Consider the following 42,663-nt stretch of genomic DNA (forward strand, 5'->3'; position numbering starts at 1 on the left):
ACTACTAATTATCAAGAATTAGGAAAAGCCATAGAGTTTGCGTTCGGACAAGTTACATCGTCAAATATTTTTAACTGATTTACACACTGCTGTTATTGTACCTCATCTTTTTGAGAAAGGCTATAGATTATCTAACTGTCAGTCGTCCCAAAACCCATCAAACCGATGCGGTGCTAGCTGGGTGTAGCGGACTGTGTGATGGATATTGGCGTATCCCAGATAATCCTGTATCGCCCTGGTGTCAATGCCCTTAGCCGCCAAATAGTACCCGCAGCCATGCCGAAGCATATGGGGGTGTACTGGAAATTGGAACTCGGCAACCTCCCCCGCCTTCTTAATCATCTTCCTTGCCGCGTCTGGAGTCATCGGCCCGCCCCGCTCTGAAACAAACAGGTAGGGCGAGTCAGGAAAATCTCTCTGCAACTGCCTGAGCGATCGCATCTCTTCCCCAGCCAGCGGGTGAACGCTCGGCCGCGAACCCTTGAGCCGCCTAACGTGGATGTGAGCAGTTTTCAAATTAATCTGCTGCCAGCGCAAGTTCACCAGCTCCGATATCCGCAGTCCGTGCCGATAGCCCATCAGAATTAGCGTAGAGTCCCGATGTCCCCAGCGCCCTTTCCGAGCCGCCTTAATCCAAAATTAGGCGGCGTAAATGTTACACCGGCTCGGCTTGGAAAGCATAAATTACTAACCCCCACTTACCTTTGAATGCTTCTCGGATCGAGAGCATCCCGCAGCCCATCCCCCAATAAATTAAACGCCAACACAGTCAAAATAATCAGTATCGCCGGAGGCCAAACCAACCAAGGCTGCAACACTAAAATTGAAGCATTAGTAGACAGGGATAATAAATTTCCCCAAGAAGGATCGGGCTGTTGAATTCCCAAGCCAATTAAACTCAAAACCGACTCCGCCACAATAAAACCCGGAACAGACAAAGTAGCAGAAATAATTACATAAGTAGCAGTTTGTGGCAAAACGTGGCGGACAATAATATAAATTGGATTGGCGCCCATTGCCCGCGCCGCTTGCACGAATTCTAACTGTTTAATTGATAGTACCTGACCGCGAATTACCCGCGCTAAACTCGCCCAACTGATAAATGAAGTAATCAGCACAATCAATATAAATCGTTGAGCACTTGTCAATCCCGGTGGCAATACTGCTGCTAGCGCTACTAATAAATAAAGACCGGGAATCGTCATCAATACTTCGGCGAAACGCATTAAAATACTATCAATCCAACTGCCGAAATAACCAGATATGCCTCCGATTAACAATCCCAAGGGAAAAGAAATGGCTATTCCTACTAAACCGATGCTGAGGCTAATTCTGCTGCCGTGTACTAAGCGACTGAATTGATCGCGAGCTTGTTCATCCGTGCCTAAAAGATTAATTTGGCCTTCTCCTGTAGTGCCAAATAGGTGCCTGTCTAAAGGCAAAATTCCTAAAAACTTATAGGGAGAAGCTTTGACAAACAAACCGACAGCAGAGGGTTTTTGCCAGTCTACAATTACCTCGCGAGCGCCGGTATTCGCATCCACCGGGCCCTGAGTAGTCGGATAAACGTGGGGCCCGATAAATCGCCCGTCTTGCGTAGTTAAATGAATCTGAGTCGGTGGCAGCAATGAACCGTTTAATTGAGAGTCATAGGGGTCGTAAGGTGCCACAAATTCGGCGAAAAGTGCGACTGTATAAAAAATTAACAGTAGCATGGCTCCCAAGCGAGCTAGAGGATTGTTTCTAAGATTTTGCCACCATTTCATAAGTTTTTAGGTTGAAAATTTTAAGTGAGTTAGTAATAAAGGCTAAAGTTCTTTGTAGAGACTTTAGTTTTTATCTTAATGGGTTCAGCAGCCAAAAGTTAATTCCTGACTTATAAAAGTTTTCATAATTGAATTACTTACTACAAAAATTAGATTACTTGTGTTCATCTCCGACCAAGATTATTCTAGTTTCATCTTCTGGTATTTTCCCCAATTCCTCGCCGCTAAAAGGATTGTAGAAAAACGAGCCTGTTTGGGGCGGCAATTTGGGATTGAGTACAATTTCTACTATACTTTTTACAACCCCAGTGAGCGGGATTGCTAAGATAACTCCCAACAATCCTCCCACTCTTCCTCCTAAGAGCAAAGCTGTGAAAATAATTACCGGACTTAATCCGGTGAGATTGCCCATAATTCGGGGAGCTACTAAATTATCCTTGATTTGCTGAAGACCGATCGCCACTACCAAAACTTGCAGCGCCAGCCACCAATCAATAAAGGCTACAATTATACTAACAGTGCCAATTCCCAAAGTTGCTCCAATAAACGGAATTATTTCCGTCAATCCTATAAACACGGCAAACAACAGAAAAAACGGCACTTGCAGCCACCAAAAAGCCAGACTCAACGAGATGGCCATAAATAGTCCCAGCAATAACTGTCCCGATACAAATCGCTGAAGGTTTCTCTCCAAAGTCTCTGTTAAAACATAGCGAATGTCTGGGGAAAAAATGCTGGTCAAACCCTGCCACACTCTTTTCCCGTCTAGGAGCATATAAAAGGAAATTACCAAAATAAAAATTAAGTCCAAAAACCAGTTAACAGTACCTACAACTAAGCCTAAACCCGTACCGGCGATCGCCTGGACTTGTCCCTGGACTCTAGCTGACAGTTGCTGCTCGAATATTTGCACGTCAAACGGTAAATTGCGCTCGGCACTCCACGCTTGAAATTCACCTAGCTGCAGCCGCCCCGACTCCAGCAATTCCGGCAACCTCACCCCCAACTGGCTCGCTTGGCTGAACACCGGCGGCACAATAGTTAAACCTATTACTACTACTATCACACCCGCAGTTAAATAAACCAGGCCTGCAGCTACTCCCCGCGGCAAAAATACTTGCAGTCTTTTTACTGCATAATTTAATAAAAATGCAATGAGTCCCGCTGTTACTAAAATGCTCACCAGTTCCCCAACATAACTGACAGCAGTTAGGGTAAACCATCCCGTCACTAGCACTAGCAGCCAAGTAATTAGAAACTGTTGGAGGGGAGAAAAGAGACTATTCATTTTGATTTTTTTTAAATAAAGTGGCACAATTTTTTCCGCAGATGTGCCGTATTATACAATAAACACATGAGAGTATAGATTAGGAATAATCAGTTCAAGATTAGACTGACTTTTCTAAGCATTGATAGATAGGTGACGGCTAAGGCAGTTAGGGAGACACAATGCCAGCCCGATCGACCCCACGATCCGAAATCACTCTAATATTCAGTATGCCCCACAGACCGATCAAATTAAATGTCGATCGTACAAACTCGGATCAATTCGCCATTGTAAGGTGAAAGGGCACCACACTCACCCAAAAGGGGGACGCGGGACTGCTGAGGCCATCCGCTAAAATGAATCCAATATAAAAACCGCAATCTTTCTTTACAATCAAAAAACCACAGGCTAATAGCGGCGAGAGGAACTACTGTGACCAATCAAATTTTTTCAGAAGCGGAAGAAAAGCAACCCCTTCCCCCCGTGCAGAGCGGACGCGACAAGAACTCAGCAGTGGATGTACCTGAAAGTGGGGTCTCAGAACACTCTCGCTGGTCATTCTCCGGTGAGGAAGATGAACGAGAAGTTGCCCTAGAAGCTCCAGAAATGGAGGGGGAACAATCAGAAGAGTGGGAACCAGAAGCAACTGAAGTTGGGCCCCGCAAAGAAATCAGGTGGCCCGCCTTGTTGGCGGGCGCGGGAGTTGGCGTGGCTGCAACGCTGCTAGCAGTAAACTTGACTGGGGGCAAGCAGAGTTCACCTCCGGCAGCTCCAATTCCATCGGCAACTCAGCAAGCGACGGCTCCGACGGTGACAGTGGCGCCTGTGGAATCTGCCCAGGTGGGTGAAACTCTGGAAGCGACGGGCGCGGTGGCAGCCTATGACTTGCTGCCGGTGCTGCCACAAGCCAACGGTTTGCAAATCAAGCAGGTGTTGGTGAATGAAGGAGATGCGGTAGAAAAAGGTCAGACGATGGCGGTTTTGGACGATTCGGTGCTACGATCGCAAATTGCCGAAGCACTGGCGGGAGTACAATCGGCCAATTCTACGGTAGAACAAGCCGAAGCTCAGGTGCAGCAAGCTCAGTCAGCCCAACAAGAAGCCCAAGCCGGCGTTGCTCACGCTCAAGCTGGCGTTGAAAAAGCCATCGCTGACGCAGCACAAGCCAAAACAGGTGTCGGGCAGGCAAGAGCCAGTGTGGAACAAGCTAAAGCCGGTGTCACTCAAGCTAAAGCAGGCATTGCCTCGGCTCAGGCTAAATTAGATCAAGCTCAAAGAGAAGTAAATCGCACCCAAGATTTGGCGACCCAGGGAGTAATTAGTCAGCAAGATTTAGAAAGACGCAAGACAGAGCGACAGACTGCTGTTCAAGACTTAAACAAAGCTAAAGCTGACTTGAATACAGCTTTGCAAGAACAGAATAAAGCAGCGGAAGAAGTGCGATCTTCTCTTGCTAAAGTAGCTACTGCTGAAGCTAATATCAGTACCGCTAGAGCCGCCCTCGCCAGCGCTCGTGCAAAAGTGAATACGGCCGGAGCGAGTGTCAGCAGTGCCAGAGCAAATGTCGGAAATAACACAGCAAGTGTCCGCAGCAATGATGCCCAAGTCAAACAGTTACAAACTCAACTAGAACAAACAATTGTTCGAGCGCCGGATAGTGGCACTGTGGCTGAAAGAATTGGTCGAGTTGGCGATGTTTCTTCCGGAAGTCAAAAACTCTTTTCGATTATTCGGGCGAACAAGCTGGAACTGCAATTGAAAGTGCCGGAAACTCAGCTTTCGCAAGTGCGGCCGGGAACAGCAGTGCAAATTACTTCGGATTCTGACAAGCGGATTAAGTTGTCAGGAACTGTGCGAGAGATTTCGCCGGTAGTTGACCCGCAAAATCGGCAAGCTACTGTGAAGATTGATTTGCCCGCAAGCGCGTTTTTGCGATCTGGAATGTTTTTGCGCGCATCTATTTCGACGGCAACGGCTCAAGGTTTCAAAGTGCCCGCTAAAGCTATTGTGCCACAACCTGACGGCAGTTCTATTGTTTATAAACTTGTCGGCGAGGACAAGGTGCAGGCTCAACCAGTGGAAATCGGGGAAATTTCCGGGGGTGCTGTGGGCGATTTAACTGCTGCTAAGGTAGAGGTTAAAAAGGGTTTGAAGGCGGGCGATCTGGTGGTTGTTACGGGCGCTGGTTTTCTTAAGGATGGCGCTCAGGTTAAGGTGGCTAAATAGTTATTGGTTAGGGCTATTTAGAGTTAGGGTTATTTAGAGATTATTGCCTTTTTTTTGCCGCAGATGAAGGCCGATCGACGCCGATGAACCCAGATAACCACTGCCAATATTTCGATTGCACACGTCTACGGAGATTGCATAATTAAAGCACAGTTAACACTTAACAATCACGGACGGTACAACCGGAATTGATATCAATTATGTCTTTGGTAAATATTAGCCTCTAACTTTCTCCGAGATCTGTTCGTATCGGCAGCCTCACGGTAAACCTTGCTCCTTGTTCCTCACCTGAACTTTCTGCACTAACAGTACCGCCGTGGAGTTCTACTAAATGACGGACGATCGAGAGCCCTAGCCCCAATCCAGCCTCTCTGCGAGAGAAACTACTATCGGCCTGACGGAAGCGCTCGAACACATAGGGGAGAAAATTAGGGTGAATGCCCTTACCAGTATCGCTAACTTGGATTTGAGCCATGCCATCAATGTAGTCTAATGCGACTTCAATTCTTCCTCCGGCTGGGGTGAATTTAATCGCGTTTGAAAGTAGATTCCACACTATCTGTTGTAAACGGCTTGGATCGCCCAATACGTTTAGTGTTAAAGGAGTTAGCCTGGATTCGATTTGAAGATTTTTGGCTTCTGCTGCCAAACGAACCACCTCCATCGCATTTTCAACCAGTGGATTCAGCTCAGTTTCCAAAGCATTGAGCCGAAACTGGCCTGTGGTAATCCGCGAAACGTCTAATATGTCATCGATGAGCTGGTTTTGTGCTTTGGCGGCGCGCTCGATCGTTTTTAGTGCCTCCTCGGTTTTAGCCTGGTCAAATTTTTTCAGGCGCAGCAACTGTGTCCAGCCAATCATCGCATTGAGCGGCGTCCGCAGTTCGTGAGAGAGGACGGACAAAAACTCATCTTTGATGCGGTTGGCCTCTTCAGCAGCCGCACGAGCCGATTGTTCTTCAATCCGAAGGTTGCGTTCTGTCTCTAACTGTTTTTGCTCTGTGATATCCTCGACCGCCAACAGAATCATCTGTGTATCGCCGATGGGAGGCATTTTGCGGCCATTGAGCAGCATTATTTTATGCCCGATATGCTCAAAGTCATGCTCGACCTCAAAATCTTGAAACTCGGACTTTCCTGCCAGAATTTCTTCTAAGAGCGATCGCAACTTGGGAAGATTCCACTGTCCATTACCTAGATCGAACAATGAGCGCTGCTCTGTTTGACTCGGCGTCACCTGAAACGTCTCGTAGAAAGAACGGTTGGCGGTGATCGCCTGCAGGTTTAGATCCAGGACTAGCAACGGTTCCCGCACGGTTTCGACGATCGTTTCGGCGTAGTTTTTCGCTTCCGTCAACTGCTGGGCGCTGATTTTGAGCTCGTGGATATCCACCAACATCACCACAGCCCCATCAATCTTGTGGTCGATCGTCCGATACGGTCGAATATGCAGATCGTACCAATGACCCTCTCGATCTTGAACCTCCTGAACTTTCAAATTGAGGGTGCGGATCACCTCTACAATAATTGGCTCTAAATCCGGCAGTATCAACTTGTGAGTGATGTCGCTCACACAGCGCCCGACATCGCTAGAAATCAAGTTGAAGATGCTTTCGATTGCGGGAGTAAATCGGCGGATTCGCAGGTCGCCTCCCACCATCAGAATTGGAATATTGATGGTGCTGAGCAGATTCTGTAAATCGTTACTCACCTGAGTTGATTCAACATTGCGCCGCTGCAATTCGTCATTAATCGTGTTCAGTTCTTCATTGGTTGCTTGAATCTCTTCTTTTGCGGTTTCGAGTTCCTCATTTGTACTTTGCAACTCTTCGTTGTTCGATAAAATCTCTTCGTTGGCCGCTCTCAAATCTTGGTTAGCGGCTTGATGTTCTTGGACGATCGATTGCAGGTGGTCTTTTGTGATTTTGAGTTCTTCTTGCAGCCTCGCAATTTCCAAACTTTCACCCTCTAAAGCATCGGAGTTAACTTTACCATCCTTTACAGCAGCAGACATTGCAGGGATCGGCCGCTCGTCTTGAAACAAAACTAAAAAATAGTGTTTTGTGGCCGCGCCTGTGGGGAATGGAATCACATTAATTTTGACCTGCCGGATGCGATCCCTTTCTCTAATTTGCAAGCCTTCGCGCGCGATCGGCAACTGGTGCTGGGAGGCCTGTTCAATTGCACTGCGGAGTTCGAGGCGCAATCCTTCTTTTGCCATTCTCAGCAAATTCAAGCTAGCCCTACCGGGAGACGGTTCTAGGTAGGCATTCGTCTGTCCTCGAAATTGCAGAATCTCTCTGGCTGTGTTAATTACGACGCCGACAGGCGCATAGTTATTCAAAACAATGCGATCGGCCTGTTTCTCGATTTCGATTTCGTTTAAGCTTTCCGTCGCCAGCGCTGGGTTGAGAAGTGTCACAGGATAGTTGCTAGCAGTTAAATCCATGCTTAGCCAATGCGACAGCGGTTTTTTAGTATAAATTTTGTTCTTTTTGTCTAATAGGGTAAACAATTCTGAAAAGTCACCAACCGTTTCCGAAGTGCCTAACAGCAAAAAGCCCGTGGGCCGAAGCCCGTAGTGGAAAATTGGCAGCAGCTTTTTCTGCAAAGGCGGGCCCAGATAGATCAGCACGTTCCGACAGGTGATCAAATCCATCCGGGAAAACGGCGGATCGCTGATCAGGTTTTGTTTAGCAAAGACGCAGACTTCGCGCACCGACTGAGTGATTTGGTATCCGCCCTCGACTTGCACAAAGAACCGATGCAGGCGTTGGGGTGAAATATCCGCGACTTGGGCTGGCGTATAAAAGCCACGGCGCGCATGGGCGATCGCATTTTCGCTGATGTCTGTCGCATAAATCTGAATCGGCAGGTCGGTACCTCGCTCTGCTAAAAACTCTAACAAGCAGATGGCGATCGAGTAAGCTTCTTCCCCGGTTGAACAGCCGGCCACCCAAATTCGGATCGGTATTTTCGACGATTTATCTTTAACGATTTCGGGAAAAATTTTGCTGCTTAAACCCTCAAAGCTTTCGGGGTCACGGAAAAAGCTGGTGACATGAATGAAGACATCGTGATAAAGCGCCGTTACTTCTGTCGGGGTGTTTTGGAGATATTCGGCATAATCCTCCATCCGTTCCAGCTTGTACAGCACCATCCGTCGCTGCATCCGCCGCTTCAAGGTGGTTTGTTTGTAGTGAGTAAAATCAACTCCTGTAGCGGCGCGCAGCAAACTGTAGATGGTGGCGATCGCATCTTTATTTTCGCTCGTATCTTCTTCGCTGGTGGTCGATTCTGCCGCAGGCCGATCGGCAATGTAGGGATGACGGCTGAGGTCTGCTATTTTCTCGGCAATTTTATCCGGTGGCAATATAAAGTCTACCTGACCCGTAGCCACCGCAGTGTTCGGCATACTGCTGACCTGTGCCGATCCTTCACATTGGGCAAAAGTAATACCGCCTGCAGCCTTAATCGCTTTTAATCCTTGGGCACCATCGCCGTCGCCCCCGGACAAAACCACGCCGATGGCTTGGTTCCCCCGTTCTGTGGCGAGGGAAACCAGAAAAGTATCGACGGACATAAATACCCCCTTTGTTGTGCCGCGAGGCGTTAGCTTCAGCACCCCTCGCTCGATGGTCATGCTGAAATTCGGGGGGATGACGTAGACATGATTCGGTTCTATGGCCATCCCCTCTGTTACCTCATGGACGGGCATCTGGGTCGATCGAGCCAGAATTTCCCTCAACACACTTTCCTGAGTCGGCAACATATGCTGAATTATTACAAACGCCATGCCGGTATCGATCGGTAAATGCCTGAGTAATTGGTTAAAGGCTTCCAATCCACCCGCAGAGGCTCCTATTCCAACTACAGGAAATAAATCGTTTTGATTGTTCTGCTGCTTTTGATCGGCTTTGATACAACCTTTAGGTTGAGATTTCTTGGAATTCTTTTTTTCGGTCATTTTTTATACCCTGTTTTTGGCTATCAGAAGAGATATTATTGTTGTGATGAGAAATTTTTAGTTTTATTATATCTATAAAAGAGATAATATAATGAAGGATTATCCATCTACCGGGGGATCTGTTGAGGCACAGTCGGCGCGTGCGATTTTCCAATTATTATTATAATTTATAATTATTATTATTATTATTATAATTATTATTATTGATGTCCATACTGCCTGCCTCAAGGGGTACAGGGGTAAAATCGTGAGGGTTGAAATCTCTCACACATTATTATACTAATGGTAGTCTTGAAATTTGATAACGAGTAAATTTGCCATATTCTGCGATCGTAGCAATTCTATGAAGGTTTTCCATAGAGTCCAGTTCGTCTAAATCCGCCAACTCATCAAGAAACTTGACAGGGGAATCTTTTCCGCCCTCCTCAATCAATGGGGCTAGGGATAAGCTGCGAAAAAAAAATAGTACAATTAAGTAGATAAACTTAAAAAAAAGAGAACACCCTACAGAACGGCAATTAATTTCGTTTTTACGCAGGTTGTGGCATCGCAAATTCGCTAGCGCCCCGTCGATATAAACTATCTCTGGATGATTTTATAAGTGTTTCATCACTGCTTTTTGGGATATTTTTACCTTTTTAGCGATTGTCAAGATATCGTCGATCGGCTCTTGCCAATATTGATATAACTCAGCAATTATTTCCTAAACTTCTTCTGGTGTTGAAGTTTGAGGCTGTTAATTTCCAGACACAATCTAATAACTGAATTTTTTTTAACCTTCCCAAAATCCGGCAATCCTGGCTAAAATCTTCAATAAAAGTAACAAAAATATATTTTAATAGGCTGAGGGAAATTAGGAAAATCCCAGCAGCGCTGCAAAGTTCGGATTCTCAACACAGGCTGTCGGAGGTAGCGGCTGTGAGAAAGGGCGATTCTGGGGTGGGGCTACCGATGTGGCTGAGGAAAGTGAACGATAGGGAGTTTAAGTAGGGTGCGATCGTTCCTGGCGATGGGATGGCGGCACAGTCAAACTGCGGACTCAATGGCTGCGCTGTTAAAAATGATGCAGTTCGATCGCGCGATCCGAATGTGCGCGCAGAAGCCGCTAACTCTTTGTCAAGGTTCGGAACCGAGGCGATTGCTGATTTAGTGGCAGGTTTTGCCCGCGATGACAATTGGCTCGTCCGCCACAGTATCATGGCTCAGTTGTGCGATCGGCGATCGGCCAAAATTGATTGTCCAAATGCTATACTCAAAATCAGAAAATAGTTGTACAATGTTTTTCTAGTCATTTTTTACCGCTGCGCCTCCAAAGTCAAAGAAGGTGAAAACAGGTAAAAAACACTAAGCGCGGGCGTAATTCAGTGGTAGAATGTCAGCTTCCCATGCTGAACGTCGTGGGTTCGAGTCCCACCGTCCGCTTTGACTGAATTTTCATAGAAGTATGAAAATTAATTAGTGCTATAAATTCAATCTATGGCTTATTTCTTAACCGCTGCTTTATATAAGTTCGTTGAACTACCGGATTTTGCTGAGCTGAAAGCACCTCTAATCGATTGTTGCAATAACAACAACGTCAAAGGCACTATCTTGCTGGCCCAAGAAGGCATCAATGGCACGATTGCCGGCTCATCCGAGGGCGTACGCGCAGTGCTGGCATTCTTGCGTAGTGACCCCCGTTTTGCGGATCTCGTACACAAGGAATCTTTCTCGGAAAAAGCACCTTTTTACCGCCTGAAAATACGCTTGAAGCGCGAAATCGTCACGATGGGAGTACCGGACATTAATCCCCGCCTCATGGCTGGCAAATATGTTAAGCCGGAGGAGTGGAATAAGCTGCTTGACGATCCCGATGTTGTTGTGGTTGATGTGCGTAACGACTTCGAGGTATCTATGGGTACTTTTGAAGGCGCTATTAATCCAAAAACAAAAAGCTTTTCTGAGTTACCTGAATGGGCGCTGCAAGAAGCTGCTTTACGCAATAAACCCAAGGTGGCAATGTTTTGCACGGGTGGTATTCGCTGCGAAAAATCGACTGCGTTTTTGCGAACTCAAGGTTTTGATGAAGTCTATCATCTCGAGGGCGGAATTTTAAAATATTTGGAAACGGTGCCGGAAGCCGAAAGTCGTTGGGAAGGTGAATGTTTTGTCTTTGATGAACGGGTTTCTGTTGGTCAGGACTTAAAGCCGGGTAACTATGAACTTTGTCGCGGTTGTCGTCACCCGATTAGTCCGGAAGATAAGGCTTCGGAATTATTTGTACTTGGTGTGAGTTGTCCTCATTGTCATGACTCAAAAACTGAAACCAAAAAACAAGCCTTATCTGAACGTCAACGTCAGATTGAGCTTGCTAAGCGTCGCAACCAAGTACACATAGGCGCGCGCTACGATGCGAAGGAAAAAGTAGATGGTGCGATCGACTAATATAGCCTTTCTCAGTAACATGAGGTTCACGCTTGATATAGGGCATAGGGAATACCTCACTTTATTGAGAACTGCTATATTATTATTCACTAAGCTCAAAGAAACCCTGTTTCTACGAAAAATATTGTTGAGCGACAAGAAATCTACGAAGAAATGGGGTTTCTGACCCGAAAAACCCGATCGCGCGATCGACTAAACATATGTCAGCAATATACCCGATTTTGTATTCCTTCCGCCGCTGTCCCTATGCTATGCGCGCGCGCTTGGCCTTGATGGTTAGCAATCGGGTGTGTGAGTTACGGGAAGTTGTTTTGCGAGACAAACCACAAGAGATGTTGGAAGTATCTGCCAAAGGTACAGTACCAATATTGATTGATATTGATGGGCGGGTACTCGATCAAAGTATCGATATCATGTTGTGGGCATTGAGACAACACGATCCTGAAAAATGGTTGATGCCACAGCTAGGTTCTGTTACAGAAATGCTGGAACTAATTGCTCTATTTGATGATAGGTTTAAATATCATCTTGACCGTTATAAGTACCCCGATCGTTATCCCGGTGTTGATGCCCAAGTACATCGTTATGAAGGTGCTTTATTCCTGGACAAACTCAATGCACAGTTAAGCGCAACTAAATATTTAGTTGGTAACAATATAGCATTGGCTGATATGGCGATCGCACCTTTTGTTCGTCAATTCGCTCATACGGATCGAGCTTGGTTTAACGAACAGCCTTGGCCTCCTCTACAAGCTTGGTTAGCAGGGTTTACAGACTCGGAAATTTATAGCAGTGTTATGCAGAAATATCCGAAATGGGAATCCGGTAATCCAGGGGTTATTTTTCCTCCCTCGTAATTACTTATTCTTATTCGCTGCCCGCATATTTATTAATTCTCAAAAGGTTATTTACCATGCTAAACTTATTGTTTTGAGAATACCAGATTGACCGAAAGCATCCATGGTACAAGCCTCCGGATTCATCCGTGAATAAATAAAAAACCTGTATCCGATAAATAAGCCCCCGAATTTATCCGTGGGGTCAATCTTTCAATTCTTTAATCTAAAATCTTTAATCTAAAATCTAAAATCGATTGACTGTCATTTGACTAGAAAAGTGACGCAGGCAAAAATTGGATTTTGCTAAAATTTTTAACTGGAAAGGATTTATTGTAATCTAGTAAGTATTGTCAGGCTGAAATTATGATTGATGTTGGTTCGTTAGTTCGATCGCCCAGAAACGATTTGGGAGTCGGAAAAGTTGTCGAGGTATCGCGTACCGAGGCGGTAGTTGAATATTTTTGCTCAGTTAAAAACCGCATCCGCAAAACTGTACCCTTGGGTTTGCTGCAAGAAGCCATACTTCAGCGCCAAACCCGCTGCTACCTCTGGAGTACCACTCAAGAAAGATGGATAATTGGGCGAGTTTATGACTGGGATGAAGATAAATTAGAGTACGAAATTGACCTCCCCGACAGCCAAAGTTTGCAAGCTGTTGAAAGCGAACTTTACGTTCGCTGCAATATCCCGATCGCCGATCCGATCGACATTTTAGCAGTCAAAGGTCAAGAAACACCGTATTTTCACGATCGCCGATTGGCATTCGTTCAATCTGCGATCGAACAGCGGGCCGTCAGCCGCGGCATGACCGGTTTAATTTCTGCTAACATAGACCTCTATCCGCACCAAGTTGAAGTCGTCCGGCGCGTCCTAGAAGACCCAATCGTGCGCTATTTATTAGCAGACGAACCTGGACTGGGAAAAACAGTAGAAGCCGGCACAATTCTCCGCCAATTTCTGCTAGATGAACCCAACGGACGCGCTGTGGTACTGGTTCCGAAATACTTGCTCGAACAGTGGCGGCAGGAGTTAGAAAATAAATTCTATTTGTCTCATTTTGCTGACCGAGTGCAGCTTGTGGCTGTTAGCGACATCAATCAAATTAGTCGCAACGCCAACCTAGATTTTCTGATTGTTGATGAAGCGCATGATGTGGCGGCAATGGCAAATTCGAGCGATCGCACTCAGCAGCAGTCGTTTGAACTCTGTCAGAAACTAGCTCAGAAAAGCAAAAATGTATTGTTATTATCTGCAACGCCAGTTCTCGGCCGCGAGCAAGATTTTCTAACGATGCTGCATTTGCTAGATCCCACAACTTACCGTCTTGATGACCTGGAAAGCTTCAAAGAACAGGTGCAAAACCGTCAGGAAATCGGTCGCGCTTTGCTAGATTTTCGAGAAAATGCCAAGCCTGCTGTTTTGCAAACAAAACTCGCTCAACTTCGCACTATTTTTGCAAAAGATGATTATTTAATCGGCTTAGCAACAGAGTTAGAAAGTTGTTTGAAAACGAAAGAAACCGCAGAACAGGCTCGGCTTGTCCGAACTATTCGCACTCATGTTAGCGATACCTACCGCCTGCACCGCCGCATCCTTCGCAACCGCCGCGATGCAGTTGAAGATGTGATTTTCGATCGAGATGCTGTCCCCAAAACCGAGTACGATCTGAATGACGAACAGTGGTCGGAAATTCAAACCGTACTCGATAAATGGCGCACAGTCGCTCCCAAGTCGAGCGAATACCAGAGAATTTTTCTGCTGTTTTTCCGCGCTTCCGGTACTTGGCTGAATGTTTTAGAACGGGTGGTCAAAGCTCGTTTGCAGAAAAAATCGACTCCAGAACTCGATCGCGAATTTGGACAAAATGACACGGCAATTTTGACCAAAACTGCGCTGTTTCCCGAAGAAAGGGAAATACTGGAAACCTTGCTCAACACCCTGGAAAAGCCCCAGGAAGGACTCGATCGACTGAGTTTGTTGCGAATCGCGATTCTCCGATTTCTGGCAGTGGCTTTGAAGGTTCCGCGCGAGTATCACAGCAAACCTCGCGATTTGCTGTCGAGAATTCAACAGCAAATTAAACGGCCGATTCCGGGCGAGCGTTTTCCGAAGATTGTGATTTTTACCAGTTTTACTGCAACTTGTAAAGAGATTGCGGAAAATTTAGCTAAAATCTTTGGTAAAAATGCGATCGCCAGCCATGACACGACCAAATCGGCTGATGATGTTGAGGCTAGTCTCAAGCGGTTTAAGACTGAACCCCATTGTTTTATCTTAGTGTGCGATCGATCGGCGGAAGTAGGGGTAAATCTACAAGTGACAGATTGGTTAGTTCACTTCGATTTGCCGTGGTTTCCCAACCAGTTAGAACAAAGACTCGGCAGAGTCGATCGCATTGGCAGCAAAATGGGAACCCAATTTTGTTTGTTTGCAGGCCCGGATTTGCCGGAGAGTCCCCACGAAGCTTGGTTTCAAGTTTTAAAAGATGGGTTTGATATCTTCAACAAATCTATTGCCAGCCTTCAGTTTTATGCTGAGGAAAAACTTCTCAAACTTGAAGAAAAGTTGTTTGCTGAGGGAGGCAAGGGCTTATCCAGCGAAATTGAAGCGATTAAAACTGAAATCGAACAAGAGAAAATCAAAATAGACGAACAGTACGTTCTCGATGAAATTGACACTCTTGATGACAGCGCATCTCAGTATTTTGAATCTCTCGACAACTGCGATGCTAAGCATAAAGAAATGCAGCGGGCAACTGAGGGGTGGTTGTGTCAAGCTCTTCACTTCAAACAAATCGAACATCCGAGTGTATCGGGGTTGCTGCGCTATCAACCTACTCAAAAAACGTTGATTCCGTCGAACGATTTGAGAACCAGATTGATTCCTTATTGCCAGCAATATGGTAGTTACAATCGCCGCATTGCTCATCAGAATGCGGATGTCGCTCTTTACCGAATTGGTGAGGGATTGATCGATGCACTTGGCTCTTATATTCGCTGGGACGATCGGGGTCAAGCTTTTGCCATGTGGCGGCATGATGAAAGTTGGGATGCTGCGCCTGGGAAGGAGTGGTTTGGCTTTCAGTTTAATTATTCAATCCAGACTGATGTGCAGCCTGCCGAGCAAGTTTTGCAAGCACAAAACATCGAAAATTACAACTTAAAAGCTTTGCAGCGCCGCGCTGATGCTCTGTTTCTGCCAATTTTTGAAACTGTGTTTGTAGATGCTCGCAGCGAAGAAATTTCTCTGGTGGAAGATGCGGAACTTCTGGCAATTTTGCAGCGGGCTTATAAGGGGAAAGGCGGGCTGAATCGGGATTACAATTTGTCGAAAAATCGCACGTCGCTGCTTGACAGTTTTGTCGATCCGCTAGAATGGGATGATTTTTGCCAAAAGGGACGGGTGGTATCGGAGGAATTGCTGCGCGGGCGATCGGCTTTTGTGGAAATGTGCGATCGATCTGCTGTCACTGCTGCTATCCAACTCGAAAACCGGGTGAATCAATTGCAATTGCGCTTGAATCGACTTTCTAAATCTGAACAACTTTTAGAATCGGTTTTGGCTGAGGAAATCAATACCGAAAGTTTGTTGAGTCAAGCGGTTTTAGATGGTATTCGCCGCCCAAACCTGACTCTCGAATCTGTTGGATTTATTGTGATTTCTGGGCGTCCTCCTGTAAAGTCGGAGGATGAAGGATAATTTGTTTGGGAGGGCGATCGATCGCTCTTTTTGAGGGCGATCGCTCTTTTTTAACCGCAGATACAGGCGGATAAACGCGGATGGACGCAGATGGATGGATGGGGGATCAGTCTTATGTAAACTGCAGAAGTGGCAGCAATTTTTAGATTATGGGACTGTAAAAAGGGTAAGATAAATGGAGTAGTAATGAGTAGCAGTGATTTAGTTAAAAGCAACGCTTCGGCCTGACATCAAAGCGCGTCGATCGCATGGAAATTGTACCGCACAGCCAAAATGAAGAAGTCTCCGATAAAAATTCTGCTAGTAGAGGACGATGGAGGGCTGAGTGCAACACTGGCAAAGGTGTTGGAAGCAAATCATTACGGGTTCGATCGGGCAAATGATGGACAATTGGGTCTAGACTTGGCAGCAGCAATTGAGTATGACCTGATTTTGTTAGACGTGCAGGTTGCCAAACTAGATGTAATTAGTCTATGTCGGCAACTGCGATCGCAAGGTTACTGCAAACCGATCCTGTTAATGACTGCAAAGGATTCAGATGCGGAGGTGGTGGCTCTTTTCGATGCGGGTGCCGATGATTACATCAGCAAGCCTTTTGCTACGGAAGTATTGCTGGCAAGAATCCGAACTTTATTGCGACGCAGTAAAGCACTTTCCCCAGGAGTTTCTACTCCGAATTCACCGCCTAATACATTGACTTGGGGAGCTCTTTGTTTAGATTTGGATGCTGGTAGAGTGACATTTGGCGAACAAATAATTTCACTGACAGCGACAGAATATAATGTGCTGGAATTATTACTGCGAAATCCCGATCGCATCTTTAGCCGCAGTGCTATTTTGGATCGTCTGTGGGGATTTGATGAAGCACCAACGGATCGCGCTATTATCACTCATATTAAGGATGTCAGAAAGAAACTGAAGGCAGGCGGCTTAACTGAAGAAATTATCGAAACAATTTATGGCATGGGCTATCGACTGAAACCGTACCCCCAATCTACTTCGTCTAGTTCAAATAATCCTGGGATTGACGGCACCAAAAAACATCAATCTCGCGGGGTAGATAAGTCGGAAAGCGACAAAGTGTTAGAGCGGTTTCGGGGAAGCTTCAACCAACAAATTGCTGTATTGGATAGGGCAAAAACTGCTCTATTAGCAGGAAATTTAGCAACAGAATTACAGCAAGCGGCCAAACAGGAAGCTCATAAATTAGCCGGCTCTCTGGGTTCTTTTGGTTATCCCGAAGGCTCGAAATTAGCCCGCTCGGCAGAGCATTTGCTCATAAACGATCGCTCTTTAACTGCTGAGGAAATTACCCGCTTCTCGGAATTTGTGACAGGATTACAGCAGGAATTAGCCACAACACCGATTACATCAACGGCTGCACCAGTTTCTACTATTTCAAATTTTAACTCTCGGGTTGTGGTAGTTGATGATGATGCTGCATTAACGGAGCGATTGCAAGTGGAATCCGAAGCTTGGGGATTGCGGATGAAAATTGCGCCGAATATTACTGCTGCCCGATCGCGTCTTGCTTTGTCAATGCCCGATGTGATGTTACTAGATTTAAGCTTTGCAGAGACAGAGGAAGATGGATTGACGCTACTGCGAGAGCTGACCGAGCGATCGCCTAATCTTCCTATAATCGTTTTTACCGGACGAGATAGCCTTGCCGATCGCTTGGCTGTATCGCGCTTAGGTGCTAAGCAATTTCTCCAGAAACCTGCAACCACCGAGCAAATTTTTCGAGCGATAACCCGTGTTCTACCCAGTCCCAAAACTTCAGAAGCCAAAGTCTTAATCGTAGATGATGACCCTGTGATGCTGGTTAAATTATCAGGGTTGCTGACTCCTTGGGGACTTGAGGTGACAAATCTCAAAGAACCACAACAATTTTGGGAGGTGTTAATTACCACTAAGCCCGATTTAGTAGTGCTGGATCTAGAAATGCCGATCGTCAGCGGCTTAGAATTGTGTCAGGTCGTCCGACAGGATATCCAATGGGAAAATTTACCGATTTTGGTGGTGACAGCCCATACCGATCCAGCATTTTTGCAACAAGCCTTTGCAGCGGGAGCCGATGATTTTATTACCAAGCCGATATTAGGGCCTGAATTAGTCACGCGGGTACTCAGCCGAATTAAGCGTACTCGTCCTGTACTTAAGCCTGCGAATACTTAAATAGAACTTACGCGCGAAGGCTAAAAACCCGGTTTCTGCCTCAATCTAAAAAATGTAATTAATTAAGTAGATTAATGACAGAACATACTGATGAAGATTATGGGAAATGGCAACAACAGCCACAGCCAATCCTGGCTAAAACAGCACTTTCTCTCTCCGCATCCCTCAAACTAGAAGATATTCTCAACACTACGGTAACTGACCTCAGAAACGTTCTGCAATGCGATCGCGTAATTATCTGCCAATTTGCTCCAGACTGGAGCCCAAAGGTGGTGGTAGAGTCCGTTGGTTCAGAATGGACAGCAATCTTATCCACTCAGATACACGCTCCTTGCTTTGCTGAAAGCTATATCGAACACTTCAAACAAGGCTTATTCACCTCTAAATCAGATATTTATACTGCCGGAATTGATACTTGTCACCGGGAATTCCTGGCAAATTTTCAAGTGAGAGCTAACCTGGTTGTTCCTATCCTTGAGAGACAAGAACTTTGGGGATTATTGATTGCCCATCACTGTGCAGAACCTCGCGAATGGCAATCCTCAGAAATTGAACTCATGCGACAGCTAGCAACTCAAGTTGAAATTGCTATTCAGCAAGCTGATTTATTTGAGCGAGTACAAACGGAACTGAGGGAGCGGCAACAAGCAGAAATTGCCCTACAACAACTCAATACTGAACTCGAACAACGAGTCATAGAACGGACGGCAGAACTTACTGAAGCCAACCATAGCTTGCAACAATATATCAATCAAGTTGAAGACCTCTATAATAATGCTCCCTGTGGCTATCATTCCCTAGATGCAGTCGGAACAATAATTATGATTAATGATACGGAATTGAAGTGGTTAGGCTATACCCGCGATGAAATTGTGCATAAAAAGAAAATTATTGATTTGATGACACTTGCAAGTCAAAATATTTACTATCAAAACTTTACCTTATTAAAAAAACAAGGCTACCTAAACAATTTAGAGCTTCAGCTCTTGAATAAAAACGGAAAACCCATTTGGATAAACTTAAATGCTACAGCAATGTATGATGAAGCAGGTAACTTCATGATGAGTCGTTCTAGCGTATTTGATATCACCGATCGCAAACTTAGTGAAGCAGCCTTCCGCCAATATGAAAGCATCGTATTCAATACAACAGATGCGATTGTACTGCTGAATAGCAACTATATTTATCAAATAGCCAATCAAGCTTATTTGACTCGGTGCAACAAATCTGAAAGCGAAGTTATCGGGAATTCTGTTAGCAATATCGTGGATGCAGACGTATTCGATCACTTGATTAAACCTAGGTTAGACAGATGTTTGGCTGGCGAAATAATTCAGTATGAAAGCTGGTTTGACTCTGCCAATTTAGGCAGGCAATTTTTGAGCGTTACCTATACGCCTTTACGTGATAGAGACGAAAATATTGTAGGGGTAATCGTCATTCTGCGCGATCTGACTAAACTTAAACAAGCCGAACAAATGCTTGAGCTTCAGGCTGTCATTACCCGCAACATGGCGGAAGGCATTTGTTTAGTAAGAGCAGATAATGCAGTTATTGTCTATGCCAATCCTAAATTTGAGCAGATGTTTGGCTATGACTTTGGCGAACTCAACGGTCAGCACGTTTCGATTCTCAACTATGGCAGCGAATCGGCCAATCCTGAAGATGTAAATCAAGCTATTCGGTCTGCCGTTTTACAAAATAATGAATTTAGCTATGAAGTCCACAATGTCAAGAAAGATGGGACTCCATTTTGGTGCAGTGCAACTTGCTCTATATTCAATCATTCCGACTATGGCGATGTTATGGTGGCCGTTCATCAAGATATCACAGTAGCGAAGCACCTCGAAGAAGTTCGACAAGAGGCGGAAGCAGCCTTACTACAGAAATCCCGAAAGGAAAATTTGCTCTGGAGGATTACTCAAGGGATTCGCCAATCTTTGGATCTGAATGCCGTTCTAAATACTGCTGTTACTGAAATTAGGCAGACATTACAAACCGATCGCACTACTATTTACCGATTTAATCCGGATTGGAGTGGTGATTTTGTCGTGGAGTCAGTTGGTGAGGGTTGGAGAAAACTGATAGGAAGCGAACTTCAAAAAAATTGTGTAGATACCTATCTGCAAGAAACTCACGGCGGTCGATTCCGAAATCATGAAAGTTTGGTGGTTAATAATATTTACAGCGCTGCACTTCAACCCTGTCATATCGAGCTAGTGGAACAACTACAAGCAAAAAGTTATGCAGTTTTTCCGATATTTTTGAGAGAAAATCTCTGGGGTTTGTTAGCTATCTACCAAAATACGGCACCTCGTCAATGGAAATTCTGGGAAATAGAATTAGTTGAACAGATTGCCAGCCAATTGTCGATCGCCATCCAGCAATCCAAACTCTACCGACAACTTCAGCTAGAACTGCAAGAACGCAAACAAGCCGAAGCCACGATCCGAGAAGCCGAACGACGCTGGCGATCCCTCTTGGATAACGTGCAGTTGATTGTTGTCGGACTCGATCGATCGGGAAATGTTAATTATGTTAATCCTTTTTTCTTAAAACTCACAGGATATACTAACCCAGAAGTCATCGGAAAAAATTGGTTTGAAAACTTTTTACCCCGTCCTATTCAAGAACCGGTTAAAGTTATTTTTTCGGAAGTTTTAGCTCATAACTATCATCCCTATTATCAAAATTTTATCTTAACAAAATCGGCTGAGGAACGATTTATTGCGTGGAACAATACCATGCTGCAAGATTCAGAGGGAAACCTCATTGGAACTATCAGCATTGGGGAAGATATTACCGAAAGACAAAAGATCGAACACATTAAAAATGAGTTCATTGGTATTGTCAGCCATGAACTTCGGACTCCTTTGGCAGGAATTCAAATGTCATTGGGACTAATAAAAAGTGGGATTTATGATAAAAAGCCCGAAAAATCTAGACGCATGATAGAAATTGCCTTCCTCGATACCAATAGATTAGTGAACCTGGTTAATGATATTTTAGATTTGGAGCGCCTAGACTCCGGGCGGGCAATTGTCGAGAAAACCGTTTGCAAAGCTGCCGATTTGATGCAGCAAGCAGTAGATAGCCTTCAGGCTCTGGCTACTAAAGAGCAGATCTCATTAATCGTTAACCCCACAGATGCAGAAGTCTGGGCAACAGGAGATGCGATCGTCCAAACCTTAACAAATTTGCTCAGTAATGCGATTAAATTCTCACCTGCCGATTCCACAATTCATCTGAGTGCCGAAAACCAGACAGACTTTGTGCTGTTCCAAGTTAGCGATCGCGGACGAGGAATTCCAGCAGATAAACTAGAACTGGTTTTTGGGCGATTTCAGCAAGTCGATGCCTCCGACTCCCGTGAAAAAGGAGGCACCGGTTTAGGTTTAGCAATCTGTCGCAGTATTGTTGAGCGGCATGGCGGCAAAATCTGGGCGGAAAGTATCTTAGGTGAAGGCAGCACATTTTGCTTCACCCTACCCTTACCCAACATTGAATAACGCTTAGATTAATCTGTAGCATCAATCCCAAATCCAAAATCTCCAATCCAAAATGCCATGACCGACAGACAAATTCTAGTTGTTGACGATGAAGAACACCTTCGGGAACTTGTGCAAGCCTGCTTAGAAGATATAGGCGGATGGGAAACAGTGGGGGCAGGATCGGGAGAGGAATGTTTACAAATACTGCAAATAGAACAACCCAACGCTATTTTGCTGGATGTATCTATGCCGGGAATGGATGGGTTTGCCGTGTACGAGATCCTTCAGTCCGATCCGATTACCCGATCGATTCCAGTGATTCTGCTGACAGCGAAAGTTTTGCCCAGCGATCGGGCTAAATTTGCCGAGATGCCGGTAGCTGGGGTAATTTCCAAACCGATCCAACCCATCACCCTGACGGAAGAAGTAGCAGAGATTTTGGGATGGGTTGAATAACTTTCACCATTTTTGTGAACTTTTGTAACAATAACCGAATCTTTACCAATTCCTTACCGTTGCTCTTTAGTCTCCTGTTATGCAGCTAAAAGTTCTTTGCATTAGGAGGAGACTAAATGAATGCTTTTCAGGCTTTGAATGATATAAATCAGGATCTCGCAGGTTCATTTTCCGGTTTGCCCGCTGGTTGTCAGCAATCCACACTTTGGATTGCTCATACAGAGGAAACACCGATCGCAGGTATTAACATTCAAGAAAAGGATATAACACTTATCCTTAAAGTTCACATTTCTGACATTCATCTTGTCAAATTGAATCTCCAAATCACTCCAGAAACTGTTTTAATTCAAGGTCAACCTACCGAAGCTGCTGGAGTAGAAGGTTATTTCCTTCCTAATAGATTTCAAAGTCTCATCCCGTTGCCCCACCGCGTACATCCTGAAATCTATGGGACTGAAATACACTCGGACGGCTTAACAATTCAGCTTGCTAAAGAATTGAGATTTCCACCATCGCAAGTTCGGATTCCACTCTCAAATACACATCTTTGAGCCATCGCTCAAAGATGTATATTTGAGACCCAATTGGCAACCAAAAAATTAATTTATAATCAACAAAAAAATGAACGCTTTGCAAGTAGCTAATTACGATCGCAGTCTCCAGCCCGAAAACAAGATGATAGGGAAACAAATTCTCATCGTTGATGACCAAGAACACCTCCGCGAACTGGTACAGTTGTGCCTGGAAGACCTCGCGGGATGGAACACCCTGGTGGCCGCATCAGGACAAGAATGTTTACAAATCCTACAAACAGAACGACCTAACGCTATTTTGCTGGATCTATCAATGCCGGGGATGGATGGGTTTGCTGTGTACGATCGTCTCCAATCCAATCCCATTACTCGATCGATTCCAGTGATTCTGCTGACAGCAAGAGTTATGTCAAGCGATATGGCTGAATTTGCCGAAATTGGTGTTGCTGGGGTAATTCGCAAACCATTTGAACCCACCACCCTGCCAGGAAGAGTGGCAGAGATATTGGGATGGAATGATTGACGCTCCCCTGTCTGGCAGACGCAGGATTCTTAAGAATTTACAATCTTAATATCCCTATTGGTAGGCTTCCTAAACTCACCCTGGGGGCGTGACCACCCCGCCAAAAACCCAGACACGCTTACTATTTTACAGACTGTTCAAAAAATAAATGAAGCGTTTGCAAGTTATTGGTATGACTACAAAAAAGACTTTTATTAATTCACAAAAATCCGACTGTAGGGGAGGAGATCCAGGCTTGCTTGACTGATGTGGTAGGTTGGCAAGTCAAAATTGCGGGTTTGACTTGAGAAGGCTTGCAACAAGCAAGTTTCTATCAGCCAGATGGGATTATTTGGGAGGTTTCTATCGGCGAAATTGATGGAGGGCTATTTCTCAAAAAACTAAAAACCTAACTAGAAACCCAAGGGATTCCGGTTCTGCTGCTAACTCTCAAAGCCAAATGGTCAGATTTACCACAGAGTTGGTTCCACAAATCTCAACTTGCAGCAGCGATCGTCAATCCTCTCGAACCAACTATGCTTGCCGTTGAGATTGCGAAGGTGTTGGGTTGGGATTTACGCTGAGTATCCTCTCTGGGAACCTGGGGATTGTTGGATACAATTTCTCTCAGTTATTGCGATTTTTACGAAATATTTCGATTTGCATCAATTCCTTAACAACCTTGGATTCTTTACTAAATCTTTATTTTTTACCTCTACATTCATAGAGTTGCTGCTTCAACCCAGCTTAGAGCACTTGGCAACAAGAGACAAATACAGTTTCGGTAAAAAAGAGGTTTTTATGACAAGCTGTCCTTGCTGCACGACTCCAATGCTGCGTCACCTTCGCCAAGCTCAAGTATACTGGTTTTGCCGTCAGTGTTGGCAAGAAATGCCTGTTTACCCTCTTAACAGCTACGGTTCATCGCTTTCTATAAATTTAGTTACAGAGTTAAGGGTTAAGAAGCAACTTTCTTCAGAGGCGGTAGTTTTAAGGTGAAATTCGATCGCACAGGCGTGACGCCCGTGCCACAATGGACGCGGATGAATCAAAGGGATCTCGCACTTACCGACTAAACCTCTTCAAAAATTGCCCCTCGCTGCTGTAAATTCACCTGCATCTCCTCATCCATTCCTGAATTGTTCCCAAACCTCGCTGACTCGACATTCGCACCGCTGAAATTAGTATTTGTTAAGTTCACTTCCAGGAGATTTGCGCCGCTCAAATTAGCACCGCTGAGGTTAGCTAAAGCTAGACTTGCTTTGTGCAAATCTGCACCGCTTAGATCGGCATTTCCTAAGAAAGCGCCGCTCAAATCTGCACCGCCGAATTTGGCATTTTGCAGGTTGGCGTCGCTGAAATCGACATCGCTTAAGTTGGCACCCCGGAAATTTACCCGATCGAGATTTGCGCTGCTAAAATCTACTGCACTTAAAGTCGTTCCGCGCAAGCTGCTACCCGCGAAATCTAGTGCTGGATTGAGATTGGCGATTTTTGCCAACTCCACAAAGTTATCGGTTTCAGCGGAGATAATGCGATCGACTATTTCCTGCAATTCCGATTCAGCTTCCGGGACAATTTTCACTTCGCGCGGTTCAGCCGGAGGTAAATTGTAGGACAATAGCGCCCAACTGAGGGCAGGTTGGAGTTTATGTTCTTGCAGGTATACAGTCAGGATTCTTTCTAAAATCGAATGTTGATTTGGCGTGATTTCGTGCGGCCACAAACCCTCCGCATCTGTGAGATTAATATCTTCTTTAGCAACTTCAAAAGCCGCTGCCATCCGAAATTCTTTGCCAGCAACTTCTCCCAGCTTAGCACTTTTTAGCAAACCTTTTAATACGGATTTGCCTTGTTCTACTGAAAAAATCCAAGCTGGCGTTGTATCATCGCTGATTGTGGAAACGTGACAAAATATGCTCTCTGTCTCCTTAATTTTTTCCGCCTTCTCCCCGCCCTGAACTCCCCGCTGACTTTCGGTTACTAAATTTTCTTCACTGCTTTGAATCGGCAGAGTTTCTTTAATTGGCAAAAGCTTGAAAGAACCAACTAACTGACGTGATGCTACGGGTATTTCGCAGTTTTCTAGATAGAGTTTGAGCGTCCCGCCTTGCAGACCAAATTTGACGCGATCACCTAGCAGGGGTTCCCAATGCTCGTTAAAATTCAGGCTCAAGTGAATGTCGAACTGCTGGTTTTGGGGTGCAACCGATGGAACTGGAATTGCTTCTAATTGCATCCACAAGCAATCTGGGTATTTGTTGTGAGAATCTAGCGATCGCATATCGGGTAGAATTGCTGGCACTACCAGCCTGTAATTGATATTTAAATTAGTTTATCATCTCTATTTTATCACTATACAGCTTTTTTTGTGGACAGAATTGTAAATTTTGTTTAATTCGATCCGCAACTCATTGGTTTTCCTGAATTTGGCTTTTTACCCAATTCCGAAATGCTTTCACTAATTCCAAATAGTCCATTGTTTCTGCTTGTTCCAAAAATGTGACAATCTCTAATATCGGTAAGCTGGGAAATGCTAAACTGCTCTCCCCCTCAACGTATTCTCCATTTTCTAATCTGTTGATTCTGAGCCGCGCTCCATTATAAATCCAAACTTCCGGCACTCCCAGATCCGCATAAACCTGCAAGCTATTTTCCGAACGGCTGGTAATATCAATTTCCACCACTAAATCCGGCGGCGGATCTTGATTCATGTCGATTCTTTTTTTGCCTTTAACTGCACTAACATTTTGGATGTAAAAACATTCATCAGGGTCTACACCGCTAAGTTCAGGACGCTTGAAAGTTGTGGAACCCCGGGGGGCAATGTTGAGTTCCAATTCTTCTGCTAGGGTTTCCACAAATCGACCCATTACTTTTTTGTAAAGTTCGTGTTCTGGAGAAGGTACCATAATTTTCAAATTGCCGCGATTATATGTCAGTCGAATTTGCCGATCGCCGATTTCCGCAAGCAAAGTTTCGTAGGTTTGCCAACTGATACCCGATAGCTCGACAATTTGTTCGGGTGGAGCGAGAGTTTGAGCGGTCATAGTGCTACTTTGGTGAAGAGTTTGTAGGCGCAAGCCGGGGCGTAGCCATCGCACTTTTGTATTATATCATCGAAGGAAGCCTAGGCTGGAAATACCAAAGACAAATCCAGAGACAATTCGGAAAAACCAGGAATTACCACCGTCTGATTTGGCAAAACAACTCGTTGCAATTGATAACTATAACTCTCGTTTTGTTTCTGATAAGGTTCGCTGTGCATTTCCAATTGATTATCAACTAAATTAAATATCCAATAATTAGAAATCCCAGTCTCAGCATAGAGAGACAACTTGGTTGTGCGATCGTACTTCAACGTAGAATCGGAAACCTCAATTACCAACAAAATATCAGCAGGCTGCGGGTGAGAAGATAAATAACGATCGGCTCGAGTGCGGGCAATCACAACATCAGGCTCTGGTTCGCTATCATCCGTCAAAATAATCGGCTCTTGACCGCGCACGATCGCTCGTTTTCCCAGCAGCGCGTACAATTCTCCAAACAGCAGCGAATTACAAACAGAGTGAAACGTACCTTTAGCAGCCATAATAATAATTTCTCCGCGAATCAATTCAACTCGCTCATCGGGGGCGAAAAATCCCAGTTCTCCCAAACGGTGATATTCGGCGATCGAGAATCGTTTTGCAGTTACGGCAGTCATAGCTTTTGTTACCCTCTACAATTACCAACCTTTCCAATAAATTTTACTCAAAAATCCCGCCCCGTGCCGTTAATTCAACTTTCACGGCTTCCGAAATTCCCACACAACCAAAAAACTTCGCATTTTTAACCACCGTACTTTTCAAATCAGCGCGGCTCAAATCAGCACCGTTTAAATTCGCACCACTCAAATTAACACCGCTTAAATCAGCATTTTTGAAATCAGTATTTGTCAAATTTGCATTTACTAAAATCGCATTAGGTAAATAAGCACTGCTCAAATTAGCGCCAGTTAAATTTGCACCGCTCAAATTCGCCCGGGGCAGCTTTGTCCGCAAATCAGCACCGCTCAAATTGGCGCTGCTGAGTTCAGCATCCCGCAAATTAGCATTGCACAAATTAGCATCAATTAAAATAGCAGCGCTCAGCAAAGCACCGCTGAGATCGGCCAAAGTCAAATCTGCGCCTCGGAGGTTGGTTTCGCGCAAATCCGCACCGTTAAAATCAGTGTAGTGCAAGTCAAAACCGCTTAAATTAGCCCCAGCAAAATCCTCAATCGGATTCAAACCAACTGTTTCTGCAAGTTGTACAAAACTCTTATTTTTATCAGTTAAAAACAGTTCCCGGACGATCGCCAATTGCTGCTGTCGGTACTGGTTAGCCTTCTCGTAATCTGCTAAATACTTGTAAGCAAGCTTCAAATTCTTGAGAGCATTGCGCTCAATCCGATCGTCCTTGCTGACGCGCGCGATCCACAACTGCTCGTGATAGCATTCGATCGCACCAGGCAAATCTCCCTTAGCATCGTAAGCTAGCGCCAAATTGCCCAAAGTTTCCAACTCAGAGCGCCCGTCGCCAGTGTCCCGCGCGATCGCCAAACGCTGTTTCTGGTAATCAATAGCACCAGAAAAATCCTCCAGAGCACAGCTAGCATTGCCCAGATTTCCCAAAGCATTAGCCTCGCCCCGGCGATCCCCAATTTCCCGCGCTAACACCAAATGCTGCTGGTAGCACTCGATCGCCTGAGCATAATTTCCCAGCGCTTCGTAAGCTACGCCCATATTACCCAGTGCCGCACCCGATCGCCGCTTATCGTTCATTGAGCGATACAGCGCCAGCGCTTCCTGCCAAGAACCCAGCGCCGCCTCAAATTGGCGCGCCTGGTATTGCGAAATCCCCTGCTTGATTAGCTCGCTAGCTTGTTCGCTCATAATGTCAAAATTAGTTAATAACTAAAGTTGATATTAATCGACTCAAAGCGGTAATTGCTAATCGGTAATCGGGAATCGGGGATCGGTATGGTTAATCCCCCTCCCCCATCCGTATTTTCACGTCCGTGCAAAAAAAAAGACAAAAAAAAGAGAGAGCTACCTAAGTAACTCTCTCTGCCATCAGGGTGCATCTACATAACACAATATAACACGATAGGGATGAGGGGTGTCACCCCCAAACGTGAAGATGTTGTAAAGAAATGTAGATTAATTATAAAGTTACGAGCCCGCGAGAAGGACGATCGCGCAGCGAGCTCGGGAAAAACCGATCGCCCGCCGCTGTATCTGCTACACGACCCCCTTAATTTGCTTAGCTTGCGCCGTTAAGCTTCGTCGCCAGCAGCTCATTGGTCAGTTTGGGATCGGCCCGGCCGCCCGTTTCCTTCATCACCTTGCCGACAAAAAAGCCCAGCAGCTTAGTTTTACCGGCTCGGTACTGTTCGAGCTCCTTGGGATTGGCTGCCAACACGGCATCGATCGCTTGCTCGATCGCCCCAGTATCAGAAATTTGAATCAAACCCTTGCTCTCAACAAACTTCTGAGGCGAACCACCGTTTGCCAGCAACTCCGGCAAAATATCCTTAGCGATTTTGCCACTGATCGTACCGGCATCAATTAGCCCCAACAGTTCGGCTAAATCCTGCGGTTGGAAAGGAATTTCTCCGATCGCCAGTTTTTCATTTTTCAGATAAGCGGTAATATCGCCCATCACCCAATTCGCAGCTTGTTTAGCCACAGCACCGGCGGCGATCGAGTTTTCAAAATACTCCGCCACCGCTTTGTCGTCAGTCAGCACCCGCGCATCGTAGGGAGAAAGACCGAGCTCAGTTTCGTAGCGATTGCGCTTCATTGCCGGCAATTCCGGCAGTTGAGCTTTCCAATCCTGCAATTGCTCGGCCGAAACTTTGATCGGAGGCAAATCGGGTTCCGGGAAATACCGATAATCGCTTGCACCTTCCTTAACCCGCATACTGAAAGTACACTGCTTGTTTTCATCCCACAGCCGGGTTTCTTGGACGATGGTTTCGCCATTTTCCACAGCTTGAATTTGCCGCTCGATCTCATAATCGATCGCCCGTTCGATCGCATTAAAAGAGTTCATATTTTTAATTTCCACCTTCGTGCCGAACTCTTTTCTGCCAACGGGGCGCACCGAAATGTTCACGTCGCAGCGGAGCGAACCTTCCTGCATATTCCCGTCGCCAACACCGATGTAGCGCACGATCCGGCGCAATTCTTGACCGTATTCGGCAGCTTCCGCGCCCGATCGCAAATCCGGTTCCGAAACAATTTCGATTAGAGGCACACCGGCGCGGTTGTAATCCACCATTGAATAAGTTGAACCGCTGAGCCGATCGCTACCGCCGTGAACCAATTTTCCGGCATCTTCCTCCATGTGCAAGCGAGTGATCCCGATTTTTTTTCTAGTAGAATTTCCAGTCTCATCCACCAGTTCAATTTCTAGCCAACCGTTAGTAGCGATCGGCAAATCAAACTGAGAAATTTGATAATTTTTCGGCAAATCGGGATAGAAATATTGCTTGCGGTCAAACTTACTGTAAGGTGCGATTTCGCAGTTGAGAGCCAGCCCTGCTTTCACCGCATACTCCAGCACTTTTTGATTTAATACTGGCAATACTCCAGGCATTCCCATACAAATTGGGTCAATGTTAGTATTTGGAGCATTGCCAAATTCTGTAGAAGAACTGGAGAAAATTTTAGTATTCGTACTCAATTGACAATGAGTTTCGAGACCGATAATGGCTTCGTACTGAGTTCGGTTTTTTATCGAAGAGGGTGCAGCAGCAGTCATAAGCAATTTTAAAGACTGAATAACTTTAGATTTTATTTTAGCTTTTTATTGACCAAACTGATGGGAGATCATTTGTAGGTAGGGGGGGTTTCATTGGTGTCAACCAGCGCGTCAAACCCTTAGTTTGGCAGGTTTAAACCCCTGCCGGCCTTTGAGAAAGCGTGTTTAGTTGAGACAAATGGGGCTCTGCATACGCAACACCCTGCTACAGATGGGCGATCGACCCAAGTCCCCAGCCACGCCAATCTCGTTTTGATCGCCCCCAAACAACAACTCTGTGCAAAAATATACTTAGCGCCTGCTCCTGCCCGCACCCTTCCCTTACGCAGGAGAGTTTTAGATTGATCGACCACAATTGCCGATCTATCTGCACCCCAAATCCTTTCACTTGCAGTCTTTAATAACGCCGCCCGCCTCCAACGATCGGCTCCACGCACAGACTAAAAATTAAAAATGTATAATTTAACAGGAAATTACATATTTTTAATTTTTAAGCTTTAATTTTGAATTCTAAAAGTAACACTTGCCTAAGTTTCAAAACTATGCGTGAATTTCCAGTTGAAAGTGCCACACTGTTTCAGAACAGCATCACTGAGCTAGAGCAAGCCGAATCAGCCCTCGAACTCGCTTGGAACGAACTCGAAAAAAAAACAGCAGAAACCATTGCTCACATTGCCAAAGCCGGCTCAGCAAACACACAGGAAATTAGCGATCGCTTTGCCCGGGCGAAGCAACTCCGGCAGCAACTTCAAACTCAAATAAAAAAAGCCAACTCGCAGCGGGAATTTCATCTAGAAAACTCGCCAATGGCAGTTATAGAGTGGGACAGGGAATTTCGGGTAGTGCGGTGGTCGCCAATGGCAGAACAACTATTTGGCTGGAGTGCAGCAGAAGCAATTGGCAAATACTGGCACCAATGGTCAATAGTTTATCAAGAAGACTTCGAGGAAGTGTGCGCCGTCACAAATCAACTGTTAGACAGCAAAGAAACCCGCAACGTTTGCCGCAACCGCAACTATACCAAAGATGGCTCGATAATTTACTGCGAATGGTATAATTATGCACTCATCGATGAATCGGGAACAGTAGTTTCAATTCTATCTTTTGGTAGAGACATAACCGATTGCCACCGCATTCAAGAAGAACTGCACCGGCGCGAACAAGTTTTCAGTACCCTAGCGGAAAATGCAACCGATATCATCGCCAGGTTCGATCGAAAACTGCGCCTCCTTTACATCAACCCAGCAGTAGAATCAACAACCGGAAAATCCCCCGCAGAATTGATTGGCAAAACTAACCAAGAATCAGGAATGCCACCACACTTGTGCGACCTGTGGGACGAGACTTTTCTGAAAGTATTTGATACCGGCAAACAAGAAACCATAGAATTTGAGTTTCCCACTCCCCAGGGCATAAAACATTACCACTGTCGAGTAATTCCCGAATTTGCTGAAGACAATTCAGTCGCCACACTTTTATCCATCTCCCGCGACATCACAGAACTCAAACAAGTAGAATCGCAGTTGCGACAAAGCGAATCCAAATTTAAAGCCATAGTTGATTCTAACATGATCGGCCTAATTTTTTGGGATCTTAACGGCAGCATTACAGATGCCAACGCCGCTTTTTTAAACACGGTAAATTATACGCGGGACGATCTGCTTGCAGGAAGAGTTAACTGGCAAGAAATGACACCGCCAGAATACGTGCGTTTAGATACAGAAAAAGTTGCCGAACTGAAGGCTAGAAATACGGTTGTCCCCTTTGAAAAAGAATTTATACGCTCCGATGGTAGTCGCGTTCCTGTGCTGCTTGGTAGCACATTTTTAGAAGGAACGAAGCAGTTAGGGGTCAGCTTTGTGCTGGACTTAAGCGAGCGCAAGCAGGCAGAATCAGAACTGCAAAAACATCAGCAACTTTTAGAGAGTATTGTTACAACAATACCCAACTTTCTTTACATTTACGATGCCGTAGAAAACAAAAATATTTATGCAAATGAATCTGTCACAGCCATACTCGGCTACACTGCAAAAGAATGGCAAGATTTTGGTATAGATGCTGTCGCTAACTTAGTTCATCCCGATGATCTGTTAAAGCTAATTACAGGTATGGAGCGACTAAAACACAGCAGCAATCCCTATGAAACGGATGACAGAGACTACAGAATTAAACACAAAAATGGGGAATGGCGCTGGGTGCACGATCGCTCTACAATCTTCAAAAGAACCCCAGACGGACAAATTTTACAATTTATCGGTTCCGTACTCGACATCAGCGATCGCAAACAAGCCGAAGAATCATTAAAACAGCAAAAAGAACTGCTGGAAACTATCTTCAATAACGTCCCGGTCATGATCGCATTCTTGGACGAAAACAGTGAAATAAACTGGGTAAACCACCACTGGGAACAAGTGCTCGGCTGGAGTTTTGCAGAAACCAAAGCTCGCGATATGTTGGCAGAATTTTATCCGCAGCCGGAATACCGCAAATACGTCTTGGACTTCATCCAAGCAGCAACTCAGAACTGGAGCGATTTCAAAACAAAAGTTAGAGACGGGCGAATTATCGACACTTCTTGGGCAAATGTCCACCTTTCCGACGGCAGTTGTATCGGCATTGGTCAAGATATCACCGAACGCAAACGAGTAGAAGCTGAACTCAAAGAGCTCAACGAAACTTTAGAAGCTCAAGTCGCCCAGCGTACCGCAGAATTAGAGACTTTTTTTGATGCTTTGCCGGACTACATTTATGTTGTCGAACGGGACAATATGCACTTTTCTTTTGTCAACCATCCCCTTGCCGGATTTTCCGGCTTCGACAGCAGGCAGCAGATGCAGGGCAAAACTATTTTTGAGTGCTATCCCAGCGAACTCGCAGAACGATTTCGCCGGGAAAATTTGCAGGTATTTGAATCTGGCAAAACTCTGCACTTCCAGGAAAAATTTGTGAGAGCGGACGGCAATGCTTACTTCGACACGTTTAAAATTCCCCTGAGAAATCTCAACGGTGAAGTTTATGCTTTAATTGGCACTGCTCGCGATATCACTGAGTTGGTAGAGACAAAACAAGCTTTGTCAGAACGCACAGAGCAATTAGAAGCTGCAAATCAAGAATTAGAATCTTTTTCTTACTCAGTCTCCCACGATTTGCGCGCACCTTTGCGACACATTTCAGGTTTTATAGAAGCGTTGAAGCAGCGGCTAGAATTAACTGAGGCTTTGAGCGATCGCAAAATAGTTCACTATATGGAAGTAATTGAAGACAGCAGCCAAAAAATGAGCCTGTTGATTGACGGTTTGCTCGCCCTGTCGCGGGTGACTCGCACCGAGTTGAGGCAAATTCCGATCGATCTGAGCCGTTTGGTACAAAATGCGATTAAATTGACTAAACCTCCAACTGTCGCAAATGCGAACCAAACTCCCCACAGCGTTGAATTTGCCGTCGGAAAATTGCCGACGGTAATGGGAGATCCAACCTTGCTGCAACAGGTGTTCAGCAACTTGATTAGCAACGCCGTCAAGTTCAGCCGCGGACGCACTCCGGCTACAATAGTTATCGAGGGTCTACCTGATGGAACGATTTTTGTCAAAGATAACGGTGTGGGTTTTCCGATGGAATATGCCGATCGCCTGTTTGGAGCCTTTCAGAGGCTGCACTCCCAGAGAGAATTTGAAGGTACGGGCATAGGTTTGGCGATCGTCCAGCGGATTATTCACCGCCACGGCGGCACGGTTTGGGCCGAAAGCCTACCTAGTCAAGGAGCCACGTTTTACTTTAAACTAGGGCAAACAATCTCAAACCGTAATATAGATTCGTAAGTTAAGTGTATAAGAGTTTTAAATTCTAAATTTAAAACTCTTATACACTTAAATAAGTCACAATCGGTGAGAGTATGAGAATTTTGGTTTGACACGAGTGTTACCTGTGAGGGATGGAAGCGAAAGATATAGGCTTTGCTGTGCAAGATGCTTGCACTCCTAAAAAAACATTTTTACAGAATAGGGATGCCCCCCCATTGTTTCAGTCCGACTTAGACTCCCTGTGGTAAATAAAGGTCTTGAGAGTAGAGAATATAATTGATTGTGCTAAAAACAAAAAATATTGAGATAAAATTAAGCAAACTCAGTCGGAAAAATTACATTTAGCAACGACACGAATAACCAATTTAAAACCTCCCCCATAGCTTATGTTAGATATAACTCAGACTAATTATCTACTAAAACTGGTAGCGGAATCAACATTAAAACTGTTGATTATCGAAGACATGGCCGAAGATATGGAATTAATAGTGCTCGCCTTAGAAGCGGGGGGAGTAAATTTTAATTACGACACTGCCGAAACAGCAACAGAGTGCAGAAAACTGCTCCAAAATTGCAAGTACGATGCTGTACTATCCGATTACCGCCTTCCGGGCTTCAACGGTTTAGAAGTGTTGAAATTAATGCAGGAATTGAACCACGACATACCATTAATTTTAATAACGGGAAGTTTGGGAGAAGAAGCTGCAGTAGAGTGCATCAAAGCCGGAATGACTGATTACGTATTAAAAGGGCGGCTGTTTAGGTTGCCAACAGTCTTAGAACGATCGCTCCAAGAATACAAAATGCGGCGCCAGCAACAAGAAGCGATCGCCAAAATTCAGCGGCAAGCTCAGCGAGAAGCGATCGTCAACCGCATCCTCCAAGCCATGCGCTTCACCCTCGTACTAGACGAAGTGCTGCAAACCACCGCAGATCAACTGCACGAAGCTTTAGACATCACCGCCTGCGCGATCTTGCAGCCAGATGCTGAAGGCGGCATCAAAGTTCGATACATCAGCAAAGCATCCAACAGAGAACGGTTCGTCGGGCTAAATTGCAAAGTGGCCGAGCACTACCGATCCGGGCTCGCGGCCGGGGAAACCCTGATCATCGACGAGTTATCGACACTGTGCCCGTCCCTGCAAGAATCAGCAGAGTTCGTAGGGTTTCGCTCCGTCGCGATCGCCCCACTGCTCTACCAGCAGTCATTTTTGGGAGGAATTAGCCTCTATCAGTGCGATCGGGCGCGCTCTTGGAGCATCGAAGAACTGTCGCTGCTCAAAGCCATAGCCGATCAGTGCGCGATCGCGATCCACCAAGCCGAACTCTACCAACAAGCCCAAACTGAGCTTGCAGAACGCAAGCGCGCCGAAGCAGCAGTCTGCGGTATCCAGCAGCAGCTAGCCACAATGGCAGCCAACATTCCCGGCTCAGTCTACCGCACGGTGCTGCATCCAGATGGCACAATGTCCATGCCCTACATCAGTCCGGGCGTGCGCGAAGTTACTGGGTTCGGGGCCGAAGAAGTGATTTCGCACCCGGAACTCTTGACCGAAATCATCCATCCAGAGGACAAAAGCTCGTGTGACAGCAGGGTAGCAGCATCGAGAGCGAGTCTTTTGCCGTGCGATCGCCAGTACCGCATCGTTCTAAGATCTGGGGAGGTCAAGTGGGTGCAAGACAGCGCTAAATTTTCCAAAAACGAAAACGGCGACGTAATTATAGACGGAGTAGCCCTGGACATCAGCGATCGCAAACAAGCAGAATCAGCCCTGCGCCAAAGCGAACAGCGATTTCGCTCGCTGATTGAAAACGCCACAGACATCACGATCATTCTCGACGCCGAAGGAATCTTCCGCTACATCAGCCCTTCCGTCAAGCGAATTTTAGGATACGCGCCCCACCAGGCGATCGGGCGCAGCGCCTTAGACATAGTTCACCCCGACGACTGCGCCACGATCGCCGAAACCCTCCACAAAGCTATAAAAAACCCCAAAAGAAGCCAGTGTCCAGTTGAGTACCGAGTCCGCCACCGCAACGGTTCCTGGTGTTATGTAGAAGCTGTAGCCACGAACTTGCTGTACGATCCCGCAGTCAAGGGAATCGTGATTAATTGTCACGACATCACTCAGCGCAAACTCGCCGAGGAACAACTGCTGCACGATGCTTTCCACGACGCCCTCACCGGATTGCCGAACCGATCGCTATTTACCGATCGGCTGGAACACGCTCTGAGGCTGGCAAAACGCCGCAAAGACTACTTGTTTGCGGTACTGTTTCTCGATTTAGATAGATTTAAAGTAGTCAACGATTCCCTCGGCCACGCCATCGGCGATCAACTGCTAGTATCGATCGCGCGGCGTCTGGAAGCTTGTCTGAGGGTCGGAGATACAGTGGCCCGCCTCGGAGGTGACGAGTTTGTGCTGTTGCTAGAAGACATCGAGGGCATCAATGAAGCTACCACCATTGTCAACCGCCTGCAAAAGAAAATCACATCCCCTATCCTTCTAGACGGACACGAAGTATTTATCACCGCCAGCATCGGCATAGCTTTGAGTTCTGGCGAATACCTGGAACCGACAACCCTGCTGCGCGACGCCGATACAGCAATGTACCGCGCCAAAGAACTTGGCAGAGCCCGACACGAAGTTTTCAACAGTTCCATGCACGCCCACGCTTTGCGCTTGTTGCAGCTAGAAAACGACCTACGGCGGGCGATCGAATCAATTAGAGAACCCGCCAGAGAAGAAGAATTGCCCCCATCCCCCGAATCAGTCTTACCTCCCTTATCCGCAGCGCCCCAGTTTATTATTCACTACCAGCCGATCGTGTCGATCGCCACTAACACAATTACCAGTTTTGAGGCCCTAGTGCGCTGGCAGCATCCAGAACGCGGCTTAGTTTCCCCCGGCGAATTCATCACCATCGCCGAAGAAACCGGCTTGATCGTACCCCTCGGCCGCTGGGTACTCCGCACAGCTTGCCACCAAATCCGCCAGTGGCAGCAGGTATTTCCCAGCAACCCCCCCTTGAGCGTTAGCGTCAACATTTCTGTCAAACAGTTTTCTCAGCCAGATTTAATCGAATACATCGACCAAGTTCTCGCAGAAACTAACCTCGACGGCAGCAGTTTAAAACTAGAAATTACCGAAAGCGTACTCATAGAAAATTCCGAATCAGTAACAGCAATGCTGGTGCAACTCAGAGCCCGAAACATACACTTGTGCATTGACGACTTTGGCACCGGCTATTCATCGCTTTCCTACCTGCACCGCTTTCCCACCAATACATTAAAAATAGATCGCTCTTTTGTTAGCAGGATGGGAGGTGAGTTCGATTTCAGTAAAGGAGGGATTGACCCCACAGAAATTGTGCGGTCGATCGTTACTTTGTCCCACAATTTAGGCATGGATGTAGTAGCCGAAGGAGTCGAAGAAGCCTCGCAACTATCTATACTCAAAGGGTTAAAATGTGAGTACGCCCAGGGATTCTTTTTCTCAAAGGCAGTAGACTCTCAAACAGCAGCAGCCCTCATCCGACAGCAAGCAGAAAATCAGAATTTGCTGACATTTAGTTTGTTAGAGAAAGGTCATTAAAAAAACACGGCATTTTCTGAGTCCCGTTTCAGCATAAAATCTTAAAATATTTTAAAGCTGTGCCTAACTGGCGTCAGTTAATAACTACGGCATCCAAATCACTGTCAACGACCCAGATCTCAAGACACGCTTGCTTCGGGCCTAAGACTTAAACCATAGTTGACCAGAGGCGTACCTGCGTACTACGTTAACGGTAAGAGTTAAAAACCTACCAGGGAATGCTCTCGCTAGTTCCTTGCCAAGCGAAATTTAGGATTAAACAGACTTATTGGGTTAAATCAGTTTCCTAGATATAGTACCGGCTGTTAACGAAGGCGCAAGCTAACATTACCCCTCTCATAGAGGCTCATAAAGGAGCAAACATTATGCGATCGCTGGTTGCGACTTTGGATGTGGTAATTGTCCCACTGAAAGTACATTACAAAAGTACACTCCCATCTAGCAATCCCCGTGTAATGGAAAGATTCACGGCGGTTAAAACCGCCTAGCCGTTTCCCTCTCAGGTCTAAAGACACGCTCGTTTCCCACTTACCGAATTTTTTTATGACTATTGGCTACCTCGCACTCGTTCTCCACGCCCACTTGCCTTTTGTCCGCCACCCCGAAAGCGACTACGTTTTAGAAGAAGAATGGCTGTTTGAGGCGATCGCGGAAACCTACATTCCCCTGCTGCAAGTTTTTGAAGGACTCAAGCGCGACGGCATCGACTTTAAAATTACCATGAGCATGACGCCGCCCTTGGTTGCCATGCTGCGCGACCCCTTGCTGCAAGACCGCTTCGACGACCACTTGGCTAAACTCGAAGAATTAGCCGATCTCGAAATCGAACACAACAGCGGAAACGGCCACCTCCGCTATTTAGCTGAACATTACGCCACCCATTTCTCTCAAGTCCGCAACTTTTGGGAAAAGTACGATCGAGATTTAGTCAAAGCCTTCAAAGAACATCAAGATACCAACAACCTCGAAATCATCACCTGCGGTGCCACCCACGGCTATTTACCGCTGATGAAAATGTACCCCGAAGCAGTTTGGGCACAAATTCAAGTAGCCTGCGACAACTACGAAGCAAACTTCGGCCGCCGACCAAAAGGCATTTGGCTGCCCGAATGCGCCTACTACGAAGGCTTAGAACGGATGTTAGCCGACGCCGGCCTCCGCTACTTTCTCACAGACGGTCACGGCATCCTCTACGCCCGCCCGCGTCCCCGCTACGGCAGCTACGCCCCGATTTTCACCGAATGCGGAGTCGCAGCCTTCGGCCGGGATCACGAATCCTCGCAGCAGGTTTGGTCTTCGGAAGTCGGCTATCCAGGCGCGGCCGAATACCGCGAATTCTACAAAGATTTGGGCTGGGAAGCTGACTACGATTACATTAAGCCCTACATCATGCCCAACGGCCAGCGGAAAAATACGGGGATTAAATATCACAAAATCACCGGTCGCGGATTGGGTTTAGGCGATAAACAGTTGTACGATCCGTACTGGGCAAGGGAAAAAGCAGCCGAACACGCCAGCAACTTTGCTTTCAACCGGGAACGCCAAGTCGAACACCTCAACGGCATTATGCAGCGTCCGCCGATTATTGTTTCGCCTTACGACGCCGAACTTTTCGGTCACTGGTGGTACGAAGGGCCTTGGTTCTTAGATTACCTGTTCCGCAAGAGTTGGTACGACCAAAATACCTACGAGATGACGCACTTAGCCGATTATTTGCGGGGAAATCCGACTCAGCAAGTGTGCCGCCCATCTCAGTCTAGCTGGGGTTTCCGGGGTTTCCACGAATATTGGCTCAACGATACCAATGCTTGGATTTACCCGCACTTACACAAAGCTGCGGAACGGATGATTGAGTTGGGAAGCATGGAACCTGCGGATGAATTGCAGTGGCGCGCTTTGAACCAGGCGGCGCGGGAAGTGCTGCTAGCTCAATCTTCTGACTGGGCATTTATCATGCGTACAGGAACGATGGTGCCCTATGCAGTGCGGCGGACTCGATCGCACTTAATGCGCTTTCACAAGCTTTACGATGAAGTGAAAGAAGGGAAAGTTGATTCGGGTTGGTTGGAGAAGGTTGAGGAGATTGATAATATTTTCCCTGAAATTAACTATCGCGTTTATCGATCGCTTTAAGCAAACTTCCAGCAAATTCCCGACCGATTAAAACCCGCCAGCGCGGGTTTTTTTCATACACTAGCTTTGTAGGGTGCGTGAGAACGAGAAATCTTCAACTACCAACGATGAGGCTATTTCTCACGCACCGCACGGTCGCATTACAGGTGATCGTAGATATTTGGAAGATCAAGAGGTTCAGACCTGTTCGACATCCGAATATAAAATTCAAGTTTCTTTTCGTTCGTTTTCTGTAGCCAAGCTTTTTTAGCCGATTTTTTTATATCAATCGCGCAGACATCTTTGCCATCAATTTTTTCAAACCGAATTTTAATCTGCTGAGTAAAGTTGCTGCCAATATGTTTACAAATTGAATCAATAATTGTCCGCTCTAGCTGATCCAGATTTCCATTTGACAGTAAAGACAAATCCTTTTCAAGCCCGAAAATATTACCATTATCTTCAACGCCGATAATGAGAGTTCCACCTTCAGAATTAAGAAATGCAGCAATTGTCTTAAGAGTGCTAAATATTAAGTCTTTATTCTTACAATCGCGCTGAACATCCCACTGAAAGGTACTCTTATACTCCAGGCGATCGCTTTCAGGGAGTTTGATCAACTCAGAAATTGGGCGCAGTTCGCCAATTTTTCTGATCGTTGTTAAAAAGCGGCGTAGTTGTCGTTCCTCAATCTGTCGTTTCAATATTTCTTCTGTATCTGCTGCATCGATTACTGTTTTGTTAATCACGGCAATGTACTGACCAAAATATGTTTGCTCCAACGTTTCTATATTCTCGTTAATCCACTGCTCATTCTGAACGTTACCCCAACGGTTGAAATAGGCGATCGCATCCTGAATCGATTCATGAAGTATATCGAAAATATTACCTCGCATATTTTTAGAAATATAGTCCCATGCGCCCATCTTGAAAGCAGCGCGGCAATCTGAAACTGTATCATTGGCAGTCAAGATAATAACTACAGAAGAAAGATTTCGGGCTTTCACTTCGTCAATAACAGCAAATCCACTGTCATCCTGCTCCATTCGCATATCTGCAATAATTACGTCAAAGGGATTTCCCAACTTCTCTTTAGCTTGAGCAACACTGGTAGCCGTTTCAATCTGCTCATAGCCATAGTCCCCAAGCCATTCTAGTAACTCATTCAAAAATCGAGGATTGTCTTCTACCAACAGCAAATGAACATTTTTAGTTTGCATATTATCTTACACCTCTTCCTCAAGATAAGGAATATAAATTTCAAATCTAGCTCCATCTTGTCCCGTTTCCCGAATATAGCCCTTCATCTGGGTCAGCGTTTTACGGATAATGAACAGCCCTAATCCGCTACCTTTACCCTCCTGAGAGGTGGTTTTTAGGGGTTGAAATATCCAATCTTTATGATACTCTGGAACGCCCTTACCATCATCAGCAAATTCAAGAAACAGATATTTTTGCTCTCCAGGGACATTCATTCCCCGAATTCCTGATGGGTTGACCACATCTTGGGAGGTGATACGAATGGTCAATTTCGGCTGGTCAGCATTGTGCTTCAGAGAATTTTCGACCAGTTCATTCAATGCACTCTTTATTTTTTCCTGATCTCCATAGAACTGAGAGTCACCGTTTCTTATGTCTAGAAGAATGCAAGCATTATCAATACGGCAAGTTATTTCCCATTTTTCAAAGAGTTCCTTGACATGAAAAAGGTGATTTTTGATAGAGATACCTTCGTTGATAGCTTTCAAGTCATTGAGAGCACTCTGGGTTAGTTCCAGTTGTGTCAGCAATTTATCAAACTGGGCGTAATGCTCGTCATTAGGTGATAACTTTCGGATGGATCGTATAGTCTTCGACTTGATCACAGCCAATTCGTTATTCACAAAGTCAGAGATATCATGGGCAGTTTTGGAAATGACCGTCAAAATCCTCCGATAGTCGTCATTAGAAATAGTTTCAATCTCAGATTTTTGTGCTTTCTTGCGTTTGTCAACCTCTTGGAAGACATCTTCAATCGCTTGAATAATACCGTTTAATAAGGGATCTTCGCTATCGGAGCGATGTGAAATTCGATAAGCAATTGCTTTAAGGATGCTGATCTCATTGGCGATTTTGTGATACATCGCCCGATTGAGCATTTCCGTGTCGCTTAATTCACTTGGGACATCAGTTTTGACCATTTCAAAGTAGTCTTGCTCACTAAAGTTAAGAATCAGCATTTCCCTTGCCTGATTGTAGCGCGGAGAATCTTTGTCGATTTGTCGCAGCATTTGAATGGCTGTATCGTTATGAGGATCGCTGGCAAAAATATTTCTAGCACTGTGGAGCCATGTTTTCTCTTTGTCATCCGAGTTTGCAATTGCTGCCTCGAAATATTCGTCACCTTTCTCTCGTTGCTTAATGCAGTAGTATATCCTACCTAAATTGAGCAGAATTATATTAGCTTCATATTGACTCAGAAGATCCATTTTTATTGCAGATAACTGGTTAATTGCCTCTTGGTACTTTCCTAATCTTTCTAGTGCAGGAAAATAGTTAAAATAAATAAAATCGTTTCGTATATTATGATTTTTTAATCCCATTTCTAGTGCCTTTTTAAAGAATGGCAAAGCCTTCTCATCCTGACCAATGGAAGCTAAAGTAATAGCATAACTACTGATAGTTTTCGGATTATTAGGTTCAATTTGTAGCGCTCGCTCAAACAACGGCCAAGCTTTCTCATACTCACGAATCCAAGTCAAAGCATAGGCATAACTACTGAGAAGTTTCGGATTATTAGGTTCGATTTGTAGCGCTCGCTCAAACAAAAGCCAAGCTTTTTCATGCTGATTATTTGAAATCAAAGCATAAGCATAACTATTGAGTGTTATCACATTATTAGGTTCAATTTGAAGCGCTCGCTCAAACAACTGTAAAGCTTTCTCATGCTGATTATTTAAAATCAAAGCATTGGCATAACTATTGAGTGTTATCAGATCATTAGGTTCAATTTGAAGCGCTCGCTCAAAGAACTGTAAA

At 45.5% G+C, this 42,663-nt stretch carries 26 protein-coding genes and 1 tRNA gene; 15 read left to right on the forward strand and 12 right to left on the reverse strand.

Annotation, left to right across the window (positions count from 1 at the left end; genetic code table 11):
* Window positions 1–138: 138 nt before the first annotated feature.
* The 3 genes from QUA27_RS24015 to QUA27_RS24025 all read right to left on the reverse strand — a co-directional run bounded on the left by QUA27_RS24015 (window position 139) and on the right by QUA27_RS24025 (window position 3,054).
* A complete protein-coding gene (locus QUA27_RS24015) occupies window positions 139–633 on the reverse strand; it encodes a tyrosine-type recombinase/integrase (RefSeq protein ID WP_333071193.1) in 495 nt (164 codons plus the stop codon).
* A 65-nt stretch (window positions 634–698) separates the two neighbouring features.
* Complete coding sequence (locus QUA27_RS24020; protein ID WP_333071149.1) at window positions 699–1,766, reverse strand: ABC transporter permease; 1,068 nt, start codon at window positions 1,764–1,766, stop codon at window positions 699–701.
* A gap of 154 nt (window positions 1,767–1,920) precedes the next feature.
* Entirely contained in the window at window positions 1,921–3,054 is a 1,134-nt protein-coding gene (locus QUA27_RS24025; RefSeq protein WP_333071151.1) for an AI-2E family transporter, read from the reverse strand.
* A 411-nt stretch (window positions 3,055–3,465) separates the two neighbouring features.
* Here QUA27_RS24025 and QUA27_RS24030 point away from each other — a divergent pair, with 411 nt between their 5' ends.
* Window positions 3,466–5,259, forward strand: a complete 1,794-nt coding sequence (locus QUA27_RS24030) for an efflux RND transporter periplasmic adaptor subunit (RefSeq protein ID WP_333071153.1) — start codon at window positions 3,466–3,468, stop codon at window positions 5,257–5,259.
* A gap of 223 nt (window positions 5,260–5,482) precedes the next feature.
* On the opposite strand, the gene QUA27_RS24035 is transcribed toward QUA27_RS24030, so the two are convergent.
* Together QUA27_RS24035 and QUA27_RS27645 are read right to left on the reverse strand one after the other, a co-directional pair.
* Window positions 5,483–9,226 (reverse strand): chemotaxis protein CheB, encoded by a 3,744-nt coding sequence (locus QUA27_RS24035; protein WP_333071155.1) that lies wholly within the window; start codon window positions 9,224–9,226, stop codon window positions 5,483–5,485.
* Between the two features lie 595 nt (window positions 9,227–9,821).
* Window positions 9,822–9,926, reverse strand: a complete 105-nt coding sequence (locus QUA27_RS27645) for a DUF8630 family protein (RefSeq protein ID WP_510175269.1) — start codon at window positions 9,924–9,926, stop codon at window positions 9,822–9,824.
* Window positions 9,927–10,240: 314 nt separating this feature from the next.
* Between QUA27_RS27645 and QUA27_RS24040 the strand changes: the two genes are divergently transcribed.
* From QUA27_RS24040 to QUA27_RS24085, 10 genes are all read left to right on the forward strand, one after another.
* Window positions 10,241–10,495 (forward strand): HEAT repeat domain-containing protein, encoded by a 255-nt coding sequence (locus QUA27_RS24040; protein ID WP_333071158.1) that lies wholly within the window; start codon window positions 10,241–10,243, stop codon window positions 10,493–10,495.
* An 81-nt stretch (window positions 10,496–10,576) separates the two neighbouring features.
* Window positions 10,577–10,648, forward strand: a tRNA-Gly gene (locus QUA27_RS24045).
* Between the two features lie 54 nt (window positions 10,649–10,702).
* Window positions 10,703–11,650: an oxygen-dependent tRNA uridine(34) hydroxylase TrhO gene (gene trhO / locus QUA27_RS24050; RefSeq protein ID WP_333071160.1), complete on the forward strand. Its 948-nt coding sequence runs from the start codon at window positions 10,703–10,705 to the stop codon at window positions 11,648–11,650.
* Between the two features lie 200 nt (window positions 11,651–11,850).
* Window positions 11,851–12,507, forward strand: coding sequence for a glutathione S-transferase (locus QUA27_RS24055; protein ID WP_333071162.1), 657 nt, complete (start codon window positions 11,851–11,853; stop codon window positions 12,505–12,507).
* Window positions 12,508–12,852: 345 nt separating this feature from the next.
* The gene (gene dpdE / locus QUA27_RS24060) at window positions 12,853–16,188 is read left to right on the forward strand and encodes a protein DpdE (protein ID WP_333071163.1); all 3,336 of its coding nucleotides are present in this window, start codon (window positions 12,853–12,855) and stop codon (window positions 16,186–16,188) included.
* Between the two features lie 273 nt (window positions 16,189–16,461).
* Complete coding sequence (locus tag QUA27_RS24065) at window positions 16,462–18,366, forward strand: response regulator (RefSeq protein ID WP_333071164.1); 1,905 nt, start codon at window positions 16,462–16,464, stop codon at window positions 18,364–18,366.
* A 74-nt stretch (window positions 18,367–18,440) separates the two neighbouring features.
* A complete protein-coding gene (locus QUA27_RS24070; RefSeq protein WP_333071166.1) occupies window positions 18,441–21,875 on the forward strand; it encodes a PAS domain S-box protein in 3,435 nt (1,144 codons plus the stop codon).
* A gap of 57 nt (window positions 21,876–21,932) precedes the next feature.
* Entirely contained in the window at window positions 21,933–22,313 is a 381-nt protein-coding gene (locus QUA27_RS24075) for a response regulator (RefSeq protein ID WP_333071167.1), read from the forward strand.
* 116 nt (window positions 22,314–22,429) lie between these two features.
* Entirely contained in the window at window positions 22,430–22,864 is a 435-nt protein-coding gene (locus QUA27_RS24080; RefSeq protein ID WP_333071168.1) for a hypothetical protein, read from the forward strand.
* A 124-nt stretch (window positions 22,865–22,988) separates the two neighbouring features.
* Window positions 22,989–23,369: a response regulator gene (locus QUA27_RS24085; protein WP_333071195.1), complete on the forward strand. Its 381-nt coding sequence runs from the start codon at window positions 22,989–22,991 to the stop codon at window positions 23,367–23,369.
* Between the two features lie 1,051 nt (window positions 23,370–24,420).
* Here the strand turns inward: QUA27_RS24085 and QUA27_RS24090 are convergent.
* The 5 genes from QUA27_RS24090 to gatB all read right to left on the reverse strand — a co-directional run bounded on the left by QUA27_RS24090 (window position 24,421) and on the right by gatB (window position 30,137).
* On the reverse strand, window positions 24,421–25,653 hold the full coding sequence (locus QUA27_RS24090; protein WP_333071170.1) for a pentapeptide repeat-containing protein: 1,233 nt from the start codon (window positions 25,651–25,653) through the stop codon (window positions 24,421–24,423).
* A 106-nt stretch (window positions 25,654–25,759) separates the two neighbouring features.
* Window positions 25,760–26,398 (reverse strand): Uma2 family endonuclease, encoded by a 639-nt coding sequence (locus tag QUA27_RS24095; protein ID WP_333071173.1) that lies wholly within the window; start codon window positions 26,396–26,398, stop codon window positions 25,760–25,762.
* Window positions 26,399–26,478: 80 nt separating this feature from the next.
* Window positions 26,479–27,054: a Uma2 family endonuclease gene (locus QUA27_RS24100; protein ID WP_333071175.1), complete on the reverse strand. Its 576-nt coding sequence runs from the start codon at window positions 27,052–27,054 to the stop codon at window positions 26,479–26,481.
* 43 nt (window positions 27,055–27,097) lie between these two features.
* Window positions 27,098–28,264 carry a pentapeptide repeat-containing protein gene (locus tag QUA27_RS24105; protein ID WP_333071176.1) on the reverse strand — a complete coding sequence of 389 codons (1,167 nt, stop codon included), beginning with the start codon at window positions 28,262–28,264 and terminating at the stop codon, window positions 27,098–27,100.
* Between the two features lie 370 nt (window positions 28,265–28,634).
* Window positions 28,635–30,137 (reverse strand): Asp-tRNA(Asn)/Glu-tRNA(Gln) amidotransferase subunit GatB, encoded by a 1,503-nt coding sequence (gene gatB / locus QUA27_RS24110; RefSeq protein WP_333071179.1) that lies wholly within the window; start codon window positions 30,135–30,137, stop codon window positions 28,635–28,637.
* 542 nt (window positions 30,138–30,679) lie between these two features.
* On the opposite strand from gatB, the gene QUA27_RS24115 reads away from it, so the two are divergent.
* The 4 genes from QUA27_RS24115 to QUA27_RS24130 all read left to right on the forward strand — a co-directional run bounded on the left by QUA27_RS24115 (window position 30,680) and on the right by QUA27_RS24130 (window position 39,666).
* Window positions 30,680–33,955 carry a PAS domain-containing sensor histidine kinase gene (locus QUA27_RS24115; RefSeq protein WP_333071181.1) on the forward strand — a complete coding sequence of 1,092 codons (3,276 nt, stop codon included), beginning with the start codon at window positions 30,680–30,682 and terminating at the stop codon, window positions 33,953–33,955.
* A gap of 368 nt (window positions 33,956–34,323) precedes the next feature.
* A complete protein-coding gene (locus tag QUA27_RS24120) occupies window positions 34,324–37,533 on the forward strand; it encodes an EAL domain-containing protein (protein WP_333071183.1) in 3,210 nt (1,069 codons plus the stop codon).
* 365 nt (window positions 37,534–37,898) lie between these two features.
* A complete protein-coding gene (locus QUA27_RS24125; RefSeq protein WP_333071185.1) occupies window positions 37,899–38,021 on the forward strand; it encodes a hypothetical protein in 123 nt (40 codons plus the stop codon).
* Window positions 38,022–38,076: 55 nt separating this feature from the next.
* Window positions 38,077–39,666 carry a glycoside hydrolase family 57 protein gene (locus QUA27_RS24130; protein WP_333071186.1) on the forward strand — a complete coding sequence of 530 codons (1,590 nt, stop codon included), beginning with the start codon at window positions 38,077–38,079 and terminating at the stop codon, window positions 39,664–39,666.
* A 140-nt stretch (window positions 39,667–39,806) separates the two neighbouring features.
* Here the strand turns inward: QUA27_RS24130 and QUA27_RS24135 are convergent, their stop codons facing one another.
* Complete coding sequence (locus QUA27_RS24135; RefSeq protein ID WP_333071188.1) at window positions 39,807–40,865, reverse strand: AlbA family DNA-binding domain-containing protein; 1,059 nt, start codon at window positions 40,863–40,865, stop codon at window positions 39,807–39,809.
* Between the two features lie 6 nt (window positions 40,866–40,871).
* Window positions 40,872–42,663: ATP-binding protein (locus QUA27_RS24140; protein WP_333071191.1), on the reverse strand; the 1,792-nt coding region annotated here is incomplete at its 5' end.

Origin of the sequence: Microcoleus harperi Pol14_C6, from assembly GCF_036701295.1 — a bacterium.
Taxonomy (GTDB): domain Bacteria; phylum Cyanobacteriota; class Cyanobacteriia; order Cyanobacteriales; family Microcoleaceae; genus Microcoleus.

Excerpts from the sequence above, each read along its gene's own strand:
- QUA27_RS24020 (WP_333071149.1), bottom strand. The coding sequence starts at position 1,766 with ATGAAATGGTGGCAAAATCTTAGAAACAATCCTCTAGCTCGCTTGGGA.
- QUA27_RS24025 (WP_333071151.1), bottom strand. The coding sequence starts at position 3,054 with ATGAATAGTCTCTTTTCTCCCCTCCAACAGTTTCTAATTACTTGGCTG.
- QUA27_RS24035 (WP_333071155.1), bottom strand. The coding sequence starts at position 9,226 with ATGACCGAAAAAAAGAATTCCAAGAAATCTCAACCTAAAGGTTGTATC.
- QUA27_RS24040 (WP_333071158.1), top strand. The coding sequence starts at position 10,241 with ATGGCGGCACAGTCAAACTGCGGACTCAATGGCTGCGCTGTTAAAAAT.
- trhO (WP_333071160.1), top strand. The coding sequence starts at position 10,703 with ATGGCTTATTTCTTAACCGCTGCTTTATATAAGTTCGTTGAACTACCG.
- QUA27_RS24055 (WP_333071162.1), top strand. The coding sequence starts at position 11,851 with ATGTCAGCAATATACCCGATTTTGTATTCCTTCCGCCGCTGTCCCTAT.
- dpdE (WP_333071163.1), top strand. The coding sequence starts at position 12,853 with ATGATTGATGTTGGTTCGTTAGTTCGATCGCCCAGAAACGATTTGGGA.
- QUA27_RS24065 (WP_333071164.1), top strand. The coding sequence starts at position 16,462 with ATGAAGAAGTCTCCGATAAAAATTCTGCTAGTAGAGGACGATGGAGGG.
- QUA27_RS24070 (WP_333071166.1), top strand. The coding sequence starts at position 18,441 with ATGACAGAACATACTGATGAAGATTATGGGAAATGGCAACAACAGCCA.
- QUA27_RS24075 (WP_333071167.1), top strand. The coding sequence starts at position 21,933 with ATGACCGACAGACAAATTCTAGTTGTTGACGATGAAGAACACCTTCGG.
- QUA27_RS24080 (WP_333071168.1), top strand. The coding sequence starts at position 22,430 with ATGAATGCTTTTCAGGCTTTGAATGATATAAATCAGGATCTCGCAGGT.
- QUA27_RS24085 (WP_333071195.1), top strand. The coding sequence starts at position 22,989 with ATGATAGGGAAACAAATTCTCATCGTTGATGACCAAGAACACCTCCGC.
- QUA27_RS24095 (WP_333071173.1), bottom strand. The coding sequence starts at position 26,398 with ATGACCGCTCAAACTCTCGCTCCACCCGAACAAATTGTCGAGCTATCG.
- QUA27_RS24100 (WP_333071175.1), bottom strand. The coding sequence starts at position 27,054 with ATGACTGCCGTAACTGCAAAACGATTCTCGATCGCCGAATATCACCGT.
- QUA27_RS24105 (WP_333071176.1), bottom strand. The coding sequence starts at position 28,264 with ATGAGCGAACAAGCTAGCGAGCTAATCAAGCAGGGGATTTCGCAATAC.
- gatB (WP_333071179.1), bottom strand. The coding sequence starts at position 30,137 with ATGACTGCTGCTGCACCCTCTTCGATAAAAAACCGAACTCAGTACGAA.
- QUA27_RS24115 (WP_333071181.1), top strand. The coding sequence starts at position 30,680 with ATGCGTGAATTTCCAGTTGAAAGTGCCACACTGTTTCAGAACAGCATC.
- QUA27_RS24120 (WP_333071183.1), top strand. The coding sequence starts at position 34,324 with ATGTTAGATATAACTCAGACTAATTATCTACTAAAACTGGTAGCGGAA.
- QUA27_RS24125 (WP_333071185.1), top strand. The coding sequence starts at position 37,899 with ATGCGATCGCTGGTTGCGACTTTGGATGTGGTAATTGTCCCACTGAAA.
- QUA27_RS24130 (WP_333071186.1), top strand. The coding sequence starts at position 38,077 with ATGACTATTGGCTACCTCGCACTCGTTCTCCACGCCCACTTGCCTTTT.
- QUA27_RS24135 (WP_333071188.1), bottom strand. The coding sequence starts at position 40,865 with ATGCAAACTAAAAATGTTCATTTGCTGTTGGTAGAAGACAATCCTCGA.